The 56761-nt window shown below is 68.2% G+C and carries 52 protein-coding genes and 1 pseudogene (2 of these 53 cut by a window edge); 26 read left to right on the plus strand and 27 right to left on the minus strand.

All coding sequences use genetic code 11. The features are described from left to right. On the plus strand, positions 1–65 hold the 3' portion of the coding sequence (locus AC1DW0_RS14490; protein WP_477946580.1) for an MFS transporter. The gene continues 1300 nt to the left of window position 1, outside the view; 65 of the gene's 1365 nt are visible here — the last part of the coding sequence; the start codon falls outside the window, past its left edge; it ends in the stop codon at positions 63–65. On the opposite strand, the gene pelA is transcribed toward AC1DW0_RS14490, so the two are convergent. Then, positions 49–1347, minus strand: a complete 1299-nt coding sequence (pelA, locus tag AC1DW0_RS14495) for a pectate lyase (protein ID WP_056203940.1) — start codon at positions 1345–1347, stop codon at positions 49–51. The genes AC1DW0_RS14490 and pelA overlap by 17 nt on opposite strands. A gap of 95 nt (positions 1348–1442) precedes the next feature. Here pelA and AC1DW0_RS14500 point away from each other — a divergent pair, with 95 nt between their 5' ends. Further along, positions 1443–2822, plus strand: a complete 1380-nt coding sequence (locus AC1DW0_RS14500; protein ID WP_477946582.1) for a metallophosphoesterase — start codon at positions 1443–1445, stop codon at positions 2820–2822. A gap of 194 nt (positions 2823–3016) precedes the next feature. Beyond that, positions 3017–4453 carry a S41 family peptidase gene (locus tag AC1DW0_RS14505; protein ID WP_056203945.1) on the plus strand — a complete coding sequence of 479 codons (1437 nt, stop codon included), beginning with the start codon at positions 3017–3019 and terminating at the stop codon, positions 4451–4453. An 82-nt stretch (positions 4454–4535) separates the two neighbouring features. On the opposite strand, the gene AC1DW0_RS14510 is transcribed toward AC1DW0_RS14505, so the two are convergent. Further along, on the minus strand, positions 4536–4925 hold the full coding sequence (locus AC1DW0_RS14510) for a nuclear transport factor 2 family protein (RefSeq protein ID WP_457322576.1): 390 nt from the start codon (positions 4923–4925) through the stop codon (positions 4536–4538). After that, the gene (locus AC1DW0_RS14515) at positions 4922–5389 is read right to left on the minus strand and encodes a VOC family protein (RefSeq protein WP_056203956.1); all 468 of its coding nucleotides are present in this window, start codon (positions 5387–5389) and stop codon (positions 4922–4924) included. Before AC1DW0_RS14515 ends, AC1DW0_RS14510 begins: the two co-directional genes overlap by 4 nt. Positions 5390–5434: 45 nt before the next feature. Between AC1DW0_RS14515 and AC1DW0_RS14520 the strand changes: the two genes are divergently transcribed. Next, positions 5435–6052: a TetR/AcrR family transcriptional regulator gene (locus AC1DW0_RS14520; RefSeq protein WP_457445399.1), complete on the plus strand. Its 618-nt coding sequence runs from the start codon at positions 5435–5437 to the stop codon at positions 6050–6052. Positions 6053–6055: 3 nt separating this feature from the next. Here AC1DW0_RS14520 and AC1DW0_RS14525 read toward each other — a convergent pair whose 3' ends face one another. Then, the gene (locus AC1DW0_RS14525; protein ID WP_056203961.1) at positions 6056–7222 is read right to left on the minus strand and encodes an MFS transporter; all 1167 of its coding nucleotides are present in this window, start codon (positions 7220–7222) and stop codon (positions 6056–6058) included. A gap of 56 nt (positions 7223–7278) precedes the next feature. Here AC1DW0_RS14525 and AC1DW0_RS14530 point away from each other — a divergent pair, with 56 nt between their 5' ends. The 6 genes and pseudogenes from AC1DW0_RS14530 to AC1DW0_RS14555 all read left to right on the plus strand — a co-directional run bounded on the left by AC1DW0_RS14530 (position 7279) and on the right by AC1DW0_RS14555 (position 12260). Then, positions 7279–8025 carry a HesA/MoeB/ThiF family protein gene (locus AC1DW0_RS14530; protein WP_457322568.1) on the plus strand — a complete coding sequence of 249 codons (747 nt, stop codon included), beginning with the start codon at positions 7279–7281 and terminating at the stop codon, positions 8023–8025. Then, positions 8013–8045: pseudogene (locus AC1DW0_RS14535) on the plus strand (hypothetical protein). Before AC1DW0_RS14530 ends, AC1DW0_RS14535 begins: the two are co-directional and overlap by 13 nt. A 47-nt stretch (positions 8046–8092) precedes the next feature. Further along, positions 8093–8968 carry an LOG family protein gene (locus AC1DW0_RS14540; protein ID WP_457322566.1) on the plus strand — a complete coding sequence of 292 codons (876 nt, stop codon included), beginning with the start codon at positions 8093–8095 and terminating at the stop codon, positions 8966–8968. Then, positions 8965–9885, plus strand: coding sequence for an arginase (gene rocF / locus AC1DW0_RS14545; RefSeq protein WP_056203972.1), 921 nt, complete (start codon positions 8965–8967; stop codon positions 9883–9885). The genes AC1DW0_RS14540 and rocF overlap by 4 nt, the downstream gene beginning before the upstream one ends. Before the next feature lie 90 nt (positions 9886–9975). Beyond that, entirely contained in the window at positions 9976–10809 is an 834-nt protein-coding gene (locus AC1DW0_RS14550; protein WP_477946585.1) for a phosphodiesterase, read from the plus strand. Between the two features lie 29 nt (positions 10810–10838). Next, entirely contained in the window at positions 10839–12260 is a 1422-nt protein-coding gene (locus AC1DW0_RS14555; RefSeq protein ID WP_477946587.1) for an amidohydrolase family protein, read from the plus strand. Between the two features lie 71 nt (positions 12261–12331). On the opposite strand, the gene AC1DW0_RS14560 is transcribed toward AC1DW0_RS14555, so the two are convergent. The 4 genes from AC1DW0_RS14560 to AC1DW0_RS14575 all read right to left on the minus strand — a co-directional run bounded on the left by AC1DW0_RS14560 (position 12332) and on the right by AC1DW0_RS14575 (position 16828). Beyond that, positions 12332–13627, minus strand: a complete 1296-nt coding sequence (locus tag AC1DW0_RS14560; protein ID WP_235532101.1) for a sensor histidine kinase — start codon at positions 13625–13627, stop codon at positions 12332–12334. Positions 13628–13773: 146 nt separating this feature from the next. Beyond that, positions 13774–15333 (minus strand): methyl-accepting chemotaxis protein, encoded by a 1560-nt coding sequence (locus AC1DW0_RS14565; RefSeq protein WP_056203985.1) that lies wholly within the window; start codon positions 15331–15333, stop codon positions 13774–13776. Positions 15334–15385: 52 nt separating this feature from the next. Further along, entirely contained in the window at positions 15386–15844 is a 459-nt protein-coding gene (locus AC1DW0_RS14570; protein ID WP_457390688.1) for a cache domain-containing protein, read from the minus strand. Positions 15845–16015: 171 nt separating this feature from the next. Continuing rightward, positions 16016–16828: a DUF429 domain-containing protein gene (locus AC1DW0_RS14575; RefSeq protein WP_477946590.1), complete on the minus strand. Its 813-nt coding sequence runs from the start codon at positions 16826–16828 to the stop codon at positions 16016–16018. Positions 16829–16866: 38 nt separating this feature from the next. Here AC1DW0_RS14575 and AC1DW0_RS14580 point away from each other — a divergent pair, with 38 nt between their 5' ends. Together AC1DW0_RS14580 and AC1DW0_RS14585 are read left to right on the plus strand one after the other, a co-directional pair. Beyond that, positions 16867–18573, plus strand: coding sequence for a GGDEF domain-containing protein (locus AC1DW0_RS14580; protein WP_457445406.1), 1707 nt, complete (start codon positions 16867–16869; stop codon positions 18571–18573). 147 nt (positions 18574–18720) lie between these two features. Beyond that, positions 18721–19080, plus strand: a complete 360-nt coding sequence (locus tag AC1DW0_RS14585) for a hypothetical protein (RefSeq protein ID WP_477946592.1) — start codon at positions 18721–18723, stop codon at positions 19078–19080. On the opposite strand, the gene AC1DW0_RS14590 is transcribed toward AC1DW0_RS14585, so the two are convergent. Next, positions 19077–19997, minus strand: a complete 921-nt coding sequence (locus tag AC1DW0_RS14590; protein WP_477946594.1) for a LysR family transcriptional regulator — start codon at positions 19995–19997, stop codon at positions 19077–19079. The genes AC1DW0_RS14585 and AC1DW0_RS14590 overlap by 4 nt on opposite strands. Positions 19998–20099: 102 nt before the next feature. On the opposite strand from AC1DW0_RS14590, the gene AC1DW0_RS14595 reads away from it, so the two are divergent. After that, positions 20100–20759 carry an NAD(P)-dependent oxidoreductase gene (locus AC1DW0_RS14595; protein ID WP_457390680.1) on the plus strand — a complete coding sequence of 220 codons (660 nt, stop codon included), beginning with the start codon at positions 20100–20102 and terminating at the stop codon, positions 20757–20759. Positions 20760–20764: 5 nt separating this feature from the next. Here AC1DW0_RS14595 and AC1DW0_RS14600 read toward each other — a convergent pair whose 3' ends face one another. Continuing rightward, positions 20765–21673: a LysR family transcriptional regulator gene (locus AC1DW0_RS14600; protein ID WP_477946597.1), complete on the minus strand. Its 909-nt coding sequence runs from the start codon at positions 21671–21673 to the stop codon at positions 20765–20767. 119 nt (positions 21674–21792) lie between these two features. On the opposite strand from AC1DW0_RS14600, the gene AC1DW0_RS14605 reads away from it, so the two are divergent. Next, positions 21793–22200, plus strand: coding sequence for a RidA family protein (locus AC1DW0_RS14605; RefSeq protein WP_457445415.1), 408 nt, complete (start codon positions 21793–21795; stop codon positions 22198–22200). A gap of 32 nt (positions 22201–22232) precedes the next feature. Then, positions 22233–23264 carry an asparaginase gene (locus AC1DW0_RS14610; protein WP_477946599.1) on the plus strand — a complete coding sequence of 344 codons (1032 nt, stop codon included), beginning with the start codon at positions 22233–22235 and terminating at the stop codon, positions 23262–23264. A gap of 12 nt (positions 23265–23276) precedes the next feature. Here the strand turns inward: AC1DW0_RS14610 and AC1DW0_RS14615 are convergent, their stop codons facing one another. Continuing rightward, positions 23277–23768 carry a hypothetical protein gene (locus AC1DW0_RS14615; RefSeq protein WP_157282101.1) on the minus strand — a complete coding sequence of 164 codons (492 nt, stop codon included), beginning with the start codon at positions 23766–23768 and terminating at the stop codon, positions 23277–23279. Between the two features lie 228 nt (positions 23769–23996). Here AC1DW0_RS14615 and AC1DW0_RS14620 point away from each other — a divergent pair, with 228 nt between their 5' ends. From AC1DW0_RS14620 to AC1DW0_RS14635, 4 genes are all read left to right on the plus strand, one after another. Beyond that, the gene (locus AC1DW0_RS14620) at positions 23997–24653 is read left to right on the plus strand and encodes a TetR/AcrR family transcriptional regulator (protein WP_477946602.1); all 657 of its coding nucleotides are present in this window, start codon (positions 23997–23999) and stop codon (positions 24651–24653) included. A 155-nt stretch (positions 24654–24808) separates the two neighbouring features. After that, a complete protein-coding gene (locus tag AC1DW0_RS14625; RefSeq protein ID WP_477946604.1) occupies positions 24809–26260 on the plus strand; it encodes an efflux transporter outer membrane subunit in 1452 nt (483 codons plus the stop codon). Positions 26261–26265: 5 nt separating this feature from the next. Continuing rightward, positions 26266–27354, plus strand: a complete 1089-nt coding sequence (locus AC1DW0_RS14630; protein ID WP_477946606.1) for an efflux RND transporter periplasmic adaptor subunit — start codon at positions 26266–26268, stop codon at positions 27352–27354. A 12-nt stretch (positions 27355–27366) separates the two neighbouring features. Further along, a complete protein-coding gene (locus AC1DW0_RS14635; RefSeq protein WP_477946608.1) occupies positions 27367–30465 on the plus strand; it encodes an efflux RND transporter permease subunit in 3099 nt (1032 codons plus the stop codon). Here the strand turns inward: AC1DW0_RS14635 and AC1DW0_RS14640 are convergent. From AC1DW0_RS14640 to hutC, 6 genes are all read right to left on the minus strand, one after another. Beyond that, positions 30452–32005, minus strand: coding sequence for a methyl-accepting chemotaxis protein (locus AC1DW0_RS14640; protein WP_056204025.1), 1554 nt, complete (start codon positions 32003–32005; stop codon positions 30452–30454). The genes AC1DW0_RS14635 and AC1DW0_RS14640 overlap by 14 nt on opposite strands. Positions 32006–32155: 150 nt before the next feature. Continuing rightward, the gene (hutF, locus tag AC1DW0_RS14645; RefSeq protein WP_477946611.1) at positions 32156–33553 is read right to left on the minus strand and encodes a formimidoylglutamate deiminase; all 1398 of its coding nucleotides are present in this window, start codon (positions 33551–33553) and stop codon (positions 32156–32158) included. Further along, entirely contained in the window at positions 33541–34341 is an 801-nt protein-coding gene (hutG, locus tag AC1DW0_RS14650; protein ID WP_056204031.1) for an N-formylglutamate deformylase, read from the minus strand. The genes hutF and hutG overlap by 13 nt, the downstream gene beginning before the upstream one ends. Continuing rightward, complete coding sequence (gene hutI, locus AC1DW0_RS14655) at positions 34338–35525, minus strand: imidazolonepropionase (RefSeq protein ID WP_457353791.1); 1188 nt, start codon at positions 35523–35525, stop codon at positions 34338–34340. The genes hutG and hutI overlap by 4 nt, the downstream gene beginning before the upstream one ends. Continuing rightward, the gene (locus AC1DW0_RS14660; RefSeq protein WP_056204036.1) at positions 35522–36061 is read right to left on the minus strand and encodes a HutD/Ves family protein; all 540 of its coding nucleotides are present in this window, start codon (positions 36059–36061) and stop codon (positions 35522–35524) included. Before AC1DW0_RS14660 ends, hutI begins: the two co-directional genes overlap by 4 nt. Positions 36062–36130: 69 nt before the next feature. Beyond that, positions 36131–36850 carry a histidine utilization repressor gene (gene hutC, locus AC1DW0_RS14665; RefSeq protein WP_056204511.1) on the minus strand — a complete coding sequence of 240 codons (720 nt, stop codon included), beginning with the start codon at positions 36848–36850 and terminating at the stop codon, positions 36131–36133. 67 nt (positions 36851–36917) lie between these two features. Between hutC and hutU the strand changes: the two genes are divergently transcribed. Continuing rightward, positions 36918–38594, plus strand: a complete 1677-nt coding sequence (gene hutU, locus AC1DW0_RS14670) for a urocanate hydratase (RefSeq protein ID WP_477946614.1) — start codon at positions 36918–36920, stop codon at positions 38592–38594. Positions 38595–38602: 8 nt separating this feature from the next. Next, positions 38603–40108 (plus strand): histidine ammonia-lyase, encoded by a 1506-nt coding sequence (hutH, locus tag AC1DW0_RS14675; RefSeq protein ID WP_457353795.1) that lies wholly within the window; start codon positions 38603–38605, stop codon positions 40106–40108. Here hutH and clsB read toward each other — a convergent pair. The 10 genes from clsB to AC1DW0_RS14725 form a co-directional block, all read right to left on the minus strand. Further along, on the minus strand, positions 40102–41364 hold the full coding sequence (gene clsB / locus AC1DW0_RS14680; protein ID WP_056204043.1) for a cardiolipin synthase ClsB: 1263 nt from the start codon (positions 41362–41364) through the stop codon (positions 40102–40104). The genes hutH and clsB overlap by 7 nt on opposite strands. Then, the gene (locus AC1DW0_RS14685; RefSeq protein ID WP_056204046.1) at positions 41361–42152 is read right to left on the minus strand and encodes an endonuclease/exonuclease/phosphatase family protein; all 792 of its coding nucleotides are present in this window, start codon (positions 42150–42152) and stop codon (positions 41361–41363) included. The genes clsB and AC1DW0_RS14685 overlap by 4 nt, the downstream gene beginning before the upstream one ends. 79 nt (positions 42153–42231) lie before the next feature. Further along, positions 42232–42702: a dihydroneopterin triphosphate diphosphatase gene (gene nudB, locus AC1DW0_RS14690; RefSeq protein WP_056204049.1), complete on the minus strand. Its 471-nt coding sequence runs from the start codon at positions 42700–42702 to the stop codon at positions 42232–42234. Positions 42703–42736: 34 nt separating this feature from the next. After that, positions 42737–43528: a CsgG/HfaB family protein gene (locus AC1DW0_RS14695; RefSeq protein ID WP_056204052.1), complete on the minus strand. Its 792-nt coding sequence runs from the start codon at positions 43526–43528 to the stop codon at positions 42737–42739. Positions 43529–44246: 718 nt separating this feature from the next. Next, on the minus strand, positions 44247–46040 hold the full coding sequence (gene aspS / locus AC1DW0_RS14700; protein ID WP_056204055.1) for an aspartate--tRNA ligase: 1794 nt from the start codon (positions 46038–46040) through the stop codon (positions 44247–44249). An 87-nt stretch (positions 46041–46127) separates the two neighbouring features. Further along, positions 46128–46808 (minus strand): DUF502 domain-containing protein, encoded by a 681-nt coding sequence (locus tag AC1DW0_RS14705; protein ID WP_056204058.1) that lies wholly within the window; start codon positions 46806–46808, stop codon positions 46128–46130. A gap of 12 nt (positions 46809–46820) precedes the next feature. Then, a complete protein-coding gene (locus AC1DW0_RS14710) occupies positions 46821–47126 on the minus strand; it encodes an FmdB family zinc ribbon protein (protein WP_056204061.1) in 306 nt (101 codons plus the stop codon). A 46-nt stretch (positions 47127–47172) separates the two neighbouring features. After that, on the minus strand, positions 47173–48636 hold the full coding sequence (locus AC1DW0_RS14715) for a high affinity choline transporter 1 (RefSeq protein ID WP_056204064.1): 1464 nt from the start codon (positions 48634–48636) through the stop codon (positions 47173–47175). Positions 48637–48696: 60 nt separating this feature from the next. Beyond that, complete coding sequence (gene ubiB / locus AC1DW0_RS14720; RefSeq protein ID WP_477946619.1) at positions 48697–50259, minus strand: ubiquinone biosynthesis regulatory protein kinase UbiB; 1563 nt, start codon at positions 50257–50259, stop codon at positions 48697–48699. After that, positions 50256–50810: a hypothetical protein gene (locus AC1DW0_RS14725; protein ID WP_056204072.1), complete on the minus strand. Its 555-nt coding sequence runs from the start codon at positions 50808–50810 to the stop codon at positions 50256–50258. Before AC1DW0_RS14725 ends, ubiB begins: the two co-directional genes overlap by 4 nt. A 133-nt stretch (positions 50811–50943) precedes the next feature. Between AC1DW0_RS14725 and AC1DW0_RS14730 the strand changes: the two genes are divergently transcribed. The 5 genes in view from AC1DW0_RS14730 to rfbB are tightly spaced (each overlapping or abutting the next) and all read left to right on the plus strand, a layout consistent with a single transcriptional unit that may run on beyond the window. Then, entirely contained in the window at positions 50944–52332 is a 1389-nt protein-coding gene (locus tag AC1DW0_RS14730; RefSeq protein ID WP_157282104.1) for an undecaprenyl-phosphate glucose phosphotransferase, read from the plus strand. Next, entirely contained in the window at positions 52313–53572 is a 1260-nt protein-coding gene (locus tag AC1DW0_RS14735; RefSeq protein WP_477946621.1) for a hypothetical protein, read from the plus strand. The genes AC1DW0_RS14730 and AC1DW0_RS14735 overlap by 20 nt, the downstream gene beginning before the upstream one ends. Next, positions 53572–54591: a UDP-glucose 4-epimerase GalE gene (galE, locus tag AC1DW0_RS14740; RefSeq protein WP_477946623.1), complete on the plus strand. Its 1020-nt coding sequence runs from the start codon at positions 53572–53574 to the stop codon at positions 54589–54591. The genes AC1DW0_RS14735 and galE overlap by 1 nt, the downstream gene beginning before the upstream one ends. Beyond that, positions 54588–56021: a mannose-1-phosphate guanylyltransferase/mannose-6-phosphate isomerase gene (locus tag AC1DW0_RS14745; protein ID WP_477946625.1), complete on the plus strand. Its 1434-nt coding sequence runs from the start codon at positions 54588–54590 to the stop codon at positions 56019–56021. The genes galE and AC1DW0_RS14745 overlap by 4 nt, the downstream gene beginning before the upstream one ends. Continuing rightward, positions 56018–56761: the 5' portion of a dTDP-glucose 4,6-dehydratase gene (gene rfbB / locus AC1DW0_RS14750; protein ID WP_457323100.1), read on the plus strand. It continues 312 nt past the right edge of the window; only the first 744 of its 1056 coding nucleotides appear in the window; the start codon lies at positions 56018–56020; its stop codon lies off the right edge, out of view. The genes AC1DW0_RS14745 and rfbB overlap by 4 nt, the downstream gene beginning before the upstream one ends.

Consider the following 56761-nt stretch of genomic DNA (forward strand, 5'->3'; position numbering starts at 1 on the left):
CCGTGTGCTGCTACCTGTTCGTCGTCGGCGACATCAAGCGCTTCGAGCTCAGGAAGGACTCCTGACCCACCTGGCGGCCCAGGCTTCGTAGGCCGCGAGCGTCTTCACCGGCCAGGTCCCCCACCAGGTATAGCCGTTGCGCCGCTCCAGGCTGAGGTCGTTGACGTCGTCGTGCAGGCTCTTGTCGCGGTCGCCGAACACCGGCTTGAGCGTGGCCGGGTCGTAAAAGCGCGACCACAGCGGGCCGGCGCCCGGCTGCACCACCAGCCGGCGCGCGTCGTCCACCTTGACGAAGGCGCGGTCGCGCACGGCCAGGGCACGCAGCATGACGATGCCGCCCTTCACCGCGGCGACGACCGCCGGCGACGGGTCGGGCAGGCTCATCAGATAGCCCAGCGCCCGCGCGCTCTCGCCGCTGCTCAGTGCCGGCGGCTCGTAGTTGCGCGCCGAGGCCGGCGCCAGCGTCAGCGCGTCGTGCTGCTGGGCCCACAGCGTCGGCTTGCCGTCGATGCGGATCTGCGTGGCCAGCAGCAGCTGCACGGCGCGCGCCTGTGCCGCCGCGGCGTCGGCCTTCAACGCGGCTGGCAGGAAACCCAAGTCGAGCTCACCGTGCGCGGCAGCCCCCATCAGCTCGGCCACTTCGACGACGGCGTCGTCATTCAGCGTGATGGCGTCGTGGTAGCCGCCCTGCAGCGGCCACACCTGGGGCCAGCCGCCGTTGGGAAACTGCGCCGCCAGCAGGTAGCGCAGGCCGCGCTCGGCCGCCTGGCGGTAAACGGCACCGGGCGCGCCGGGCTGCTGGGCCGCCACGCGGGCGAGGAAGCGGATCTCGGTGATGGTGGCGTCGTTGTCGATGGTGCCCACATAGCTCCACTGCGCGTCCTGGGCCAGGTCGAAGTCGCCCGGCGTTGCCCGCTTGGAGTTGTTGTCGGCCACAAACGCCTGGCCGGGCAGGCGCGGCGCGCGGTCGCGCGGCTGGTTCTTGCCCCAGCCGCCGGCGGGTGTCTGGAAGCTCAGGACGTTGCGGGCCACGGCCAGGGCCGCGTCGCCGGCATACCAGGCGGCGGGCTTGTCCAGCGGCATGCTGGCCTCGGCATGACCGCCCTCGGGCGGCGCGGGCCAGGCCGTCAGCCCCTTGCGCTCGGCCGCCAGCGCGGCGCGGTCGGCGGCGCGCTGGGCGTCGGAGCGGGCCAGATAGGCCACCCAGGGCCCGCGTTCAGTCGCCGGCAGCGCCGCGACCCGTTCGGCCGTCAATGGCTGGGCCGGCGGGATGACGCCGATCTGCGCTGACCAGGCCGACGAGCAGAGGGCCAAGGCAAGCAGGGTGAAACGGCAGGCAAGGGGCATGACGGGCGCCGAAGTTTGGGGGTGGCCGGCAATCTACCGGCTCGCGCGGGCCGCGAGGGCGCTAATCTCGCGCCGCTCACACAGTTGATCGAGACATGATTCATCGCGCGCGTTTCCCGTGGCTGGCCGCCCTGCTCGTGCTGGCCGGTTGTGCCAGCCCTCCTCCACCGCTGCCCGCTGCGGCGCCGCCGGTCGGCTTGCAGCAGGCCTGGGTGCAGGCCGTCGCCGGGCCAGCCTGGGCGGTACGTGCGCTGACGGGCGAAGCCAGCTGCCCCACGCTTCGGTGGGGCAGCAGCGTCACCGCCATGCAGGAACGCAGCGCCCCCGGCGACGAGCCGCCGCCCGCGGGCAACAAGGAGCCCGAGCGCAAGCCGACACACTTCACGCTGCGTGCCTGCGAGGCGCCCTGGCCCGCCGATGCCGCCAGCGTGCAGGTGGACGACATCGTGCTGCATGCCCCCACTGCCGAAGCCCGCCGCATCGTCGTCATCGGCGACACCGGTTGCCGCCTCAAGGCCTCGGACCGCGACTTCCAGGGCTGCAACGACGCCTCGGACTGGCCCTTCCCACGCGTGCTGGCCCTGGCGCTGAGGCTCAAGCCCGACCTCGTCATCCACGTCGGCGACTACCACTACCGCGAAAGCCCCTGCCCGCCCGGCATGGCCGTCTGCGTCGGCAGCCCCTGGGGCTATGGCGACGACACCTGGCAGGCCGATTTCTTCCAGCCCGCCAAGGCCCTTCTGGCCGCCGCGCCCTGGGTCTTCGTGCGCGGCAACCACGAGGCCTGCGCACGTGCCGGCCAGGGCTGGCTGCGCTATCTGGACGCCGAAACCGGTCCGGCACGTGCCTGCCAGCCCGCCGGCCCAGGCGTCAACGAGGGCGACTTCACCGCGCCCTTCCCCGTGCCGCTGTCGCCGCGCAGCCAGCTCATCGTCTTCGACTCCTCGGAGATCGGCAGCCGCACGCCGCCCCGGGATTCCCCCGCCTGGGCCCGCTGGCGCCAGCAGCTCGACCGCGTCGCAGAGCTGGCCCAGGGCAGCGCCCAGAGCCTCTTTGCCAGCCACCATCCCAGCCTGGCCTTCAGCCCCAGCCCGATCGGCGCGCCCCGCGCCGCCCGATCGGGCCTGACGCCCCTGCTGCAGGACGCGGCACCCGGCCGCCTCTTCCCGCCAGGCGTGCAGGCCACACTTCACGGCCACATCCACATGCACCAGGCCCTGGGCTTCGCGAGCAATCATCCGGTCACCCTCGTCGTCGGCAACGGCGGTTCGGCCGCATCAGGCCACGTCAACGACGCCGCGGCCCTGAAGCACGAACTGCTGCCCGGCGCCCGACTGGAGACGGTACGCATCCACACGGACTTCGGCCTGTCTCTGCTGACGGCCACGCCCGAGGGCTGGCAGCTGCAGGCGCTGGACGCCCTGGGCCAGCCGCTGTCGACCTGCCGCCTGGCCGGCCAGAAGCTGAGTTGCTGATGGGCACGCCTCGTAACGAGTGCCTTTCGTCAGGGCGCACGAGAAGTAACGCCCGCGCATTCCATCACTGCGCACCCGATTTGAAGGGTTTCCAGCAGGTAAATCGATACAGCATCGAAAGCCCCCCCGGCTAAACTGGCCGCACCTGTCAAGCTGTTTTTGGCGGGAACCACGTTGATAGAGGACTCGGCTACATGAGCTCCAGATTGAAAGTCGCCGGTTGGGTTGCCCTCGGTGCCGTCGCAGGTGCACTCACCACCATGCAGCTGCAGGCCAATGCGCGCAGTACCCTGTCCCCTCTGCCGCTGGACGAAATGCAGCAGCTCGCGGCCGTCTTCGGCCTCGTCAAGAGCGACTACGTCGAATCAGTCGACGAAAAGAAGCTGATCAACGACGCCATCGCCGGCATGGTGTCCGGCCTGGACCCCCATTCCCAGTTCTTCGACAAAAAGACCTTCAAGGAATTCCGTGAAGGCACGACCGGCAAGTTCGTCGGCGTCGGCATCGAGATCGGCATGGAAGACGGCCTGGTCAAGATCGTCTCCCCCATCGAAGGCTCGCCCGCCTTCCGCGCCGGCCTCAAGAGCGGCGACCTGATCAGCCGCATCGATGACACCGCCGTGCGCGGCCTCACCATCGACCAGGCCGTCAAGAAGATGCGCGGCGACCCGTCGACCAAGGTCAGCCTCACCATCTACCGCAAGGCCGAGAACCGCACCTTCCCCGTGACCATCGTGCGCGAGGAGATCAAGGTCCAGAGCGTGCGTGCCAAGGTCATCGAGCCGGGCTATGCCTGGATCCGCGTCAGCCAGTTCCAGGATCGCACCGTCGACGACTTCGCCAAGAAGCTCGAAGAGATCTACAAGCAGGAGCCCCATCTCAAGGGCCTGGTGCTTGACCTGCGCAACGACCCGGGCGGTCTGCTGGATGCCTCCATCGCCATCTCGGCGGCGTTCCTGCCCAAGGACGTCGAGGTCGTGTCGACCAACGGCCAGATCGCCGAATCCAAGGCCAGCTACAAGGCCAGCCCCGACGACTACCGCCGCCGCAGCAGCGACGACCCGATCAAGCGCCTGCCCGCCGCGTTGAAGAACGTGCCGCTGGTGGTGCTCGTCAACGAAGGCTCGGCCAGCGCCAGCGAGATCGTCGCCGGCGCCCTGCAGGATCACCACCGCGCCACCGTCATGGGCGCCCAGACCTTCGGCAAGGGCTCGGTGCAGACCGTGCGCCAGCTGGGCCCGGAAACGGCATTGAAGATCACGACGGCGCGCTACTACACGCCGAGCGGCCGCTCCATCCAGGCCAAGGGCATCGTGCCCGACGTGCTGCTGGACGAAACCGCCGAGGGCAATGTCTTCGCCGCGCTGCGCATGCGTGAGGCCGACCTCGAAAAGCATCTGAACAACGGCCCCGAGGACGAAAACGAAGCCCGCCAGAAGGCCCGCGAGGAAGCGCGCCAGAAGCTGGAAGCCGAGTACGCCAAGCGCGCCGAGCCGCCCAAGCCCCTGCCCGAGTTCGGCTCGACGGAAGACTTCCCGCTGATGCAGGCGCTGAACAAGCTCAAGGGTCAACCGGTCATTGCGTCCAAGTCGGCTGTCGAGCGCAAGGCCGAAGCCAAGACGACGGAATAACTACAAAGAGTCCTGACTTCAAAAAGCACAGGGGCCTCTCGCGAGGCCCTCTTTTTTTGCCCAACCGGTGCCACGCCCCTCCTCAGCCGGCAGGGGCGAGATGGGTCAGCACGCAGCGCCACTGTCCCTGCACCTGGCGGTAGACATCGGTGATCCATTCATCGGCGCTGATGGGCTCGCCCCTGAAAGTGCCGGTGTTGCTGCCCCGCCCGGTGACGACCGCCATGTCGCCGTACACGCTGGCCCGCACCACCTGCTTGGTCATCGAATCGTGCGTCAGCATGCCGCTGGCTATGGCATGGAGGATGGCCTCGCGCGAGATCGGCCCCTTCTCCGGCGTCACGAGGGTCCAGTCCTCGGAGATGCATTGGGCGATGCGCTGGACGTCGTTGCTGACCATGGCATCGTTGAAGCGGTCTTCGAGCGCCTGGAATGCCCGCAGCACCTCGCCATCGGCGGGCGCGGTTGTCATGACGGGCTCCCCGCGACCATCGCGTCCCAGCGGCGTTGCATTTCGTCGACGCTGACCTCCTCCGCCTTGCTCGCAACGAACCAGCTGTAGCCGAAGGGATCGGCGATCAGACCGCTGCGGTGGCCATGGAACTCGAGCTTGACGGCACGCAGGACGGTGGCGCCGTGCCGCACGGCGTTCGCAACGAATGAGTCGGCATCGGCCACGTCGAGGTGGAACTTGACCGGGGAGCCGCCGATCGTCTCGGGCCCGACGGCCCCGAAGTCAGGATACTCGTCGGCAATGAAGACCCGTGTGGCGCCGAACAGCAGCTCGGCATGGCCGATGCGTCCATCGGACGGATCGATCAGCTTGAAGTCCAGGCTGGCGCCCAGGGCCTGGACGTAGAAGTCGATGGCGGCCTGAGCACCCCGAACCACAAGGTAGGGCGACAGGTTGTCGGGTGAAGTGCCGACTGCGGGCATGATGAATCTCCGGTGGTGTCGAATTAGATTACGATACGTCACGTAATGAGTCAAGCAACCGATCCGACACCACCGCGCAAGCCCGGCCGCCCGCCCAGCGAGGAGGCGCGCCGCCTCGCGCTGGCGACCGCCTACCGCATCCTGATCGAGGAGGGCCTGGGCCGGCTGACGATCGAGCGCGTGGCGGCCGAATCGGGCGTCAGCAAGCCGACGATCTACAGAACCTGGACCAATGCCCAGGACCTCGCGATGGCCGCCTTCATGGCGCACCCGGCCTCGGATGAACCGGTCTCACGGGCGAACTCCGTGCAGGCCGGCCTGCGGGCGCATCTGCGTGGCGTCATCGCCACCTTCGCCACGCCGCGCGGTCGCCAGATCACGCTGACCATGGCCTCCGCCGACCCCGACAGCGAACTGGCCAAGGCCTTTCGCAACCAGGTGATCCTGAAGAGCCGCGAGGCCGGCCGCCAGCTCATCGAGCGCGGCATGTCGCTGCACGAGATTCAATCCGGCATCGACATCGACGTGGCGCTCGACATGATCTACGGGCCGCTGTTCTTCCGGCTGCTCGTCGGCCACCGGCCGTTGTCGCTGCAACTGGCGGAGCAACTGGTCGAGACGCTCTTCAACGGAGTGGCGTCGGCGCAAGATCCGCTCGGCTGACGCTCATCGCCGCCGGGTCACGGCCAAGGCGCCCAGGGCCGCCACCGCGCCGAGGGCCGGTACTGCCCGCCAGCCCAACGATGCCAGCAGGGCCGAGCCCAACGCCGCGCCGCTGGCCATGCCGACGAACATCGTGCTGACGAGCACGGCATTCAGCCGGCTGCGTGAAGCCGGGTCCAGGCTGTAGACCACGCTCTGGTGCGACACCAGCGCGGCCTGCACGCCCAGGTCAAACACCACGGCCACGCCCACCAGCAGCCACAGCGAGGCCGGTGCCAGCGCCTGCACGGTGAAGGCGATGAACACCAGCAGCGCGCCGACGCGGATGACGGCCTGCGGGCCGCGCTTGTCCGCCACGCCACCGGCCAGCGGTGCTGCCAGCGCGCCCGCTGCACCGGCCAGGCCGAACGCCCCGGCCACCGCGCTGCCCTGGCCGAAATCCGGCCCCGCCAACACCAGGGCCAGCGTCGACCAGAAGGCACTGAAGGCCACGCTCAGCAGGCCCTGGGCCAGCGCAGCCCGGCGCAACGGGGCATGCCGGGCCCACAGTCCCGCCATCGACAGCAGCAGCGAGCCATAGCCCGCCGACGTCGCCGGCACGAAGTGCGGCAGGCCGCGCCACAGCAGCGGGATCAACGCCGCCACGGCCAGCGCCGCCACCGCGTAGACGGCGCGCCAGCCGGCCACCGCCGCCAGCGAGCCGCTGGCCACGCGTGACAGCAGGATGCCCAGCAGCAGGCCCGTCATGACCTGGCCCACGCGCTTGCCGCGCTCGGCCTCGGGCGCCAGCGTGGCCACTGCCGGCACGATGTCCTGGGCCAGCGTTGCCGTCAGGCCGATGGCCACGCTGGCGATGCACAAGGCTGCAAAGCCCGGCGCCAGCGCAGCGCAAGCCAGGGCGGCAACCAGGGCGACGGACTTGACCGCAATGATGCGGCGCCGATCGAAACGATCGCCCAGCGGCGACAGCAGCAGAATGGCCGCCGCATAGCCGAGCTGGGTCAACGTGGGCAGCAGGCCGATGGCCGCGCTGCCGACGCCGAACTGCTCGGACAGCAGGCCCAGCAGCGGCTGCACGTAGTAGAGGGAGGCAACGGCCAGGCCGGTGGCGGTGGCAAGCAGCAGCGTCAGCGCGGGGCTGAGCGGGGCGACATGGGGCGCGGACTTCATCCCGCCAGTGTCGCGAGGGCCGGCAAATCCTGCGCTGCCAGGGCTATCCTGACGCCATGAACGACGACGACCTGTTGCGCTATTCCCGCCATCTGCTGCTCGACGAGATCGGCATCGAGGGCCAGCAGCGCTTGCTTGACGCCAGCGCCCTGGTCATCGGCGCCGGCGGCCTGGGCTCACCGGTGGCCCTCTATCTGGCTTCGGCCGGTGTCGGCCGCATCACGCTGGTCGACCATGACACCGTGTCGTTGACGAATCTGCAGCGCCAGATCGCCCACGACATGAGCAGCCTCGACAAACCCAAGGTCGACTCGGCCGCCGCCCGCATGGCCGCGCTGAACCCTGGCGTGCAGGTGCGCGCCCTCGCGCAGAAGGCCGATGCCGCCCTGCTCGACGAGGAAGTCCCGCGCGTAGACGTCGTCCTCGACTGCACCGACAACTTCGCCACCCGCCACCTCGTCAACGCCGCCTGCGTGCGCCACGGCAAGCCGCTGGTCTCGGGTGCGGCCATCGGTTTCGACGGCCAGATCAGCGTCTATGACAGCCGCTCGCGAGAGCAGCCCTGCTATGCCTGCCTGTTCCCACCCGAATCCGGCTTCGAGGACGTGGCCTGCTCGACCATGGGCGTGTTCGCACCGCTGGTGGGCATCATCGGCGCCATGCAGGCCGCCGAGGCGCTGAAGCTGCTGGCCGGCGTGGGCGAGCCTTTGGCCGGGAGGCTGCTGATGCTGGACGGCCGGCGCATGCAGTGGAGCGAGATCGCCATGCAGCGCGACCCCGAATGCTCCGTCTGCGGCGGATGAAATCCCGCGAACGCCTCTGAATGGGGCGGAAAATTCCGTCCCGACCTGCCCACAATCCTTTTTCCCCATGAAGCCCACCGACGTCCCGACGCGCAACTTCCCGACCGCCAAGGAAGAGTGCCGCGACCTGCCCCCTCACCCCGACTACGACGGCCCGGGCGCCGCCTACAACCTGGCCTTCAAGGACGAGACCTTCCTGCTGCGCCAGGACATGCGCGCCGTGCGCATGCAGCTGGAGCTGATGAAGCCCGAGCTGATGCAAAACGAGCAGGGCGTCAAATCCACCATCGTCATCTTCGGCAGCGCCCGCATCCTGTCGGCAGAGGCCGCCCAGGCCCTGCTGACCGTGGCCGAGGACCGCGGCGACGAAGCCGGCGCGGCACGAGCGCGCCGCCATCTGGCGATGAGCCGCTATTACGAGGAAGCGCGCCGCTTCGCGCAGATCGCCACCGCCGCTTGTACCGAGCGCGGCAATCATGTCGTCGTCGCTACCGGCGGCGGCCCCGGCATCATGGAGGCCGGCAACCGCGGCGCCTACGACGTCGGCGGCAAGAGCGTCGGGCTGAACATCGTGCTGCCGCACGAGCAGTACCCCAACCCCTACATCACGCCGGAGCTGTGCTTTCGCTTCCATTACTTCGGCCTGCGCAAGATGCACTTCCTGATGCGCGCCGTCGCCCTGGTGTGCTTCCCCGGGGGCTTCGGTACGCTGGATGAACTGTTCGAGACGCTGACGCTGATCCAGACCAAGAAGAGCCGGCCGCGTCCCATCCTGCTGGTCGGCCGCGAGTTCTGGACCAAGCTGATCAACATCGAGCTGCTGATCGAGACCGGCATGATCAATCCCGTCGACGCACAGCTCTTTCACTACGTCGAGACGGCCGAGGAAGCCTGGGCCATCCTCGAATCCGCTCCTGAACTCGCCAGCCCCTCAACGCCATGACCAAACTCAGAAACGTCTCCCTCATCGGTGTGCCGACCGACATCGGCGCCGGCGCCCGCGGCGCGAGCATGGGCCCCGAGGCCATGCGCGTGGCGGGCCTGGCCGAGGCGCTGCGCGCCCGCGGCGTGGACGTCATCGACCGCGGCAACCTGGCCGGCCCGTCCAACCCCTGGCTGCCGCCAACCAACGGCTACCGCCATCTGCAGGAAGTCGTCGCCTGGAACCAGGCCACCCACGACGCCATCTACGCCGAACTCAAGACCGGCCGCCTGCCCATCATGCTGGGCGGTGACCACTGCCTGGGCCTGGGTTCCATCAGCGCCGTGGCCCGCCACTGCCGCGACACCGGCAAGAAGCTGCGCGTGCTCTGGCTGGACGCGCACGCCGACTTCAACACCAGCGAGCTCACGCCCAGCGGCAACATCCACGGCATGCCCGTGGCTTGCCTGTGCGGCTTCGGCCCCAAGGAACTGGTCGAGATCGGTGGCCATGTGCCGGCCATCTCACCGAAATGGATCCGCCAGATCGGCATCCGCAGCGTCGACGAGGGCGAGCGCGCCTTCGTGCACGAACACGACCTGGAAGTGTTTGACATGCGCTTCATTGACGAGATGGGCATGCGCCACACCATGGAGCTGGCGCTGGCCACGCTGGACGACAACACCCATCTGCACGTCAGCTTCGACGTCGACTTCCTCGACCCCGTCATGGCGCCCGGCGTCGGCACGACGGTCGGCGGTGGCCCGACCTACCGCGAGGCGCATCTGTGCATGGAGATGATCGCCGACACCGGCCGCATGGCTTCGCTGGACCTCGTCGAGCTCAATCCGGCGCTGGACGAGAAGAACAAGACGGCGCTGGTGGCGGTGGACCTGATCGAAAGCCTGTTCGGCAAGTCGACGCTGATGCGCAAGTAGGCGCGAGATGAAGCCCCCACGCTCGCTTCGCTCTCTGCCCCCCGAGGGGGTGTGTCAACGCCTTCGGACGGCCGGGCGGCGCTGACAAGTATGGACGCCACGCCCTATCTGCTGGTCCAGCTCAGCGACCCGCACATCACTCATCCGGGCCGGCTGATCTCCGGCCGCGTCGACACCGCCGCGGCGCTGCGCCACGCGGTTGAACGTGTGCTGCAGATCCGCCCACGCCCGGTGGCCGTGCTGGTCAGTGGCGACCTTGTCGATGCCGGTCACCCGGCCGAGTACGCGCAGCTGCGCGAGCTGCTGATGCCGCTGGTCGATGCGGGCCTGCCGCTCGCGCTGCTGCCCGGCAACCACGATGCACGCGGCCCGCTGCAGGAGGCTTTCGCGGGCCTGGCCCGCGTGCACCGCGGCAAACCCGGCGCGACGGCCATCCAGTACGCGCTAGACCTGCCCGGCCCGCTGCGACTCGTCGTGCTCGACAGCCTGATGCCCGGTCGGCCCGAAGGCGGTTTCGACGATGCGCGCCTGGCGCAGGCCCAGGCCCTGCTGGCCGAGCGGCCCGACATGCCCACGCTGGTCGCCCTGCACCACCCGCCGCACGCCACCGGCCTCGCGGCCATGGACGCGATGTCGCTGCAAGCGGGCCTGGCCAGCTTCGAGGCACTGGTCGCTGCCCACCCGCAGGTGCAGCGCGTCGTCTGCGGCCATCTGCACCGCATGACCTTGGGCCGCATCGCCCATGCCGCGGTCATCAGCGCGCCTTCCACCGCCCACCAGGTCGCACTGGACCTCGCGCCCGACGCACCGCTGGCCCTGGCGCTGGAGCCCGTCGGCTGGCTCATCCACGCCTGGGGGCCGGGCCTGCCTCTGGTCAGCCATCTTGCGCTGGCAGGGGACCACGAGCGCATCGCCGACCTGTGAGGCCGCCCGCGCATGCGAGGATGCGGCGCATGAAAAGGCCACTCGCGCTGCTCGCGCTTTCACTCGCCCTGCAGGCCCTCGCGCAAGCGCCGCCAGTGCCGGGCGACACCGAGCGCTACACCCTCTTCAACGCGCCCGTCACCCTGCTGCGAAATGCCCAGCTGTTCGACGGCACGGGCGGGGCACCGCGCGAGCACATGAGCGTGCTCATTCGCGACGGCCGCATCGCCGACGTGAGGCCCGATGCTGAGCTCAAGACCCCGGCCGGCGCGCTGGTGAAGGACCTGGCCGGCGGCGCGCTGATGCCCGGCTTCGTGCTGCTGCACGAACACCTCTTCTACCCGACCGAGCGCGGCAGCTACGGCGCCTTCTTCCAGAGCTTCCCGCTGTTGTATCTCGCCGGCGGCGTAACGACGATGCGTACGGCCGGCAGCATGAGCCCCTATGCCGACCTCAACACCTGGAAGGACATCAAGGCCGGCACCGCGCCGGGCCCCGACCTCGACGTGACGGCGCCCTTCCTGAATGGCATCCAGGCCTTCGTCGCGCAGGTGCCGCGGCTCGCATCGGCCGATGACGCCGTGCGCCAGGTGGGCTACTGGGCCGATGTCGGCGCGACCTCGTACAAGGGCTATATGCACCTGACGCGCGAGCAGCTCGACGCGATCGTCAAGGCCGCGCATGAACGCAAGGCCAAGGTCACGGCCCACCTGTGTGCGGTGACCTACGCTGAAGCCACGGCCATGGGCATCGACAACCTGGAGCATGGCTTCTTCGCGGCCAGCGATTTCGTCGAAGGCAAGCAGGCCGACGCCTGCCCGAGCGGTGACGCAGTGCCGAAGTCCCTCGACGCGCTGGCCGTCGACGACCCGCGCATGGCCGCCCTGCAGCACCAGATGATCGAACGCAAGGTGGCCCTCACCTCGACGCTGACCATCTTCGAGACCTTCTCGTATGGCCGCCCGATGGCCCCGGCCGCGGCGCTGGACCTGCTGATGCCGCAGCTGCGCGAGCAGTACGTGGGCCGCTACACGGCCATCCAGCGCGGTGGCCCCAACCCGCATGGGCGCATCCTTGCGAAGAACATGATTTGGGAGAAGCGCTTCCACGACGCTGGCGGCCTGCTCGTCGCCGGCACCGATCCGACGGGCTATGGCGGCGTCATTCCCGGCTGGTCGTCATTGCGGCAGTTCGAGCTGCTGCGCGAAGCCGGCTTCGACGCCGCGACGGCGGTCAAGGTCATGACGGCCAATGGCGCGACCTATCTGGGCCGCACGGCCGATGTCGGCCGCGTGGCCCCTGGCCTGCGCGCCGACCTCATTGCCTTCGTCGCGCCGCTGGATGCGGCCAAGCCAGCTTTGCCTGAAGTGGCGTGGACGATGAAGGCCGGGCGGGCGTGGGACCGGGCCAAGATCCTGAATGCATGGAAGGGGCAGGTCGGCTTGCGATGAGGCCTTTCGCGCTCGCACCGGCGCTGGGACTCTGCACTCGCGACCGGCACGCCGATGCCGGTGCGGGCGGGCTACTTTGCCGAGCCTTCGTCGTACCGCCTGGGCAGCAGGATGCGGAAGGTCGTGCCGACACCGCCCTGGGATTGCAGCTCGGTGGTCGCATCCAGAAGATCGCAAAGGCGCTTGACGATCGACAGCCCGATGCCTTCGCCCGGTTGCTGCTGGACCGGCCGCGCGTCTTCCGGCGAGGGATGCACGTCAGCCAGGTCCACGCTGACATGCGTGATCGCGCCCGTGGCGTGGTCGGCCACGACCTGCTTGGCCTGGTCGGTCGCTTCCTCCAGCGCGCCCGCCAACTGCGAGCCGGGCCCGGCGTGAAAGCCCGGCCCGGTATCGCTGACCTCGAGAAACCAGCGTTCCATGTCGCCAGACGCACAGTCTCCGCAACTGACCGTGACGCCGCCACTGCGTGTGTACTTGATCGCGTTGATCACGAGGTTCTGGGCGATGCGCCGGGTCTTGACCGCGTCGCCCTCCACGGGCAAGGCGGCGACCCCGTTGAACTTCAGGTAGAGCCCGCGCTCCTGTGCATGCGGCTGCAGGTCTTCGCACAGCGCGCCGAGCACCGCGGCGGCATCGACGAGTTCCAGGTTGCGGTGTTCGAGGCCGCCCTGCAAGCGGGCGAGGCTGGTCACGTCGTTCAGCAGATGGCTGAGCGAGCCGACATTGCGGTCAAGCAGGCGCAAAAAGCCGCCGCGCATCGGCTCGGACGCCTTTGGCGACGCGAGGCCCGCGGTGACGGTGGCCACGACGCCGAGGCTGCCGCGCAGGTCATGCGCCGCCTGCTGCCACAGGCTGGCGCGCTCCTGCTCCAGCTCGCGCAAGGACTGCAGGGCCTGTTCGAGATCGCGGATATGGCTGCTCGCCTCGATCTGCTGCAGCTGGAAATATTGCGACACGCTGGCGCTGATGGCGTCACCGCATTGCTGCGCCCAGATCCTGCGCGCCTCGGCCATCACCGCGAGGTGGAGCCCGGAGTTGGCGGCCGCGTAGTCCTCCAGCTCCACCACGACACACTCGTTCAAGCGCCCGAGTTCGCGTGTCACCTCGCCAAGGTCGAAGCCTTGCTGCCAACGGTGCAAGCCGTGGGCTGCGGCGTCGCCCTGATGGCGCTCGTCATCGTCCACGTCCGCCGCCATCTCGCCGCCGGCCAGCTTGCGCTCAAAGTTGACCAACAGCGCTGGAATGTGGTCGTGGAGCTGGGCCCGAGGCAGCGCGGCCCCACTGGTCAGCGCCGGGTCAGACGTCACCGCCATCCGCCATGCCTGCAGAATAGCGCCGCGCCGACGCTTCAGGTGGGTGCCCAATGCTGCATGTTCCAAGGATTGCATCGAGGCGTCCTCTGTTTGCCCGACGGGGCAAGTCGCATTCTGAGTGACGAACCCGGTTCGCGTCGCGGCAGGCCCGAGTAACAGGTCAGGCGCCGCAGGCCAAGTCGTGACCTCCCGTCACCTCACGTGATCGTGAAAACCTGGATGGTCCGCATCAGTTCCCTGGATTGCTGCTTCAACGACTCCGCAGCCGCCGCAGCCTGCTCCACGAGCGCGGCGTTCTGTTGTGTCGCCTGGTCCATGCGGCCGACCGCCACGTTCACCTGCTCAAAGCCGGAAGCCTGCTCGGCGTTGGCGGAAGACATCTCGGTCACCATGGTGGACACCTGCTCGATCGAGGCGACGATCTTTTGCATGGTCTGGCCGGCATGCTGCACCTTGTGCGAGCCATCGCTGATCCGGTTCACCGAGTCGCCGATGAGGGTGCGGATCTCCTTGGCGGCCACGCCGCTGCGCCCGGCCAGCGCACGCACCTCCTGAGCCACCACCGCGAAGCCGCGGCCCTGCTCGCCGGCGCGCGCGGCTTCCACCGCTGCATTGAGCGCCAGGATGTTCGTCTGGAACGCGATGCCATCGATGACGCCGATGATTTCGCTGATCCGCTTGGCCTGGTCGTTGATACCCTGCATCGTCTGGACCACGGCGTCCACGGCCGTGCCTCCTTCGCGCGCGAAGGCCCAGGCATCGGATGCAATGCGCGTGGCCTCTTGCGCCGTCGCAGCATTCGTGCGGATGGCCTCGGCCAGCTGCGCCATGGTGGCTGCCGTCTGCTGCAAGGCCGCGGCGGTCTGCTCGGTGCGCATGGACAGGTCCTGGTTGCCCTGCGCGATCTCGCCAGACGCCGTATCAATCTGGTCGGCCGCTTCACGGATGTTGTTGATGGTCTGGCTCAACTGCAGCGACACCTGATCGAGTGCACGGAGAACCTGCCCCGTCTCATCGCGCCCGGCCTGGATCTCATGCCGCCGCAGGTTGCCGCCCGCCACGTCCCGCGCGATATCCAATGCCCGGCGCAATGGGCCGGTGATGACGTTGACGCACACCCAGATCACGACGGCCGACAGCAGCAATGCGGCCGCGGCCAGCCCGATGGTCAGGCGGTTGCCGAAGGCGACGGCATCCGTCGCCGCCGCCGCCTGCGCCCGGCCGGAAGTCAGCTGCTCTTCCGTCAATACGGCGGCCTGCTTCTTCAGTTCTGCGAAGGCCCCTTCTGCACCCGTCATGAACATCGCCGAAGCCGCCAGGCCGCCACTCTTCATGTCCAGCGCGCCGGCGGTGGCCTTCTCCAGCTTCGCGAGGGCAGCCTCGATGGCATCGAAGCGCTCCGCCAGCTGCGGCCGCTGCGCGGCTGCAGCCCTCATGCGCGCGATGTCAGCGTGCATGCCTCGGAAGACCTCAGGGATCTGCGCATCAAGGCGCGAGATGACCTCTGCCTTCATGCCCGCCCCCTCATAGGCCAGGCTTTGCATGATCAGCCCGTAAGCCAGCATCGCCCGCTCGCTGAAGGCACTGGTCTCCGCGACGCTTGGCAGGCCCTGGCTGGCGATCAACTCGACTGCATGGGCCGTTCGCACGTTGGTCAGGTAAGCCGAACCCGAGGAAACGAGCAGGCACACCACCACAAGCACTGGTGCCAATGCGACCTTCGCGGCCACGGGCAAATCATTCAGGTTCTTGAACACGATGGCTCCCGGTAAGACCCACGATCCGGCCGATCCATGCCGCTATCGCTTCTCAGCGATAGATGCCGACGCCGACGAAGCCCTCCGGCTTGTTGATGCGAACGACGTAGCTGGTCTTGTCCTCGATCTTCTTCGTGGCCGGGTGCACCCATTGGTAGTCGACCCAACCGGCGCCCTTCTTGGCGGCGGCGATCATTTCCTTGTTGAACTCCTTGCCGGTGGAGTCCTTCACGTCGTTGAAGTTCTTGCCGACGAGCTTCTCGTTGGCGCCGTGATAGATCATCACGCCGTCCATGCTCTGCGCGAACACGTACATGTCCTTCGGATGCCATTTGGCATCGGCGAAGTCCTTGAACGCCTGCTCGCTACCCACCTTGTTCACATGCGCGGCGGCCGCCTCGGCCAAGGCCTTGGCTTCGTCCTTCGTCCCGCGCGCGGGGTCGGCGGCCGACGCGGCACCCATGGCGGCGCTGCAAGCGCCGATCAAGATCAAGCGACGTAAGAGGTTCATTGGATGGTCCTTCCAAAAACATCAAGAGGTTCGACTCGCGAGCTTGCAGATCGGCAGGCTCGATTCGATCTTAAGCACCATCAAGCCGGTGCGATAGCCGAAAAGTCGAACAACCGTCGAGTCGTCCAGTTATCTTCTGCACAACGGCCGGCGGCGCGGCGGCAAGCGATTTCACGCGCTGACGATCCACCCCTCGATCGGGTCCGCGCCCTGCGGCCAGCCATGGTCCGGCTGCTCGGCCGCCCAGGCCGCCTGCAGCATCGCCAGCACCGCGTCCAGGCTGTCGCCGCTCGCATCGGCAACCAGGTCGTCGCGCTGTGCATGGCTCAGCTTCAAGCGCAGGCCCAGCCGCGTGCGGCCCTGTTCCAGGCCCTCGACGATCTCCTTGCGCGCGATCAGCCGTTCCGGCGTCTGCGCGGCCTTGGTGTCGCTCTTGTAGGAGCGCCGGCCGATCAGCTCGCGCGCCAGCAGCCCCGGGTAGGCTTCCAGCGCCACGCGGGTCGGGTCGCCCGCCAGATGACCCGGCAGATGCACGCCCGCCGCAATCAGCCGCGGCACGCCGGCATGCAGCATCCAGGCCACCGGCGGGTTGACCCATTTCATGCTGGGGCTGGCGCCGGCCGGGCCGTCGCAGGCGCGGTGGGCGAACTTGGCGCCGGCCGGGCGCGCGTCGCAGAAGGCGGCAAAGCTGTCGCGGATGTCAGCCCGCGCGAGGCCCGCGTAATGGGCCATCAGCGCGGCATAGTCGGTCGGCCAGCCGAGGTGCTCGACGAGTTCACGCGGCAGACCGAAAGGCAGGTCGAAACCGGCCACCCAGGGCCCCGGCCGGACCAGCCAGCTGGAAAACTCGTCCAGGCTGTGTAGCGCTACCAGGCCAGCAAGGCGGACGACGGCGCCATGCCGCTGGCCGCCGGCGACCCGGATTGGCTTGGCTGCCCGAGGCGCACTCGTGAAGTCAACCCCGAAAACAGCGATGTCCGTCATGCCCGGCATTCTGGGCCTAGGCAGAATCGGCTGGTTCCATGTCAGCCCTCCTCGACCTCCCCGCCCTGCCTGCCGAAGACCGCGGTTTTGACGCCGCCGCATTCGACGAGGCCTTTGCCGCCGCACGCCTGCGCGCCGCAGCCGGGGCTTATGAAACGTCCAGCGAGGCGCTGGAGCAATTGCTGCTGACCTGCCCGCCGGCCCAACAGCGCCGGCGCGCCGAAACCCTGGCCCTGCTGGCGCACCAATATCCGCGCCTGGGCAAGCTGACGGCGAGCGCGCGCTGCTCGACGGAGGCGCTGGCCCTGGCCGAACGCCTGGACGACGACGGCTTGCTGGCCGACGCACTGACCAGCCAGTGCTATGTCTACGGCCAACTGCTGATGGGCCGCGAGGCGCTGGAGTCGGGCATGAAGGCGCTGGCCGCCGCACGCCGCGCCGCCGACCCGGTGCGCGAAGCCTGGGCGCTGAACCGCGTCGGCGTCGCCTATTCCAGCCTGGACAACCCCGTCCAGGCCTGTGCATCGGCCGGGCAGGCCCTGGAGATCGCCGCCCGCACCGACTGTGCCGAGGTGCTGTTCTCCTGCCACAACAACCTGGCGTATTTCTGGCTGCGCCGCGTCGAGGAGGCCCGGACCCTGGGCGACGCCACAGCCCTGGCCGACGCCGTAGCCAGTGCCCGCCGCACCGCGGACCAAGCCACCGTGCTGGCCCGCCAGTCCGGCAGCCCCTTCCAGGTGGCGGTGGCCGTGTCCAACCTGGTCAACGCGCTGCTCGCGGGCGGCCTGTTGAACGACGCCCTGCCGCTGCTCAACGAATTCGGCCATCTCGCCCACGACCACGGCTACCGCACGCTGGCCGTCGAAGCCGACGCGCAGCGCGCCGTCTTCCTGCGCCTGAAGGGCGAGCCCCTGCAGGCCGCGCGCATCCTGGAGGCGCTGCTGCAGGCCGCCGCGGAGCCGCCGCCCAAGTTGCGCCGCCTGCTGATCCGATCGCTGTACGAGACCTACAAGGCCTGCGGCCAATACCGCGAGGCCCTGGTCTGGCTGGAGGAACTCGTCGGCCTGGACCGCCAGATCTCGCGCGACAACCTCGTGCTGCAGACCGAGGTCATCCTGATCCGCGACCAGGTCGAGCAGGCCCAGGCCCGCGCCGACAGCGCCACCGCCGACGCCCGCCGCGAACGCGCCCGCGCCGTGCATCTCGAGACCGAGCAGGCGCGCCTGCGCGAGCACGCCATGGCCCTGGACCGCGCCGCCCACGAGGACGTGCTGACCGGCCTGCACAACCGCCGCCACGCCGAGTTCGCCCTGCCTCTGCTGGTGGAGGGTGCGCGCATGGCCAACCAGGTCATCAGCGTCGCTGCGCTGGACGTCGACCATTTCAAGCGCATCAACGACACCCATGGCCACGCCGTCGGCGACGCCGTATTGCAGCAGCTCGCCCAGTTGCTGCGCCATCGCCTGCGCAGCGCCGACCTGCTGGCCCGCATCGGTGGCGAGGAGTTTTTGGCCGTGCTGGTGGGCATCGCCCCCCAACAGGCCGCCGAGATCTGCGAGCGACTGCGCCTGGCCGTCGTCGAACACGACTGGGCCGCCGTCACGCCGGGCCTGCTGGTGCGCATCAGCGTCGGCATCTCGGGCGGCGCGCCGCAGCAGCATCAGGGCGACAGCCTGCTCCTGCGGGCGGACCAGGCGCTGTATGCGGCCAAGCGGGGTGGGCGGAATCGGGTGCACGTGGATTGAGGATCTGGCGGCACTAGATTCCGGCAGAGCCGCCATGCTCATCACGCAATTTCGGGTTGCGCGCAAGCATCTCCATTCGTCCGCGTCTCCCCATCTCAATCAGCCCTCTACAGCGCGAGATATTCAGTGAAGATAGGCTCTACGAACTTGACCCTGGCTGGATTCGCTACTTTTTTTCTATTGGCATTTGCGTTCTATGCGGCCGTTCAAACTCCTTTAGCGGCCTTCGCCAAACATTGGTTCATCTGCGGGGCGATCGTTCAATATCTATGCAGCTTGCCAATGGAGAAAAATGCCAAGGCACTGCATGACCACATGAGTGCGATTGGTAAGCCGCTTCCAAAGAGTCGTGACGCCATTTCGGCCGCCGCCAAAGAGAGCCCTCATCTGATTCCAGGATTTCTGCTTGAGAAATACAACCTCTGGCAATCGGTATCCATCTTTCTTGGTGGCGCCTTGCTTTGTTCCATCATCTTGATGGCAATTTCATTCTTGAAATTCATTTAGGGACAGGTAAGCAGCGTCGCGAAATACCGCTTCAACGCCTCGATCGCCACCCTCACCTTGGCCGGCTCGCCCTCGCGCTTAGGCGTGACGGCCACCACCGGCATCGGCATGAAGCGCCATTGCGGCAGCAGGCGCACCAAGGTGCCGCGGGATAGCTGGGCCAGCACGTCCGCATAGCCAAGGCGGGCGATCCCCAGACCCTGCTCGCACATCTGCTGCAGGGCCACGTGGTTGTTGCTGGCGATGCGCACGGGCACCTGCAGACGCTGGCTTTCGCCACTGGCGCCGTGCAGCAGCAGGGCAATGGCCGGCGCGGCGTCGCCGGCGTCCTGCGTCTCGGCGGCCCAGGCCAGCCAGTCTAAACCGGGCAGATCGGCGGGCGTCGCAGGTTGTCCATGGCGCTCGACATAGGCGGGCGCGGCGCACAGCACCATCTCGACCTCGCACAGTGGCCGCGCCAGCCAGTTGGAATCGGCGAGCTGGCCGACGCGCACCGCGATGTCGATGCGGGCGTCGATGAGGTCGATCATGGCGTCGTCCACCAGCAGGCGCAGCCGCAGCTGCGGCGACTGGGCCAGCACCGGCGCCAGGGCCTGGGCGATATGGGCCGCAAAGCCCACCGGTGCGGCGACGCGCAACTCACCGCTGGGCGCATCGCGCGCCTGGGCCAGCGATTCGGCCGCCGCGCGAGCCGCCTCGACGAGGCGCAGGCAATGCGGGTAGCAGCGCTCGCCGGCCTCGGTCAGCGCGAGCTTGCGTGTCGAGCGGTGCAGCAACGTGACGCCCATCTGGCGCTCCAGCGTGCGCAGCGTCTGGCTGACAGCCGAAGCGCTCATGCCCAGACGCCGCCCGGCCGCGCTCATGGAGCCGGCGGCGACCGTTTCGGCAAATACGGCAAAGGGCTTGAGCTCGTCCATCCTTAAGCACCACTTCAAGGTCTTGGCGATTTTTACCGTCTTATCGCCGGATCGTGAAGCCCATATCGTTCATCCATCGCTTTCAATCCTTTGGAGAACCTCATGAACATCGCTCTCATCGGCGCCACCGGATTCGTTGGCACTGCCGTCCTCGCCGAGCTGCTGCAACGCGGCCACCAGGTCACCGCCCTCGTGCGCGACCCCGCCAAGCTGGAAGCGCGCCCGGGGCTGACCGCCGTCGTTGGCGACGCTTACGACGCCAAGGCCGTGGCGGCCACCGTGCGCGACCATGACGCCGTCGTGTCGGCCTTCAACCCGGGCTGGAACGAGGCCGAGCTCTACGACAAGTTCCTGCGCGGCGCGACCGCCATCACGCAGGGCGTGGAAGCCAGCGGCGTCAAGCGCCTGCTCGTCGTCGGTGGCGCGGGCAGCCTGTTCGTCGCACCCGGCGTGCAACTGGTCGACACGCCGGACTTCGCCAGCCATGTGCCGGCCAACATCGTCCCCGGCGCCCGTGCGGCGCGCGACCACCTGACCGCCCTGCGCGGCAACACCCAGCTGGACTGGACCTTGCTGAGCCCGCCGGCCCTGCTGGCCCCGGGCGAGCGCAGCGGCAACTACCGCGTCGGCGGCGAGCAGTTGCTGATGGCGGGTGACGCCCCCGCCGGCATCACGGTGGCCGACCTGGCCGTGGCCATCGCCGACGAGATCGAGCAGCCGCGCCATCTGCGCGCGCGCTTCACCGTCGCCGCGCCGCTCTGAGGCCGTCAGCGTGGCAGTTGCCGCGCCAGCAGCGCGACGACCCAATCGATGAAGACCCGCAGCCGCGCGCTGACATGGGGGTTGGGCCGGTAGGCCAGGTACAGCGGCATTGGCGCGAGGCGCCAGTCCTCGAAGACGGGCCGCAGCTCACCGGCGGCGGCGTGCGCATCGGCCATGTAGCGCGGCAACCAGAGCAGGCCGATGCCGGCCAGCCCGGCGGCGAGGTAGGCATTGCCGTCGTCCACCGTCAGCGTGGCTCGGCCGGCGACTTCCACGATCTCGTCGCCGTGCGTCATCGCGTACATCAGCGGGCGGCCGGCGCGGGCGCCGCGATAGCCCACGACGCGGTGGTGCGTGCCCTCCAGCTCGCTCGGGTGGGACGGCACGCCGGCACGCGCCAGGTACGCCGGTGCCGCAAACACGCCGAGCTGCAGCTCGCCGACCCGGCGAGCCACGAGCGAGGGGTCGGCCAGCTCGCCGCCACGCACGACGCAGTCCACGTTGTCGCCGATCAGGTCCACGAAGCGGTCGCTGACGCCCAGCTCCAATTCCAGCTCCGGATAGCGCGCGTGAAAGCCCGGCAGTGCCGGCACCAGCACCAGCCGCGCCAGCGGGCTGGGCACGTCGACACGCAGGCGCCCGCGCGGCACGCCCGACGCGCCGGCGAGGCTGCTCTCCACCTCGTCCAGCTCGGCCAACAGGCGCACGGCCTGCGCGTAGTAGGCGGCACCGTCGGCGGTGGCCTGCACGCGCCGGGTGCTGCGGTTGAGCAGGCGCACGCGCAGCCGCGCCTCCAGCTCCTGCACCAGCTGGGTCACCCGCGTGCGGCTGAGCTGCAGCGCCTCGGCCGCCTTGGTGAAGCTGCCGGCCTCCACCACTCGCACAAACGCCTGCATGGCATCAAAGCGGTCCATCGCGCGCTCCTTGGGTTGCGATTGTCCAGTGCGGCAAAACAGTGGTGTCCGCCGCAGCGTCTAGCTCGAAAGAGAGCCGTTGCCTAGAGTGGAGCCATCGTTTTTTTCTGGAGATTGCCATGACCCGACGCGACGTCGTCTTCCCCGCCGGCCGCCAGGCCCTGTACGAGCACAACCGCTATTCACCGGCGGTGCGCGCCAACGGCCTGCTGTTCGTGTCGGGCCAGGTGGGCAGCCGGCCAGATGGTTCACCCGAACCCGACCTCGAGACTCAGGTGCGGCTGGCTTTTGACAACCTCAACGCCGTGCTCGCCGCCGCCGGCTGCAGCTTCGACGACGTGCAAGACGTGACCGTCTACATCGTCGACCCCGAGGCCAACTTCGAGAAGATCTGGGCCATCGTGCCCGAGTATTGGGGTGAGGCGCCCTACCCCACGCTGACTGGCATCGGCGTGACCTGGCTGTACGGCTTCAAGTTCGAGATCAAGGTGGTGGCCAAGCTGCCGGAGGCTGCGCAGGCGGTTTAGGCTTGCGCCTTTGCCTACCGTCCGAGCGGCCCATGAACCCCGTCCTCATCGAAGTCCTGCGCGGCAGCACCGTCGAGTCCCGCCATGCCGGCGCCCTGGCCATCGTCGACGCCTCGGGCGCCGTGCACACGGCCCTGGGCGATATCGACCGGCCCATCTTCCCGCGCTCGGCGGTCAAGCTGCTGCAGGCCCTGCCGCTGGTGGCCAGCGGCGCGGCCGAGACCTTCGGCCTGACAAATGAAGAATTGGCCCTGGCCTGCGCTTCGCACAGCGGCGAGCCCGAGCATGTGGCGACGGCCGCCGGCGTGCTGGCCAAGTTGGGGCTGACGGCCGACGCGCTGGAATGCGGCACGCAATGGCCCAGCCGCGAGCCGGTGCTGCGCGGCATGGCGGCGCGCGGCGAGATCGCGACGCCGCTGCACAACAACTGCTCGGGCAAGCACAGCGGCTTTGTCTGCGTGGCCTGCCTGATGGCGCGCAATGCTGGCGCCGAGCCGGCTGAATTCGCGCGCGGCTATGTCGCGGCCGAACATCCCGTGATGCGCGAGGTGTCTTCCGCCTTGTCAGCCGCAACGGGCGTGGACGTCGAGCAGGCCCCGCGTGGCATCGACGGCTGCTCCATCCCGACCTTTGCCTTGCCGCTGCGTTCACTGGCACTGGCATTTGCGCGCTGCGGCACCGGCCAGGGGTTGTCCGACGAGAACGCCCGCGCCGCGCGCAGGCTGCGCCAGGCCGCTGCGATAGCGCCCTTCATGGTGGGCGGCACGGACCGCTTCGACACCCGCGTCATGCAGGCCTTCGGCGAGCGCGTCTTCTGCAAGATCGGCGCCGAGGGCGTCTACTGCGCGGCGCTGCCGGAACTGGGCCTGGGCATCGCGCTGAAGATCGACGACGGGGCCGCCCGCGCGGCCGAAGCGGCTTTTGCCGCGGTCGCCCAAGGCCTGCTGAAGATCGAAGACGAGCTGTTACGCAGCTACAGCCACTTGCAATTGCGCAACTGGCGCGGCATCGATGTCGGCTCGCTGAGGCCGGCGCAAGCGCTCACCCAAGCGCTCGCACCCTAAGCACGTTCCGCCTCAGTGGCGGTCGCGGCGCGGTGCCAGCGCCTGATCGGCGTTGCTGCTGGTCGATGTGTCGGTCGTGGTCGTCGTGGTCGTGCTCGACGTCGTCGTGTCGGTGCTGCTCGGGTAGGCAGGCGTGCTCGGCTGGGTCTGAGCCGGCATGGGCGGTGCGGCGCTGACATCCGTCGCCGGCGAGATCGGTGGCGAGGCCTCGCTGGTCGTTGTCGTGGCAGGCTGCGGCTCGATGCTGGCCACAGGCGCCGCAGGAGCCGGGGTCTCGGCGGGCATCGCTACCGTCGTTGTCGTGTCCACCGGATTGGGCTGGCTCGTCGTGTCCAGCGGATTGGTGGGCGTGGCCTCGGCCAGGGTCGGGGCCGTATCGGCGTCGCGCGACAGGCCGGCGGTTTCATCGCTGGAGCGCGTGGACGCGCAGCCGGCGACACCAATCACCAGGGCGGCCGTCGCCAGCGCAACAGTCGTCGACAAGGGGTTGAATTTCCTGCTCATGATGAACTCTCCAAGGTTGATGAAGCGGTTCACGCTGCCATCACCTGGCAGCGCGGCGCGGCCGACGCCGCCTGTGCAGGCCGGCAAAGACCGTTCCCGTGCCGGAAGCACCCCCTGCCGGCGGAGCCCATCTGATGCCTTGCTTGGCGCGCCGTCAGTCGCCAGTCGATAAGAAACGATACAAAACGCGACCAAGCAAGCGCTTGGTTGGCCTTACAGTCCAGCCCCATGCGTGCTGTGAATCCCTCCTCGTCCGCACCCTTGCCGCCGCGCGAGCGCCTGCTGCGGGAGGCCATGCGCCTGTTCGGCGAACGCGGCTTCGACGCCGTGCCGACGCGGGAGATCTGCGCCGCCGCGGGCGTCAACCCGGGTGCCATCCACTATCACTTCGTTGACAAGGACGGTCTCTACCGCGAGGTGCTGCGCCTGCCGGTGCAAGAGTTGCAGCAACAGCTCACCGGTTTCGATGACCCGGGGCTGGACCTGCACGAGGCCATCCGCCGCTTCCTGCAGCCCTTCCTGTTCGACGATGGCGCCTGCAGCGCCCAGATGTTCTTCCGCGAGATGCAGGCGCCCAGCCCCATCTTCATGCAGACGGTGGCGCAGGAAGTCGGGCCCATCTTCGACCGCTTCGCGCGCCTGCTGGCGCGCCACGCCGGCCTGGTCGAGCCGACGGCCGCCATCCACCAGCTCGCCATGGGCCTGCAGGCCATGGCTCACGACTACTCCATGACCCGACCCATGCTGGACGCCTTCCACCCCGAACTGCTGGCCGACGACCCCCTGCTCGAGCACACCTGCGCCCGCCTCGCCGACTGGGGCTGCGCCCTGGTCGCCTACGAACGCGCCAAACATGAAGCCCCTCGTCCAGCCGCGCACCGCTGAACGCGGTGCGTCTGACCGGTCCCCCGTGGGGACGGCGATGCCCGCGGCGTTGAGCCGCGAGCACATCGCCAGCGCGGGCCGGCTCGGGAGCGGCCCAGCGCTCGGCCCGGAATACCCCTTTTTCAGGTACCGCGAACACGCAATGGACAACTGAAATGATCCCCCCAAGAAAAATCCTCGCCGCCCCTCTGCTGGCCCTGCTGAGCGCCTGCATGACGGCGCCCACCGCGACGCCGCCGGTCGCCACGGCCATCCCCGCCGCCTGGCGCTCGCCGCTGCCCCACGGCGGCAGTACGGCGGCACTGACCCAATGGTGGGCAGCCTTCGAGGACCCGCAGCTGGCCCGCCTCATCGAGCGCGCCGAGAGCGGCAGCCCGACGCTGGCCCAGGCCGCCGCCCGCCGCCGCCAGGCCGAKGCCAGCGCCACCCAGGCCCGTGCCGCCCTGCTGCCCCAGCTGACGGCCAATGCCCAGGTCCAGCGCGGTCGCAACCTCAACGCCGTCCCCGGCATCAGCAGCCAGGGCAGCGCCCAGTTCAACGCGAGCTGGGAGATCGACCTCTTCGGCGGCCAGCGCGCCGCCGCCGCGGCCGAGAACCTGCAGGCCCAGGCCGCGGCGTCGGACTGGCATGCCGCACGCGTCAGCCTGGCCGCGGACGTGGCCCAGGCCTATGTGCAACTGCGCCTGGCCCAGGGCCACGAGGAATCCACGGCGCTGGACACCCGGTTTGCCGAACAGATTGCCGGCTGGGCGCGCGAGCAGCAGAAGGCCGGCCTGATGAGCGCCAGCGACGCGGCCATCCTGAACACCGAACGCGCCGCGGCCTCCGCCGCTCGCAGCCAGTGGCGGGCCGAGGCCCAGATCGCGCTGCAGAGCCTGGCCCTGCTGTGCGGCGAGCAGGCCCAGGCCCTGGCCAAGGAGCTGGCACCGCCGGCCATCGCCGACGAAAAGTTCGAGCTGCGCCGCAGCCAGCCCAAGGCGCCGGGCTTCGACGTCAGCGCTCTGCCCGCCCAGTTGCTGGCCCAGCGCCCCGACGTCGCCGCCGCCCACCAGCGCTGGCTGGCCGCCACCCAGCAGCAGCGCAGCGTCGAGGCCCAGCGCTGGCCGCAGCTCAGCCTCGGCGCCCTGGCTGGCGAGTCGCGGCTGCGCGTCGGCGGTGCCAGCAGCAGCGCTTCGATGTGGGCCGTCGGCCCGTCCCTGAGCCTGCCGCTGTTTGACGGCGGCCAGCGCAAGGCCCGTGCCGAAGGCGCCCAGGCCGCCGCCGACGAAGCCGCCGCGGCCCTGCAAGCCCGTTGGCAGACGGCCGTCGCCGAGGTGGAGGAGGCCCTGCAACGCGTGGCCGCCGGCGCCGAGCGCGAGCGCGAGGTGGACGCCGTCAAGCGCGAATGGGAGGGCATCGCCCGCCGCTCCTTCTCGCAGGCCCAGGCTGGCCTGCAGAGCGGCGTGCAGCGCAACACCACCTTCCGCAACGCGCTGGCCGCCTACGACGCCGTGCTCAGCGTGCGCGCCGAGCACGCGCTGGCCTGGATCCGCCTCTATCGCAGCCTGGGTGGCGGCTGGACAGCCGACGCCCCCACGACGAACACGAACACCGCCTCCGCGCGCTGAACGCCATGAAGATCCGCATTCCTTTCCTGACCACCGCACTCACCGTCGCCCTTGCGGCGGCCTTTGTCGCCGCCCTGTCCAGCCCCGCCTTCGCCGCCGACGCCGCCAGCGCGGCGCCCAAGGCGGCGCTGACCGTCAAGCGCGTCGTCGCCCAGGCCGGCACCTGGCCTCAGACCCTCGCCGGCACCGGCTCCATCGCCGCCTGGCAGGAGGTCGTCATCGGCGCCGAGATCGGCGGCCAGCGCCTGGCTGCGCTGCTGGTCGACGTGGGCGACCGCGTCAAGAAGGGCCAGTTGCTCGCCCGCTTGAGCCCCGGCACGCTGGAGACGGATCTCGCCGCCAGCAAGGCCGCGCTGCTGGAGGCCGAGGCCTCGGCCCGTGAGGCGCGTCAGACCGCCGAGCGCGTGAAGACGCTGCAGGGCAGCGAGGCGCTGTCGCCCCAGGCCATCGACCAGGCCCTCGCAGCCGACGCGGCCGCGCAGGCCCGCGTGGCTGCGGCCAGGGCGCGCGTGCAGGCCGACCAGCTGCGCCTGTCGTACACGCAGATCACGGCGCCCGACGACGGCGTCATCAACGCCCGCATCGCCACGCCCGGCGCCCTGGTGCAGCCGGGCCAGGAACTGTTCCGCCTGCAACGCCAGGGCCGCCTGGAATGGCGCGCCGAGGTGCCCGGCGCCGAGCTGGCCCAGCTCAAGGTCGGCCAGACGGTGCGTGTGCAGCCCAGCGGCGCTCAGGCCGTGGAAGGCCGCGTCCGCCGCGTCGCGCCGCAGATCGACCCGCAGACGCGCAACGGCCTGGTCTATGTGGACCTGAAGGCCGGCGAGGCTTTGCGTGCCGGCCTGTTCGCCCGCGGCGACTTCGTGCTCGGCGAGAGCCAGGGACTGACGCTGCCGCAGACGGCGGTGCTGCTGCGCGACGGCTTCAGCTATGTCTTCCGCCTCGACGGCAGCAAGGTGCGCGAGCAGAAGGTGCAGCTCGGCCGCCGCGAAGGCAACCGCGTCGAGGTCAAGTCAGGTCTCGCCGCAGGAGCTGCCGTCGTCGAGTCGGGCGTGGGCTTCCTCGCAGACGGTGACACGGTTCGCGTGGCGCAGTAAGGAGACGCCACCATGTTCAACGTCTCCCGCTGGTCCATCGCCAACCCGGTGCCGGCCATCATGTTCTTCATCATGCTGACGGCGGCCGGGCTCTACGGCTTCAAGCAGATGAAGATCCAGCAGTTCCCCGACATCGAACTGCCCACCATCGTCGTCAGCGCCTCGCTGCCAGGCGCAGCACCCGCGCAGATGGAAACCGAGGTTGCCCGCAAGATCGAGAACTCGGTCGCCACGGCCCAGGGCGTCAAGCACATCTACACCAAGGTGCAGGACGGCATCGCCACCGTCACCGTCGAGTACCGCCTCGAGAAGCCGCTGCAGGAAGCCCTGGACGACACCCGCGACGCCGTCGCCAAGGTGCGCGCCGACCTGCCGGCCGATTTGCGCGACCCGGTCATCACCAAGATGAATCTGTCGGGCATGCCCATCCTGACCTACACGGTCTCAAGCAACCGCATGGACGACGAGGCCCTGTCCTGGTTCGTCGACAACCAGGTGACCAAGCGCATGCTGTCGGTGCGCGGCGTGGGCTCGGTGGCCCGCGTTGGTGGCGTCAGCCGCGAGCTGCGCGTGGAGATCGACCCCAGCCGCCTGCTGGCCCTGCGCGTCAGCGCCGCCGATGTGTCGCGCCAGTTGAAGCAGGTGCAGCAGGAGGCTCCCGGCGGCCGTGCGACGCTGGGCGGCTCCGAGCAGTCGCTGCGCACCATCGCGACCGTGCAGACGGCCGCCGAGCTGGCCGCGCTGAGCATCCCGCTGCCGGACGGCCGCCACGTGCGGCTGGACCAGGTCGCTGCCGTGACCGACACCCTGGGCGAGAAACGCGCCGGCGCCTTCCTGAACGGCAAGTCCGTCGTCGGCTTCGAGATCGTGCGCGCCAAGGGGGCCGGTGAGGTCGACGTGGCCGAGCGCATCCGCGCCGCGCTGGAAGAACTCAAGGCCGCCCACCCCGACATCACCGTCACCGAGGCCTTCAACTTCGTCGACCCCGTCATCGAGAACTACGACGGCAGCATGAAGCTGCTGCTGGAAGGCGCAGCGCTAGCCGTGCTGGTGGTCTTCCTGTTCCTGCGCGACTGGCGTGCCACCTTCGTCAGCGCCGTGGCCCTGCCGCTGTCGGCGATTCCGGCCTTCCTCATCATGTACTGGATGGGCTTCACGCTGAACGTCGTGACGCTGCTGTCGCTATCCCTCGTCATCGGCGTGCTGGTGGACGACGCCATCGTCGAGATCGAGAACATCATGCGCCACCTGACCATGGGCAAGACGCCGCTGGAAGCCGCCCGCGAGGCGGCTGACGAGATCGGCCTGGCCGTCATCGCGACCACCTTCACGCTGATCGCCGTCTTCCTGCCCACCGCCTTCATGAGCGGCGTGGTCGGCAAGTTCTTCGTGCAGTTCGGCTGGACGGCCTCCATCGCCGTGTTCTTCTCGCTGGTCGTCGCCCGCATGCTGACGCCGATGATGGCCGCCTACATCCTGAAGGCACCCAAGAAGCAGCACAAGGAACCGTTCTGGATGGCGACCTATCTGGGCTGGGCACGCTGGGCCTTCACGCACAAGGGCAAGACCCTGGCCATCGCCGCGGTCTTCGGCGTGGCCGCCTGCACGCCGCTGTTCATGGGCGCCATCCCCGGCGCCTTCATCCCGCCGGACGACCTCAGCCAGACGCAGATCAGCATCGAGCTGCCGCCCGGCAGCACCTATGAGCAGACGGCGGCAATCGCCGAACAGGCGCGCGCTGCCGCCGCTGCGCACAAGCAGGTCAAGCTGGTCTACACGGCCGTCGGCGGCGGCAGCGCCGGCGGCGACCCGTTCGCCATGAGCGGTGCGGCCGAGGTCCGCAAGGCGACCCTCACGCTGAATCTGACGCCACGCCACGAGCGCCGCGGCATCAGCAAGCAACAAATCGAGCGCGAACTGCGCGAGAAGCTGGAGAACATCGCCGGCGCCCGCATCAAGGTGACCTTCGGCGGCTCCAACGACAAATACCAGCTCGTGCTGGCCGGCGAGGACGGCGAAGCGCTGGCGGCCCATGCGGCCAAGGTCGAGAAGGAGCTGCGCGCCCTGCCCGGCATCGGCCAGGTGACGAGCAGCTCCAGCCTGCAGCGCCCCGAGCTCATCGTGCGCCCCGACGCGGCGCGCGCGGCCGACCTGGGCGTGTCCACCGCGGCGATTGCCGACACGCTGCGCATCGCCACGGCCGGCGACTACGACCAGTTCCTGCCCAAGCTCAACCTCAGCCAGCGCCAGGTGCCCATCGTCGTGCGCCTGCCCGACGCGGCGCGCGCCGACCTGGCCCTGCTCGGCCAGCTGACGGTGCCCGGCACACACGGCCCGGTGCCGCTGCAGCAGGTGGCCGAGCTGACGCTGACCAGCGGCCCGGCCCAGATCGACCGCTTCGACCGTCTCCGCAACGTCAACTTCGAGATCGAGCTCAACGGCATGCCGCTCAGCGAAGTTCAGGCGGCCGCCGCGGCCCTGCCCAGCATCACCAACCTGCCACCAGGCGTGAGCAAGGCCGAGATCGGTGACGCCGAGGCCTTTGCCGAACTGGGCCAGGGCTTTGCGCTGGCGATGGGCACGGGCGTGGCCTGCATCTACATCGTGCTGGTGCTGCTCTTCCATGCCTGGGTGCAGCCGGTGACCATCCTGGGTGCGCTGGTGCTGTCCATCCCGGGCGCCATCCTGGCGCTGTTCGTGACCGGCACCGACCTGTCGATGCCGGCCATGATCGGCATGATCATGCTGATGGGCATCGCGACCAAGAACTCCATCCTGCTGGTGGAATACGCCATCGTCGCCCAGCGCGAGCAGGGGCTGACGCGCCTGGAGGCGCTGCTGGATGCCTGCCACAAGCGCGCCCGGCCCATCGTCATGACGACGCTGGCCATGGGCGCAGGCATGATGCCCATCGCGCTGGGCTTCGGCACCGACCCGAGCTTTCGCGCGCCGATGGCCATCGTCGTCATCGGCGGACTGATCACCAGCACCTTCCTGAGCCTGCTGGTGATTCCGGTGCTCTACGAGGTGGTGGACGACTTCATTCAGCGCGTCAGCCGAAAGAAAAAGGCGCAGCCGGAAGGAAAAGAAGGCGCCGTCAGCTCAGCTTGAACACGGCCACTGATTGAGATAAGTCGTCGGCCTGCTGCTGCAGGCTGGCGGCCGCCGCGGCGGATTCTTCGACAAGCGCGGCGTTTTGCTGCGTCATCTGGTCGAGGCTGGCGATGGCCTGGCCGATCTGGCCGATGCCGGTGCTCTGTTCGCCGGTGGCGAGGCTGATCTCTGACACGATGGAGCTGACCCGCGCGATGGCGTCAATGATCTCGTGCATGGTCTGGCCCGCGCGGGCCACCAGCGCGGTGCCGCTGTCCACGCTCTCGCCGCTGCTGAGGATCAAGCCCTTGATCTCCTTGGCGGCCTCGGCCGAGCGCTGGGCCAGCGTGCGCACCTCGCCAGCAACAACGGCAAAGCCACGGCCCTGCTCGCCCGCCCGCGCGGCTTCCACGGCCGCGTTCAGCGCCAGGATATTGGTCTGGAAGGCGATGCCATCAATGACGGAAATGATGTCGCCGATCTTGGTTGACGACGCACTGATGCGGCCCATGGTCTGCACGACCTCGTCCACCACCGCGCCGCCGCGGCGCGCCACCTCGGCGGCGTCCGTGGCCAGCTTGTTGGCCTGGCGCGCGGATTCGGCGTTGTGCGTGACGCTGGCCGTCAACTCCTCCATTGCCGATGCCGTCTCCTGCAGGTTGGACGCGGCCTGCTCCGTGCGGTTGCTGAGATCCTGGCTGCCGATGGCCACCTCGCGTGAGGCGGTGGCGATGCTGTCGGTGCTGCTGCGCACGCCGGTGACAACCTCGGCCAGCGAGTCCTGCATGCCTTGCACGCCGCGCATCAGCGCGGCGGTCTCATCGCGGCCCTCGGCCCGCACGGGCTGGCTCAGGTCACGACCGGCAATGCGCTGGGCGCTGAGGATGGCGCGGGCCAGGGGCTCCAGGATGGAGCGGATGTTGAAGAAGGTGTAGGTGCCGATGACCAGCACACCGCCAATGATGACCAGCGTCAGGTCCATGCGGATGGCCTTCTCCTGCTGGTCGAGCACCGCAACCTCCTCGGCCGAATGCTTGTCGACCTTCTCGGTCATCTCGGCGAGCGACTTGTCCATCGACCGCACCGTGCCCTTGATCGGCTCCATCGCCTGATTGGCCGCCGCGGTGTCGCTGAATTCGCCCTTGGCCACGCGCTCGGCAATGCCGTTGAAGCCGCTGCGGTAGTCCTGCAACAGCTTGATGAGCTCGGCCGGCATCTGCTTGACGTCGGGCGCGATGTCCAGCTTGGCGACCTTGTTCAGACTGGTAGAAACCTTCTCATAGGTTTCGCCCCATTCCTTGCGGTAGCGCTCGACGGCCTTGGCGTCCGCAAGGTTGATGAGCAAGTCCTTCTCGTAGCGCCGCAGGTTGCCGACGCCGGCGCGTATGTGGGCCAGTTGAGTCAGAGACTCGACGTCGTTGTCGAGGTAGTGAACGAACTTCGCCTTGGCCAGCGACAGGCTCCACAGCCCGTGCAGGCCGATCACCAGCATCGCCGCGATGGCGAGGCCCGCCAGTGCATAGAGCCGCGCCTTGATCGTGAAATTGCTGAGCTTCATCGCCACTCCTCACCACGAACGCAAGCCGCAACGGGCGGCACCGTCGTCCCTCGCAGCCGCAGCCTGTCGACCCAGGAATGATCACAGCGGCGTGATTTATTAGAGGTCGTGGCGCGAGCCTAGTCCTTTGTCAGGCGGCCGCCAAGGGGCTCAAGCCCCCGGGGTGGCGTCAGGCGACCACAGCTCACGCATGGCTGCCTCGAAGGCATCCCCCACCCGGGTGGGGGCCCGCCACGGCCGGGCCCGGCCGGCCACCCAGACCGACTGCCAGGGCGAGCCGTTGCTGCCAAAGACGACAGCATCCAGCAAGGCTTCGTCGGGCAGGCCACGCAGCGCATCGGCGTCGCGATTCAGCACCAGGGCGTCGGCGCGGGCGCCGGGCGTCAGGCCCCAGGCCGCGAAACCGGCAGCGCGGGCGCCACCTTGGACGGCAGCATCGAAGAGCCTGGCCGCGCTGGACGGCTGGCTGTCCGGCGCCGACGCGACATTGCGCTGGCGCAAGGTCAGGCGCTGGCCGTACTCCAGCCAGCGCAGCTCCTCCACCCAGCCGCGCGTGACCTGGCTGTCCGAGCCCACCGTCAGCGGCACCCCACCCGCCAGCCAGCGCGGCAGGTCGGCCAGGCCGTCACCCAGGTTGGCTTCGGTGCCGGGGCAGATGACGATGCCGGCGCCGCTGCGGGCGACGGACTCGATCTCGGCCGGTTCAGCATGGGTGGCATGGACCAGCTGCCAGCGCGGATCCAGATGACCCTCGTCCGCCAACCACTGGATGGGGCGGCGGCCGGTCGCAGCGAGGCAGTCGGCCACCTCGGCCGTCTGCTCGGCCACGTGGATGTGGATGGGCAGGTCGGCCGCGCCGGCCAGATCCCGCAGGCGGGCGATGTCGCGCGGCGAGGCGCCGCGCAGCGAATGCAAGGCCACGCCGGCATTCACGCGCGGCAGGCCGGCGGCCAAGACGCGCTGGCTGGCGCGCCAGACCCAGTCGGCATCGGCGGCAAAGCGGTGCTGGTCGGGTCTCAGGTCCGTGTTCGACGCATTCACACCGAAACCGCTGCGCGTGTAGACGACCGGCAGCAGCGTCAGGCCGATGCCGACGTCCTCGGCCGCCTCGGCCAAGGCCCAGGCCATCGCCAATTCGTCTTCGAAGTGCTGGCCTTGCGCGGGGTGGTGCAGGTAATGGAACTCGCAGACCTGGGTGTAGCCACCGCGAAGCATTTCGGCATAGAGCTGGCTGGCGACCGCGCGCAGCTGCTCGGGCGAGATGCGCAGGGCCAGGGCATACATGCGGTCGCGCCAACTCCAGAAGTCGTCCTGCCCGGCGTCGCGGCGCTCGGCCAGCCCGACGAAAGCACGCTGGAAGGCGTGGCTGTGGGCATTGACGAGGCTGGGAATGACCGGGCCGCCGAGCTTCTCCGCGTCTGGCGGTGCCGACAGGTTGACCGTAATCTCCGACCAATGGCCGTTCGCATCGACGCTGAGCAGCACGTCGCGCTGCCAACGGCCATCCACCCAGGCCAGGCTGGCGTGCAGTCGCTTCAAGGCTGCCATGCGAGCATCTCTTTCAACATCTTTTCGATCAACGGCGCCACGTCAGTCGCCAGGGCGTTGTCGTAGGCACCCGAGGGCTGCGCTGCCTCGTTCATGTAGCAACGCTGGCACATCTCCAGCTGAACCGCGTGCACCCCGTCGCCCGGGCGGCCATAGTGGCGAGTGATGTAGCCGCCCTTGAAGCGGCCGTTGACGACCTGGCTGAATTGCCGCTGGCTGGCCAGCAGCGCGGCCAGGCGGTCGGTGATGGCCGGCGCGCAGGAAGCGCCATCGGCCGTACCGAGGTTGAGGGCCGGCAACCGGCCCTCGAACAGCCAGGGCAGCTCGGAGCGGATGCTGTGGCCGTCAAAGAGCAATGCATGGCCGTGTTCGGCGCGCAGGCGTGTCAGCTCCGCCGCCAGCGCCTCGTGATACGGCTGCCAATAAGCCTCGCGGCGCGCGGCGATCTCGATGGCGTCCGGCTCGGTGCCGTCGACGTAAAGAGGGTCGTCGGTGAAGAAACGGGTCGGCACCAGGCCGGTGCCTCCCGAAGCGCCGGGATAGAGAGGCTGATCGTCCGGCGGCCGGTTCAGGTCGATGACGTAGCGGCTGTAGCGCGGCACGATGAGGCTGGCGCCCAGCGCTGATGCCAGCGGGCCGTAAAGGCGCTCCAGGTGCCAGTCGCTGTCCTCACTGGCCAGGGCGCGCGTTACCAGGCGCTTGGCCACCTCGGGCGGAATCTCCGTGCCGACATGCGGCAGGCTGATCAACAGCGGCGCGCGGCCCTGCTGCAGGCGATAGACGCTCATGACCCCCCCTGATTTCCTTGGAAGACCCGTTCTTTCAGCGGGTTATGCCCAAAGCATGCTGCCAGCTCGCGGGGGTGCGCGCTATCCCAGACACAGAAGTCGGCGCGCTGGCCAGCCACGAGCTGACCACGGTCGGTCAGGCCCAAGGCACGGGCGCCGTTGACGGTCAGGCCGCGCAGCGCCTCCTCGGGTGTCAGGCGGAACAGCACGCAGGCCATGTTCAACATCAGCAGCGGCGACAGCGTCGGCGAGCTGCCGGGGTTGTGGTCGGTGGCGATGGCAATGGGCACGCCGGCCTCGCGCAGCGCGGCAATCGGCGGCAACTGGGTTTCGCGCAACGCATAGAAGGCGCCGGGCAGCAGCACCGCGACGGTGCCCGCCTCGGCCATGGCCCGAACACCGGCCGGGCTGAGGAACTCAAGGTGGTCGCAGCTCAGCGCTCGGTAACGGGCCGCGAGCTGGGTGCCGCCCTGGTCACTGAGCTGCTCGGCGTGCAGCTTGACCGGCAGGTTCAGCCGCTGCGCTGCGTCGAACACGCGCGCGACCTGGGCCGGGTTGAAGGCAATGTGCTCGCAGAAGGCGTCGACCGCATCGACGAGGCCGGCCTCATACAGGTCGGGCAGCCACAGGCAGGCAGCGGCGATGTAGTCGTCGGCATCGGCGAACTCGGGCGGCAGGGCATGGGCGGCGAGATAGGTCGTGCGCACGTCGATGCCCAGGCCTTGGAGCTGGCGCGCGACGCGCAGCATGCGCGCCTCGGTGGCGGCGTCCAGTCCGTAGCCGGACTTGACCTCCAACGTCGTGACGCCCTCGCGGATGAGGGCCTGGGCGCGCTTGCGGGCGGCGGCCAACAGCTCGGCCTCGCTCGCCGCACGTGTCGCCGCGACCGTGGAGCGGATGCCGCCACCAGCCTTGGCGATGTCGGCATAGCTCGCGCCATGCAGCCGCTGCTCGAACTCGTTGGCGCGGCTGCCGCCGTAGACGAGATGGGTGTGGCAGTCCACCAGCCCCGGCGTGACAAGGGCACCATGCAGTTCGATGGTCTGCTCGGCCGCAGGAGCCTCGGCGCTCGGGCCGACCCAGCGCAGCAGGCCGTCCTCGACCAACAGAGCGCCGTCGTCGATCAGGCCCCAGCCATGCTCGCCGGCCAGCGTCGCAAGAACCCCGCCGCGCCATAGCTTCATGTATCGGGGCCCCAGGTCAACCACCAGGCATTGCCCTCGCCCGTGAAAACGCAGCTCTGCGCCACCGGGTCCTCACACCAGGCCAGCGTCAACGGCGCCATCGGCATCGCGCGGTGGCCATGCTCGAGCAGGCCGCCGTTGACGGTGAACAGGCCCACCCAAGGCGTCTTGGGCAACAGCACATGGTGGGCCGACTCGACCTCCAGGTTGCCGCGCCTCTCCATCACGTTGAAGACGTCGGTCTCACCCTTGATGAGCTCGGCCTCGGGGGCGAGGCCACCGTCGAAACGCAGCGGCTCGTCGCCGATGCTCTGCGGCCAGTCGAACAGGCGCAGGCCCGCGCCGCCGATGACGGCCAGCCAGCGGTGCACGCCGGGGAAGGCCGAGAACGGCCCGTCACGCTCGACACGCGCGACGCTGACGCGGACTGCCCAGTCATGGGCGTGCGGCCAGGCGAGCAGCTCGCGCGTGGTGCCGCCCGTGTTTTTCCAGGCCTGCGGCTGCACGTCGGCCGCGCTGACCCTGCTCCAACTCATGTTCTTTTCCTTGCGCTCAAGCCCGCTTCACGGGAGTGGAGCATTTTCCGCAGCTCTGTGCGGCGCAGCTCATGCCGCGAAGCTCCCTTGCAATTGGTAACGTGCTCCGGGGTGGGTCAGTTTCACGCTGGTTACGGCAACACCGCGGCTGTAAGTGATGCGTTTGACGACCAGGCAGGGGGCGCGGCGGTTGATGCCGAGCAGCTTGGCTTCAACCTCGCCGGGCAGGGCCGCCTCGATCATGTAGCGCGCTTCGGACAGCGGCGCCACCTCCAGCAGGTAATGCGTCGGCGTGATGCGCGTGAAATCCTGTGAAAGATAGTCGGGCGCACTGGCCGGGTTGACGGCACGCTCCTCGCACTGGATGGCCACGCCGTTCTCCAGGTGCACGATGAGGCTGAGGAAGACGGGCGCACCACGCTTGAGGCCGAGCTCGGCCGCCTGCTGCGGCGTCGCCTTGCCCTTCAACAGCGCATGCACGCGCGCCTCGTGCATGCCGCCGCGCTCGAGGATCTCCTCATGCACGTCACGCACATTCAGCGTCGACGAGATGCGATGCAGCTGGGCGACGAAGCTGCCCACGCCCTGGACGCGCTCGATCAGCCCTTCCTGCACCAGCTCGCGCAACGCCCGGTTCACCGTCATGCGGCTGACTTCGAACTGGGCGACAAGAGCGCCTTCGCTGGGCAGCAGATCGCCGGCCACCCAGTGGCTGCTGGCGATGCCTTCGCGCAGATGGTTCTTGACCTTGAGGTACTGGGGTTCGGGGCTGGCCGGGCTTCTGGGCATGGGCGCCATCCTAGTTGACTTGACTTGTATAGACAACTAGAGTTCGCGGCACTTTCAGGAGTACCCGATGTCAGCCCTGCCCCGCCCTGTCAAAGCGCCCACCGGCACCCAGCTCAGCTGCAAGAGCTGGCTGACCGAGGCTGCCTACCGCATGCTGCAAAACAACCTCGACCCCGCCGTGGCCGAGAACCCGGACGCGCTGGTGGTCTACGGCGGCATCGGCAAGGCGGCGCGCAACTGGGAGGCGTTCGACGCGATCTGCAAGTCGCTGCGCGAACTCAACGACGACGAGACACTGCTGATCCAGTCCGGCAAGCCGGTGGGCGTGTTCCGCACCCACCCGGACGCGCCGCGGGTGCTGCTGGCCAACTCCAACCTCGTACCGGCCTGGGCCACGTGGGAGCACTTCCACGAGCTGGATCGCAAGGGCCTGATGATGTACGGCCAGATGACGGCTGGCAGCTGGATCTACATCGGCAGCCAGGGCATCGTGCAGGGCACCTATGAGACTTTTGCCGAAGCCGCACGCCAGCATTACGGCGGCGTGGCCAAGGGCCGCTGGGTGCTGACCGCGGGCCTGGGCGGCATGGGCGGCGCCCAGCCGCTGGCAGCCACCTTCGCGGGCTTCTGCTCGCTGAACATCGAATGCCAGCAGTCGCGCATCGACTTCCGCCTGAAGACCCGTTATGTCGACGAGCAGGCGTTTGATCTGGACGACGCGCTGGACCGCATCGCCAAGTACACGGCCTCCGGCGAGGCCAAGTCCATCGCGCTGCTGGGCAACGCGGCGCGGCTGATCCCGCAGCTTGCCGAGCGCTGCAAGCAGGGCACGGCCATCAGGCCCGATCTGGTCACCGACCAGACCTCGGCGCACGACCTCATCCACGGCTATCTGCCGGCCGGCTGGAGCGTCGAGCAGTGGAAGGCCGCCGCAGCCGATCCGGCACAGCACGCCGAACTGAAGACCGCTGCCGCCAAGAGCTGCGCCGACCATGTGAAGGGCATGCTGGCCTTCCAGCAACTGGGCATCCCGACGGTGGACTACGGCAACAACATCCGCCAGGTCGCGCTGGACCAGGGCGTGGCCAACGCCTTCGACTTCCCCGGCTTCGTGCCCGCCTATGTGCGCCCGCTGTTCTGCGAGGGCAAAGGCCCGTTCCGCTGGGTGGCGCTGTCGGGCGACCCCGAGGACATTCGCAAGACCGACGCCAAGCTGAAGGAGTTGTTTCCCCAGCATGAAGCCCTGCACCGCTGGCTGGACATGGCCGCCGAGCGCATCGCCTTCCAGGGTCTGCCCGCGCGCATCTGCTGGTTGGGGCTGGGCGAGCGCCACCTCGCGGGCCTGGCCTTCAACGAGATGGTCAAGAGCGGCGAGCTGAAGGCGCCCATCGTCATCGGCCGCGACCACCTGGACAGCGGCTCCGTCGCCAGCCCCAACCGCGAGACCGAAGGCATGAAGGACGGCTCGGACGCCGTATCCGACTGGCCGTTGCTGAACGCACTGCTGAACACGGCTGGCGGCGCCACCTGGGTGTCGCTGCACCACGGCGGCGGCGTGGGCATGGGCTACTCGCAGCATTCCGGCGTCGTCATCGTCTGCGATGGCACCGACGCGGCCGCGAAGCGCATTTCGCGCGTGCTGTGGAACGACCCGGCCACCGGCGTCATGCGCCACGCCGACGCGGGCTACGACACCGCCGTCGACTGCGCGAAGAAGAACGAACTGAACCTGCCTTCCCTGTGAAGTCTTCTATGAAACTCATCCCCGGACAACTGACGCTCGATCAACTCGCCGACATCGCCGCCGGCCGCGCTGCGCTGCAGCTCGACGACTGGCGTGCCGTCGACAAGAGCGCCGCCCTGGTCGCTGCCGCCGCCGCGGGCGATGCGCCCGTCTATGGCGTCAACACAGGATTCGGCAAGCTGGCGAGCACGCGCATTGCCAAGGACCAGCTCGCGGCACTGCAGCTCAACCTGATCCGCAGCCACGCGGTGGGCGTCGGCGCGCCGATGTCGCCCGAGGTCGTACGCCTGATGCTGGCGACCAAGGCTGGCAGCCTGGCGCGGGGCTTCTCGGGCGTGCGCCGCGAGGTCGTGCAAGCCCTGCTGGATGCGCTCAGCGCCGGCTTCGTCCCCTATGTGCCCTGCCAGGGATCGGTGGGCGCCAGTGGAGACCTGGCGCCACTGGCTCACCTCACACTCGCGCTGATGGGAGAAGGCGAGGCGCTGGTGGCCGGCAAACGCATTCCGGCGCGCGACGAACTGGCCCGCCTGGAGCTGCGACCACTGACGTTGGCCGCCAAGGAGGGCCTGGCCCTCATCAACGGCACGCAGGCCAGCACGGCCCTGGCCCTGCACGCGCTGCTGCGCTTCGAGGGCCTGTTCGCCACGGCCCTGGCCAGCGGCGCGATGACGCTGGATGCAGCCCGCGGCAGTGACGGCCCCTTCGACGCCCGCATCCACGAGGTGCGCGGCCAACCGGGCCAGATCGAGGTGGCCGGCGTCTACCGCGAGCTGCTCGCCGGCAGCGCCATCCGCCAGTCGCACCGCGAGGGCGACGAGCGCGTGCAGGACCCGTACTGCCTGCGCTGCCAGCCTCAGGTCATGGGTGCCTGCCTGGACCAGGCCCGCCACACCGCCGGCGTGCTGGTGCGCGAGGCCAATGCCGTCACCGACAACCCGCTGGTGTTCGACGACGTGATGATCTCGGGCGGCAACTTCCACGCCGAGCCGGTGGCCTTTGCGGCCGACAACCTCGCCCTGGCGATTGCCGAAGTGGGCGCGATTGCCGAGCGCCGCATCGCCATGCTGATCGACCCGGCCATCTCGCGCCTGCCGCCCTTCCTGACGGCCGACGCCGGCCTGCACAGCGGCTTCATGATCGCCCACGTGACGGCCGCGGCCCTGGCCAGCGAGAACAAGAGCCTGGCCCACCCGGCCAGCGTGGACAGCCTGCCGACCAGCGCCAACCAGGAGGATCACGTGTCGATGGCCACCTTTGCCGCGCGCCGCCTGCACGCCATGATCGACAACACGGCCCACATCGTTGCCATTGAGCTGCTGGCGGCGGCCCAGGGCATCGACTTCCTGCGTCCGCTGCAGAGTTCGGCGCCGGTGGAGGCCCTGCACACGCGGCTGCGCGCCGACTGCGCCAGCAGCCCGGCCGATCACTACCTTGCGCCGGACATCGAGCGCGCGGCCGCATTGGTGCAGGCCGGAGCGCTCAAGGCCGAGCACGCGCCGGGTTTCGCTCAGTAGCGCCCCGCCGCGCCTGCGACGCGCAAGAACACGTAGGCAAACCACACGACGACGGCCTTGTGCAGCAAGGCGCGCAGGCCGGTACCGGCACGCTCGCCGACGCGCTGCGAGACCGCGATGGCGGCCTCGATCTCGCTGGCGAGTTGAACCGCGAAGCCGGCGTCCTGCACGACGACGTTGGCCTCCAGGTTGACCAGCAGTGACAGCGGGTCGATGTTGGAGCTGCCGACCGTGGCCCACTGGCCGTCGACGACGGCGACCTTGGCATGCAGGAAGGCTGGCGTGTACTCGTAGATCTCGACGCCATGGCCGAGCAGGTCCGCATACAGCGCTTCGGCAGCCCAGCCCGCGATCCGGTAATCCAGCTTGCCTTGCAGGAGCAGGCGCACGCACACGCCGCGGTCGGCGGCGCGGCGCAGGGCATGGCGAATGCGTTGACCGGGATAGAAATAAGGGCAGACCACGTCGACGCTCTCGCGGGCGTCGGTGATGGCATCGGCATAGGCATGCTCGATGGTGCGGCGCCGCCGCAGGTTGTCGCGCAGCACGAAGGCGGCGCGGACCGGTTGCAGATGCGACACCGGCTCGCCCAGCCGCTGCGGCCCGCGCCAGAGCTGAGTCACCCAGAGGCCGAAACGGCGCCGCAACGGCACGTAGTCGATAAGCGCATCGTCGAACTCCCGGCCCAGCCAGGCGCGTGACCAGATCGAACGCACGCTCTGCGCGACCAGGTCAACGAGGCCGCCACTCACCTGCACGGCGAAGTCCAGCCGCGGCAGCTCGGTGACGCCATGGTGCATGTCCAGGCGATCATCGATGACGTTGATGCCGCCGACGAAGGCCTGCTCGCCATCGACAACGCAAAGCTTCTGGTGCAGGCGGCGCAACTGGCCCGGCTGGAACCAGCGCCACCAGCGATCCATGGGCCGGAACACCGCCAGGGCCACGCCGCTGCCGGCAAAGCGCTCGCGCAGCGTCCTGATGCTGGCGTTGCTGCCGAAGCCATCGACGACGAGGCGCACGCGCACGCCACGCTGATCCGCCGCAATCAAGGCATCGGCCAGGGCCAGCGAGGTGGCGTCGTGATGAAAGATATAGGTCGCCAGCCAGACCTCGCGGCTCGCGCCGTGGATGGCTGCATGCATGCGCGGGAAAAGCTGCTCGCCGCCGCGCAGCAGTTCGACCTCATTGCCGCCAACGAAGCCGGGGTCGGCGGCCTGGTGGCGTCGGCGCCGCCTAGACCCCAGGCGCCTCATTCGAGGGCCAGCTCCACAATCAGCGGCAGGTGGTCTGACATGCGCGACCAGCTCGGGCCGCGCGGCACCTGAACGCCGGTGCAGCGCAGGCCACGCATGTAGACGCGGTCCAGCGCGAACACGGGCAGGCGCGATGGAAAGGTGGGGGCCCGAGTCCGCCCGTGCGGCGCCGTCGCGCGACGCAGGCCGTGGGCACGCATGGGCGTGTCCAAACGCTCACCCCAGTCGTTGTAGTCGCCGGCAACAAGGAACGGCGCGCCCTCGGGTACGTTGTCGCGCACAAAGCTGGCGAGGCGGTCGACCTGGCGCATGCGGCTGGAATGAATCAACCCGAAATGCGCGACGACGACGTGCACGACCGTGCCATGCCAGTGCACCGGCACATGCAGCAGGCCGCGTTGCTCCAGGGAGTGGTCCGACACGTCGTGGTGGCCGATGTCGCCCATGGGCCAGCGCGACAGCAGCGCGTTGCCATGCTCGCCGAACTTGGTCGTCGCGTTGGTGCGGTAGGCCACCTCATAGCCCTCGGGCGCAAGGAACTCGGCCTGGCCCTTCTCGGGCCAACCGAACCAGGTGCGGTCGAAGTAAGCGGCTTCGCGGTGATGGAAGAGACGCACCTCCTGCAGGCAGACGAGGTCGGCGTCCATGGCCTCCACACCCATCTGCAGGTTGTGGATCTCCAGGCGTTTGGCCGGCCCGAGGCCGCGCACGCCCTTGTGGATGTTGTAGGTGGCCACGCGCAGCACTTCGCCGGGCGGGTGAGGGGTGGGGCGGGCGACGGATCTCATGGCATCTCAGCGGCGTGCGGCCGCCCGAAGCCGCTGAGCGCCCCCTCGGGGGGCAGCGAACGGAGTGAGCGTGGGGGCTTCATAAGATTGCGGCGCTGAAGCGGGGCAGCTGCAGCACCGCTTCGGCGTTTGACGGTGAGAAGCAGCGGTCGGCAGCCTCATGCCAGGGCAGCCAGAGCCACGATAGATGCTCGCGCGGAGCCAGTACCGGCGTCAACGCCTCAGGCAGTTGTAGGCCGAAGACGTGTTCGGTATTGCGCGTGACGCCCGGGGCGTAGCGATGGCGCCAGTGAGGGTAAATCTCGTAAACATTGGCGAGATGCCAGTCGCGCAGCTCACCGCCCAATGCGGCGATGTCGAAGCCCGTTTCCTCCAGCACCTCTCGGCGTGCGGTCTCCGCGAGCGCCTCGTCGGGAGTGTCCTTGGAGCCCGTGACGCTCTGCCAGTAGCCGGGATGGTCAGCGCGCTCGATGAGCAGGACCTGCAGGTCCGGCGTGTGGATGACGACGAGGACGGACTCGGGGATCTTGAAGGGCTTGGCCGGGGGCATGCGGCCAGCATAGCGCCGGCCAGGCCATGAAGAATCAGGTCTTCTTGCGCCGCGCCACCTCGGGCGGCAGCTCCTTGGCCTGCAGCTCGCGCACCTGGGCGACGAGCTGGTTGTGGGCGTCCAGGAAGGCCGCAGCGATGACCTTGCCTTCGTTGGAATTGCTCCAGCCCGCGCCGGCCGCGCCACCGAGCTTGCCCAGCACGGCGCCGCCGACGCCCAGGTCGGCCACCTCGACCGAACCGGTGGACGCAGCGACCTGCTCGGTCGTCTCGTTATCGGTCAGCAGCAGGGCTGCCTGGGCCTGCTTGAGCTTGACCTGCTCGGCCGCGCCGACGAGTTTGTTCAGATAGGGAATGGCCTGCAGGATGCCGCCGATCTGGCGGCCCGCGTCCTGCTCGCTGAAGGTGAGGCTGGGTGTCAGGCTGTACTGGGCCTCATAGCCCTTGCCCTTGCTCACCGTGTTGCCCTGCTGGCGCAGGATGCCGGCTTCCTTGAGTTCCTGCTCGCGCACGGTCGCCTTGAGGCCGGCGGCGCGGTCGACAACCCGGAAGCAGCCGCTCTGCTGGGCCAGCAGGCGAACCAGGGGCACGGGACTGGACGGCAGCTGGTAGCTGCTGGAGTAGGCATAGCCGTTGGGGTTCTCGACCAGGGCCAGCGTCGCCACCGGTGCATCGCACTTGACCAGCTCGCGGCTGGCCTTGTGCGCACCGGCCGGCCCGGCCGAGCCGCTGATGACGGAGCCGCCATCGCCCAGCGTGGTGGACGATTTGCCGCAGCCGGCGAGAAGAGCGACAACGCCGGCGGCGAGGAGGGGGCGGACATTCATGCGGGACACCTGGAAGGACGAACGCGGGAGTCTGCACTGGGTGTGAGGTGGGGCTTGAGCTTTGAAGTGGGGACAGGGGTGGGGTGTTTTTTCGGTTGTCCTTTTGACTCGCTGCATTGCCGGGAGTCCGTCCCGGCGGCCGGGTAACTTTCTTCTGCGGGGCGCCAGAAGAAAGTCACCAAAGAAGAGGCGCTGAACCGCACACCATCGCGACGCCGCGAGGAGCGGCGCGCGAAAACTTCCTCTGGGACCACAGGACGAAGCGACCCGCTGCGCTCTCGCTGCTGTCTCTGTCACCAGCACCATCCATCGCACCGCCTGGCCGCTTAACGCGCGGCTGCACGCCGAGCTCACCAGAAAACCAAAGGCAGCGTCGCTCGGGCGACGCGGTATTCCCTGGTGAGTTCGGCGTGCAGCCGACGTTAAGCGGCGTGAAGGGGCGATGGATGGCCCTCTTCACAGGGACAGCGGCGAGAGCGCAGCGGATCGCGTCTGGGCGTAACGCATCTGTCGCTTTGAACCCTGCCCTCGGCACTTGGTGCTCGTGTGCGGTTCAGCGCCTCTCTTTTGGTGACTTCTTCTCTGGCGCGACAGAGAAAAGTTACCCGCCCGCCGGGGCGGATTCCCGGCGCGATGTATACGAGCGATCAGGACAGTCGCATAGCCAACCCACAAACAAAAACGGGGCCCGCAGGCCCCGTTCATTCGCTTGCTCAGCTTACTGCGCCGCAGCCGCCGAATTGCGCAGGCGGATGTGCAGCTCGCGCAGCTGCTTTTCGTCCACCAGCGACGGCGCGCCGGTCAGCAGGCACTGGGCGCGCTGGGTCTTGGGGAAGGCGATGACGTCGCGGATGGACTCGGCCTTGGTCATCATCGTGACGATGCGGTCCAGGCCGAAAGCCAGGCCGCCGTGCGGGGGCGCACCGTACTGCAGCGCGTCCAGCAGGAAACCGAACTTGATGCGCTGGTCTTCCGCGCTGATGTTGAGCGCCTCGAAGACCTTGGCCTGCACCTCGGCACGGTGGATACGCACCGAGCCGCCGCCCAGCTCCCAGCCGTTGAGCACCATGTCGTAGGCCTTGGCGATGCACTTGCCCGGGTCCGACGTCATCAGGTCCTCGTGGCCGTCCTTGGGTGCCGTGAACGGGTGGTGAACGGCCGCCCAGCGGTTGTTCTCCTCATCGTGCTCGAACATCGGGAAGTCGACGACCCACAGCGGCGCCCAGACGTCGTTGAACAGGCCATTGGCCTTGCCGAACTCGCTGTGGCCGACCTTCAGGCGCAGCGCGCCGATGGCGTCGTTGACGACCTTGGCCTTGTCCGCACCGAAGAACAGCAGGTCGCCGTCCTGGGCGCCGGTGCGCTTCAGGATCTCGGCGACGGCTTCGTCGTGCAGGTTCTTGACGATGGGCGACTGCAGGCCTTCGCGGCCCTTGGCCACTTCGTTGACCTTGACCCAGGCCAGGCCCTTGGCGCCGTAGATCTTGACGAACTCGGTGTAGGCGTCGATCTCGCCGCGGCTCATGGACGCGCCCTTGGGCACGCGCAGCGCGACGACGCGGCCGCCCGGCGTGGTGGCCGGGCCGCTGAACACCTTGAAGTCCACCGTCGTCATGGCGTCGGTCAGCTCGGTGAACTCGAGCTTGACGCGCAGGTCGGGCTTGTCGGAGCCGAAGCGGTGCATGGCTTCCGCGTACTTCATGACCGGGTAGTCACCCAGCTCGACGTTGAGGTTCTTGCGGAAGACGTGGCGGATCATGCCCTCGAACATCGAGCGGATCTCTTCCTCGGTCAGGAAGGAGGTCTCGATATCGATCTGCGTGAACTCGGGCTGGCGGTCGGCGCGCAGGTCCTCGTCACGGAAGCACTTGGTGATCTGGTAGTAGCGGTCGAACCCCGACACCATCAGCAGCTGCTTGAACAGCTGCGGCGACTGCGGCAGCGCGAAGAAGTGGCCGTCATGCACGCGGCTGGGCACGAGGTAATCGCGCGCACCTTCCGGGGTGCTCTTGGTCAGCATCGGCGTCTCGATGTCGACGAAGCCGTGCTCGTCCAGGAACTTGCGGACTTCCATCGCGACGCGGTAGCGCAGCATCAGGTTGTTCTGCATGTAGGGGCGGCGCAGGTCCAGCACGCGGTGCGTGAGGCGGGTCGTCTCGCTGAGGTTGTCCTCGTCGATCTGGAAGGGGATGGGCACCGACGGGTTCAGCACCTCGATCTCGTGGCAGAGCACTTCGATCTTGCCGCTGACGAGGTTGGCGTTCTCGGTGCCGGCCGGGCGGGCGCGCACCTTGCCGACGATCTTGAGGCAGAACTCGCTGCGGACGTCCTCGGCAATCTTGAAGCTGTCGGCGCGGTCGGGGTCGCAGACGATCTGGACCAGGCCTTCACGGTCGCGCAGGTCGATGAAGATGACGCCGCCATGGTCACGGCGGCGATGGGCCCAGCCCATCAGGGTCACGGTCTGGTCGAGCAGCTTTTCGCTGACTTGGCCGGCATAGCAGGTACGCATGGGATTTCTCCGAATTCTTTTCAGGGGGTGTTCTTGGGGCGCTGGCGAGCTCGCTCGGCTCTCAGGATTGAACGCCTGCCGGGGCGTTCAACCCGGCTGGTTTCGCGCCGCCTCGTCGGCGATGGCGCCGAGGTCCACGGGATGGGGCAGCGGCGCCACGGTGCCCATGGAGATGATGTATTTCAGCGCCTCGTCCACCGTCATGTGCAGGGGCTTCACGTCCGACCTGGGCACGATGAGGAAGAAGCCCGAGGTCGGGTTGGGCGTGGTTGGCACGTAGATGCTGACGTGCTCGTCCTCCAGATGGCAGGCCACCTCGCCGCTGGGCGTGCCGGTCACGAAGGCGATGGTCCAGCTACCGGCACGCGGGTACTGCACGAGGACGGCTTCGCGAAAGGCGTTGCCGCTGCTGGAGAACAGCGTGTCCGACACCTGCTTGACCGAGCTGTAGATGCTCTTGACGATGGGGATGTGGGACATCAGCCGGTCCCATTGCGTCAGCAGCCATTGGCCGAAGATGTTGGCAACGAGGACGCCGGTGGCCAACAGGCCACCGACCAGGATCACCAGCCCCAGGCCGGGCACATGGCGCAGCTCCAGGATGGCCTCGCGCAGCGAGGCCGGCATGATCAGGGCCAGCGCGGCCAGCATGGACCCGAAGACGCCGTTGACGACGTCCAGAACCTGGGCCAGCACCCAGATGGTGATGGCCAGCGGCAGCCAGACCAGCAGGCCGGCAACGAGGTATTTGCGTAAGGAAGCGCCCACGAAGCTTTTCGGTCAGTGGCAGGCGCAGGAGCCGCCGCAGGAGGTGGAGGAAGACGGCGATGCGGATGCTTCAGCCTTGGCGGCTTCGGGCTTGGCAGCATCGCTGGCGGCCGGGGCCGCGGGGGCGGCGGTCGAGCCACCCTTGAAGTCGGTTGCATACCAACCCGAGCCCTTCAGCTGGAAACCAGCTGCGGTGACCTGCTTGGAAAAGCTCTGCGCCGCGCAGGCGGGGCAGGTGGTCAGCGGCGCGTCGGACAGCTTTTGCAGCACATCCTTGGCGTGGCCACAGGCGCTGCAGCGATAGGCGTAGATTGGCATGGTCGGGCTCGAAGAGACGCAAAGCCCGACATTTTAAGGGACACGCTCAGGGATGAGGCTGGAGATGGTGGCTGACGTGCTCGCGACGGTCGGTCAGCACCTGGGGCATCAGCGAGCCGACCACCATGCCCGCCAGCGCCGCCAGCAGGCCGGCCAGTTGCCCCGGGAAGAGCTCGCCCCAGGTCGTCACCTGCGGGAAAAAGGCCACCCAGACGGCGATGCCGGCAAAGATCGAGAACACGGCGCCCTGGGTGGTCGAGCGGCTCCAGTACAGACCAAAGACCAGCGGCACGAAGGCGGCGACCAGGGTGACCTGGTAGGCGGCGCTGACGAGGTCGTAGATGGACGTGCCCTGCAGCGCGATGGCGTAGGCCAGCACGGCGAAGGCGAAGATGACGAGCGTGACGCGCATCGCCACGAGAGACTGCTTGTCGCTCATGCCGGGGCGGATCTGCTTCAGGATGTTCTCGACAAAGCTGGTCGTCGGCGCCAGCAGCGTGGCTGACGAGGTGCTCTTGATGGCCGACAACAGCGCACCGAAGAACAGGATCTGCATGAACAGCGGCATGTGGCCCATGACGAAGCTGGGCAGCACGCGCTGGTAGTCGTTCTGGGCCAGCTCCAGCGCCTTGTCGCCCATGACGGCCACGGCGGCCAGCACGATGAACATGGGCACGAAGGCAAAGGCGATGTAGCTGAAGCCGCCGATCATGGCGCCGCGCTGTGCCGTCTTGGCGTCCTTGGCGGACATGACGCGCTGGAACACGTCCTGCTGCGGGATGGAGCCCAGCATCATGGTCAGGCCCGAGCCGAGGAACATGGCCATCTCGGTGAAGGTCGGGTTGGGCAGGAAGCGGCCCAGGTCGCGGCTCTTGGCCAGGGCCAGCACCTTGTCTGCGCCGCCGGCCAGGTCCGAGGCAAACACCGCGATGACACTCAGGCCAATGACCAGCACGATCATCTGGATGAAGTCCGTCCAGGCCACGGCCAGGAAGCCGCCGATGACGACGTAGACCAGCACCGCCAGCAGGCCGACGACCATGCCGGTCTGCGGGCTCATGGCGCCGTCGGTCAGGATGTTGAACACCAGCCCCAGGGCCGTGACCTGGGCCGCCACCCAGCCGAGGTAGCTGAGGATGATGGCCAGCGAGCAGAACACCTCGACGCCCTTGCCGAAGCGCTGGCGGTAGAAGTCGCCGATGGTCAGCAGGTTCATCCGGTACAGCCGCGCGGCGAAGAAGGCGCCCACCAGCACCAGGCAGAAACCGGCACCGAACGGGTCTTCGACGACGGCGCCCAGGCCGCCCTGCACGAACTTGGCCGGCAGGCCCATGACGGTTTCGGCACCGAACCAGGTTGCGAAGGTGGTCGTGACGACCATGATCAGCGGCAGGCTGCGCCCGGCGACGGCGAAGTCGCTGGTGTTCTTGATCCGGGTGCCGGCCCAGACACCGATGCCCAGCGTGCCGAGCAGATAGAGCACGACGAAAACGATGAGCGTGGTGTTCATGAGCGCAATAAGGGCCGAAAAATTTGGCGCGGATTATGAGGGCGCGGCTGGCGAGCCTTGCTAGGGGCTGATGTCCAGAAAGCGCACGGTCAGCCAAGCCACGGCGACGCCGATGGCAAAGCCCGCGGCGCCCCAGAGCAAACCGGAAAGCAGCCGGTTGGTGCGCCGCAGCTCGCGCACGAGAGCGCGGGTCTCGGCGTCGTCGGCACGCCGGGCCTGGCTCTTGAGGGCGTCGTGCAGCAGGCGCGGCAGCTCGGGGATGAGCTGTGCGAAGCGCGGCGCCTCCTTCATCAACTGCTTGTTGAACGCCGGCCAGCCGACCTGCTCGTTCATCCAGCGCTCCAGGAAGGGCTTGGCCGTGGCCCAGAGGTCGAGTTCGGGATCGAGCTGGCGGCCCAGGCCCTCAACGTTCAACAGCGTCTTCTGCAGCAACACCAGCTGGGGCTGGATCTCGACGTTGAAGCGGCGCGAGGTCTGGAACAGCCGCATCAGCACCTGGCCCAACGAAATGTCCTTCAGCGGCCGGTCGAAATGAGGCTCGCAAACCGCCCGGACCGCGCTTTCGAGCGCATCGACGCGGGTCTCGGGCGGCACCCAACCCGAGGCGATGTGCAGCTCGGCCACGCGCTTGTAGTCGCGCTGGAAGAAGGCGATGAAGTTCTGGGCGAGGTAGTCCTTGTCCACCTCGGTCAACGTGCCCATGATGCCGAAGTCCAGCGCGACGTAGCGGCCGAAGGTCTCGGGCGCCAGGCTCACCTGGATGTTGCCCGGGTGCATGTCGGCGTGAAAGAAGCCGTCGCGGAACACCTGGGTGAAGAAGATGGTCACGCCGTCGCGGGCCAGCTTGGGGATGTCGATGCCGGCCGCCTCCAGCGCCGGGCGGTGCGAGATCGGCACGCCCTTCATGCGCTCCATGACGATGACCTCGGAGCTGCACAGGTCCCAGTGCATCTCGGGCACCATGATCAGATCCAGCTCGGCCATGTTGCGGCGCAGCTGGGCGGCATTGGCGGCCTCGCGCACCAAGTCCAGCTCGTCGTGCAGATAAGTGTCGAACTCAGCAACCACCTCGCGCGGTTTCAGGCGCCGGCCATCGGCGGAGAAGCGCTCGATCCAGACGGCCAGCTGGCGCATCAGCGACAGGTCGTCGTCGATGATGTCCAGCATGCCGGGGCGCAGCACCTTGACGGCGACCTCGCGGCCGTCCTTCAGCGTCGCGAAATGCACTTGGGCGATGCTGGCGCTGGCCACTGGCTCGGCGTCGAAGGTGGCGAACAGTTCCTCCAGCGGCCGGCCGAAGGCGCGCTCGACGATTTCACGCGACAGCGCCGCCGGGAAGGGCGGCACGCGGTCCTGCAGCTTGGCCAGCTCCAGCGCGACATCGAGCGGCAGCAGGTCGCGCCGCGTCGACAGCACCTGGCCGAACTTGACGAAGATGGGGCCGAGGTGCTCCAGCGCCAGCCGCAGGCGCACGCCGCGCGGCTGCTGCCAGCGCCGGCCCAGCCGGGTCAGGCGACGCAGCAGCCTGAAGCGCTTGCGACGCAGGCCAGACAAGGCCAGATCATCGAGACCGAAGCGCCAGACCGTCCACAGAATGACCAGCAGCCGCGAGACAAACCTCATGCGCCGCTACCGGACGTCGTCGTCGCAAAACGCGCGGCCATGCCCGACAACGTGCGCCGCAAGGTGCGGCCGAACTGGGCGAGCTGGCGGGCGGGCAGCGGCCCGACGATGCCGGCCAGATCGTCCTCGATGTCCCAGCGCAGGTTGTCCATCAACCAGTGCATCTCGCCAGCGAAAGCGGCATCGCCCTGCACGCTGACGGTGGGCGCCTCTCCCGTGAATGCACCCAGAGCCAGCTTGGCGGGGTTGGATGCATCGATCTCGATGCGCAGGCCGCCGGCGCCTGCCGGGGCGGCGTCCAGGCGTTCAAAAAGACCCGCTGGTGTGACACCGAGTATCAAATCAGGCGCCGCCGGCAGCAGGCTAGGCCAGCCTGCCAGGTGGACGACGAGCCCACGCCCAGCCAGCGGCCGCAGGCGTTGCGCCGCGATGGGCTCCCGCGACACGACATGGTTGATCAGCAAAACAAGGCGATCCTGCAGGGCCGGCATCAGCAAGGGCGTGATGGACGGCAGCGGAGGCAGGGGCGGCAGGGGCCAGGAAGCAGACATATACAAGATTGTAGGCAGCGGACCATGAACAGGGGACGCCGACGGTTCGGCCGTCAAATTTGTTGGTAGAGAATCCCTGATCCTTTTTCAGCCTCGGGTACACCCTGACCCGAGGACTACCAAACCCACCAAGATGTTTGAGGACCGCAGCTACAAGAGGACGTTCTACAGCGCACCGCAGTCGGTCGAATCCCTGATCGCCGCTTTCCTGGAGCCCGGCATCATCGTTCTGACCTTTCTTGTCGTGAACGGTCACTTCGACGAGCCGGTGCTGCGCCCCACCCTGACGCTGTGCCTGCTCGTCTTCGCCCTCACCTTCCCGGGTCGCAACCGCTTCAGCGACCACCCGGCCAGCGCCCTTGTGGACGTGCTGTCCTCCTGGCTGGTGCTGCTGGGCATCCTGCTGCTGTGCGGCTACGCCACCAACAGCCTGCACTATTTCGAGGACGAGGTGCTGCTGTGGTGGGCCGTCATCACACCTGCCGTCCAGATCGCCGCCATCGAGACGGGCCGGCGCATCCAGCAATGGCGGGCACGCGACCCAGGCGCGCGCCGTACGGCGGTCGTCGTCGGCGCGGGCGTGCTGGGCCACAAGGTGGCGCGAGCGCTGCGCGACTCTCAGGGCGTCGTCTGCCTGGGCTATTTCGACGACCGTGCGCCTGAGCGCCTGCACCCGGAAGCCGGCGCCTCCATCCTGGGCACCCTGCCCCAGCTCAGCGAGTTCGTGCGCGACAAGGGCGTGCGCGAGGTCTACATCACCCTGCCCCTGGGGTCGCAGCCTCGCATCGTCGAGTTGCTGGAACAGGTGCAGGGCACGACGGCCTCGCTGTTCTTCGTGCCCGACGTGTTCGGCATCAGCATCATCCAGGGCCGCCTGCAGGACATCTCGGGCGTGCCGGTGGTCGGCATCTGCGAGACGCCCTTCACCGGCACCAACCAGCTGATCAAGCGCGTCAGCGACGTCGTGCTGGCCACATTGATCCTGATCCTCATCTCGCCCATCCTGCTTGCCCTGGCCATTGGCGTGAAGCTCAGCTCACCAGGCCCTGTCATCTTCAGGCAGAAGCGCAACGGCCTGGATGGCGAGGAGATCATCGTCTACAAGTTCCGCTCCATGCGGACACAGGACAATGGTCCCGTGGTCAAACAGGCCACCAAGGGCGACGCGCGCATCACGCCCTTCGGCGCCTTCATCCGCCGCACCTCGCTGGACGAACTGCCTCAATTCATCAATGTGCTGCAGGGTCGCATGAGCATCGTCGGGCCGCGCCCGCACGCCGTGGCCCACAACGAGGAATACCGCAAGATCATCAAGGCCTACATGGTGCGCCACAAGGTCAAGCCGGGCATCACCGGCTGGGCCCAGGTGAATGGCTTGCGTGGCGAGACCGACACCATCGACAAGATGGTGGCACGCGTCGAATACGATTTGGAATACCTGCGCAACTGGTCACTGGCCCTGGATCTGCAGATCATCTTGCGGACCGTGAGGTTGGTGGTGTTTGATCGCCATGCCTATTAAGCCTGCTCGCCATTGCCACCGTTGGACCCGGCTTGCGCTGCTGATCGCCGCGCTTTCAGCGGTCCAGTCCACGCACGCTCAGACCGATGACACGACGCCCTTTTATGTCGGTGCGTCGTTAGGTGTTGCTCATGTCTCCAATGTGTACCGACAGTCAAGCGCCGCCAACGATGACACAGTGACCAGCGCCGGGGTTCTGGGCGGCATCGACACGAAGCTCGGTCGTCAGCATCTGACGGTGGACGGCTCGCTGCAGAGCAACCGCTATTCAACGATTAGCGAGCTCAACAATCGCTCCTACACCTTGCGCAGTGCGCTCAATTGGCAGACGGTGGGTAATCTGTCGGGAGTGCTGAGCGCCAAATCGGACCGATCCCTCGCTGACTTCAACATCGGTAGCGGCGTCGATCCCATCCTCAAGAAGAACATCGAACGCGAGGACGAATACCAGGCCTTGGTCCGCCTTGGCGTACTGACGCGGTATACGCTGGAAAGTAGTTGGACGCACCGCCGCCGGGACTTCAGCGCCTCGGAGTACGACCGTTTCGACTTCGAGCAGAACACGGGCTCCCTCGGCATCTATGCCACGCCCGGCGGCAATGTCAGGCTGGGCCTGGTGGGGCGACGCACCAAGGGCAAAAACCCGCACTATCCCATTGGCCTTGCCGTTGACCCGCAGACGGCGCAGGTTGTCGTGGTCTCGGTACCTAATGACTACACCCGGGACGACTTCGACTTCACCACCAAGTGGAGCACCGGCGGCCGCAGCACGCTAAACACGCGCATCAGCCGCAGCAAGTCAAAAAACAGCCTCGATGACCGGTTACGCGATTTCAGCGGCACCACCGGTGCCATCGGTTGGAACTGGCAGCCCACAGCCAAGTTGCAATTGAACCTGCAATATGCGCGGGACACCGGGCAGGAAAGTGTCGTCCAGACGGCTGACCTGAACCGGGTCTACACCACCTATCAGCTGGGCGGCACCTACGCCGTGACAGGCAAGGTCAGTCTCAGCGCCAAGGCGAGCCGGAACCGCGCCACACGCACCAGCACGGCAGGTGCCGCCGTTGCCGATGCGCTGGACGACTTCAAGACGTACAACCTGAGCATGCGCTGGGCGTTCACACGCGGCCTCAGCCTGGGCTGCCAGTACGACCGTGCCAGCCGCAACAGCAGCATTGCCCAATACGTGTACACCGCCAGCAGCTACGGCTGCACGGGTCAAGCCATCTTCTTCTGATGACCACCATCCTGCTCACGGGTGCGACAGGCTACATCGCGTCGCACACTTGGCTGGCTCTCCAGCAGGCGGGCTATCGCGTCGTCGGCGTGGACAACTTTTCCAACAGCTCGCCCGTCGTGCTGGAAAGGCTGGCGGAACTGGCCAGCACCCCCATCGAGTTCGAACGTGCCGACGTCTGCGACGCCGCGGCAATGGACGAAGTCTTCGGCAGCTACAAGCCGGCCGCCGTCGTGCATTTCGCTGCCTACAAGGCAGTTGGCGAATCCGTCACCCAGCCGCTGGCCTATTACCGCAACAACCTGGGCGGCCTCGTCAACACCTGCGAGGCCATGAAGCGCCACGGTTGCACGCGCATGGTGTTCAGTTCCAGCGCCACCGTCTACGGCGCTCCGGACAAACTGCCCCTGCGCGAGGACGCACCGACCTCGTCGACCAACCCCTACGGCGCGACCAAGCTGATGGGCGAGCAGATCCTGCACGACCTCGGCATCGCCGATCCAGCCTGGCAGACCGCCTGCCTGCGCTACTTCAACCCAGTCGGCGCCCACGAGAGCGGCCGCATCGGTGAAGACCCGCGCGGCACGCCCAACAACCTGATGCCCTATGTCGCCCAGGTGGCGGTGGGCCGGCGCACCAAGCTGGCCGTCTTCGGCAATGACTACGCGACGCCCGACGGCACTGGCGTGCGCGACTACATCCATGTCAGCGACCTGGCCGAAGGGCACGTCGCTGCACTGCGCTGGCTGCTGGCCAATACCGGCTCGTTGACCGTCAATCTCGGCACCGGCCAGGGCTACAGCGTGCTCGACCTGGTGCGCGCCTACGAAGCCGCCAGCGGCCGCAGCGTGCCCTACGAAATCGTCCCGCGCCGCCCTGGCGACATCGCAGCCTGCTGGGCCGACCCGGCCCTGGCGCGCGAGTTGCTTGGCTGGGAGGCCAAGCTCGATCTCGCCCGCATGTGCCAAGACAGTTGGCGCTGGCAACGACTCAACCCTCACGGTTTCAATCCCGCATGACCCACGTTCAACCCGTCATCATGGCCGGCGGCTCCGGCACCCGGCTCTGGCCTCTGTCGCGCAGCGGCTACCCCAAGCAATTCCTCGTGCTGTCCGGCAACGAGAGCCTGTTCCAGCTCGCCGCGCGCCGCCTGGCCGCGCTGGCCTCGCCCGAGTTCGAGCTCGCCGGTCCCTGCATCGTCGGCAATGAGGAGCACCGCTTCCTCGTACTGGATCAATTGCGCGAGACCCGGCAGGAGCCCAGCAGCGTGCTGCTGGAACCGCTGGGCCGCAACACTGCCCCGGCGTTGACGCTGGCCGCACTGGCCGCACTCGAGGGCGGCAAGGACCCCGTCCTCGTCGTCACGCCGGCCGACCAGACCGTTACCAACCCGGCAGCCTTCACCGCGGCATTGCAGGACGCGGTCCGCATCGCGGCCGAAGGTGCCATCGCCATCCTGGGCATCACGCCAGACCGGCCCGAAACAGGCTACGGCTATATCCGCACCTCGGGCGACGCCGCGGGCCTGGTGGTCGCACAGTTCGTCGAGAAGCCCAACCTGGAGACCGCCCAGCGCTATCTGGCCGAAGGCGACTACTACTGGAACAGCGGCATGTTCGTGCTGCGTGCCAGCGTCTGGATGAAGGCGCTGGAACGATTCCGCCCCGACATCGCCGCTGCCACGCGCGCTGCCTGGGATGCGCGCAAGACCGACGCCAAGTTTGTGCGCCCCGGCAAGGCCGAGTTTGCCGCCGTGCCCAGCGAATCGGTCGACTACGCCGTCATGGAGCGCTGCCCCGGAACGGACATCCCCTTGCGCATGGTCGCGCTGGATGCCGGCTGGAACGACCTCGGCGCCTGGGAAGCGGTCTGGCAAGTTTCCGAGAAGGATGCCGACGGCAACGCCTTCGTCGGTGACGCCTTGTTCGCCGACAGCAAGAACACCTTGGTGCACGCCACCAGCCGCTTGGTCGGCGTCGTCGGCCTGACGGACATCATCGTCGTCGAGACGGCCGATGCCGTGCTGGTCAGCGACCGGTCGCGCAGCCAGGAGGTCAAGCAGATCGTCAACCGCCTCGGGGCCGAGCAACGCGGCGAGCATGCCCTGCACCGCAAGGTGCACCGCCCCTGGGGCTGGTATGACAGCATCGACTCGGGCGAGCGTTTCCAAGTCAAGCGCATCATGGTCAAGCCGGGTGCCTCCCTGAGCCTGCAGATGCACCACCATCGCGCGGAGCACTGGATCGTCGTGAGCGGCACGGCCGAGATCGTCAACGGCGACAAGACCATCCTGCTGACCGAGAACCAGTCCACCTACATCCCGCTGGGTCAGACGCATCGCCTGGCCAACCCGGGCAAGGTGCCGCTGGAGATCATCGAAGTGCAGTCAGGCTCCTATCTCGGCGAGGACGACATCGTCCGCTTCGAAGACACCTACGGCAGAACATGACCATCCTCGTCACCGGCGGCGCCGGCTTCATCGGCAGCAACTTCGTGCTGGACTGGCTGCGTGAGAGCGACGAGCCCGTCGTCAATCTCGATGCGTTGACCTACGCTGGCAACCTCGAGAACCTGGCCTCGCTGGACGGTGACGCGCGTCACGTCTTCGTCAAGGGCGACATCTGCGACCGCGGCCTGATCGACAGCTTGCTGGCCAAGCACCGCCCCCGCGCCATCGTCCACTTCGCGGCTGAGAGCCATGTAGACCGCTCCATCCACGGCCCCGGCGCATTCATGAAGACGAATGTCGAGGGCACGTTCACGCTGCTGGAAGCGGCACGCACTTATTGGGGCGGCCTTGAAGGCGAAGCCAAACAAGGCTTTCGCTTCCACCACGTGTCGACCGACGAAGTCTATGGCTCGCTGAAAGCCTCGGATCCGCCCTTCGCCGAAACCAACGCCTACGAGCCCAACAGCCCGTATTCGGCCAGCAAGGCGGCCAGCGACCACCTCGTGCGCGCCTGGCACCACACCTATGGCCTGCCGGTCGTCACCACCAACTGCTCGAACAACTATGGGCCCTATCACTTCCCGGAGAAGCTGATTCCGCTGCTGATCGTCAATGCGCTGGCAGGCAAACCCCTGCCCGTCTATGGCGACGGCCAACAGATCCGCGACTGGCTTTACGTCACCGATCACTGCAGCGGCATCCGTGCCGTGCTGGCCGGCGGCAAGCTGGGTGAGACCTAC

The sequence above is a fragment of the Roseateles sp. P4_D2 genome, from assembly GCF_056401875.1.

Coding starts and splice junctions, on each gene's coding strand:
- pelA (WP_056203940.1), bottom strand. CDS start 1,347: ATGCCCCTTGCCTGCCGTTTCACCCTGCTTGCCTTGGCCCTCTGCTCG.
- AC1DW0_RS14500 (WP_477946582.1), top strand. CDS start 1,443: ATGATTCATCGCGCGCGTTTCCCGTGGCTGGCCGCCCTGCTCGTGCTG.
- AC1DW0_RS14505 (WP_056203945.1), top strand. CDS start 3,017: ATGAGCTCCAGATTGAAAGTCGCCGGTTGGGTTGCCCTCGGTGCCGTC.
- AC1DW0_RS14510 (WP_457322576.1), bottom strand. CDS start 4,925: ATGACAACCGCGCCCGCCGATGGCGAGGTGCTGCGGGCATTCCAGGCG.
- AC1DW0_RS14515 (WP_056203956.1), bottom strand. CDS start 5,389: ATGCCCGCAGTCGGCACTTCACCCGACAACCTGTCGCCCTACCTTGTG.
- AC1DW0_RS14520 (WP_457445399.1), top strand. CDS start 5,435: ATGAGTCAAGCAACCGATCCGACACCACCGCGCAAGCCCGGCCGCCCG.
- AC1DW0_RS14525 (WP_056203961.1), bottom strand. CDS start 7,222: ATGAAGTCCGCGCCCCATGTCGCCCCGCTCAGCCCCGCGCTGACGCTG.
- AC1DW0_RS14530 (WP_457322568.1), top strand. CDS start 7,279: ATGAACGACGACGACCTGTTGCGCTATTCCCGCCATCTGCTGCTCGAC.
- AC1DW0_RS14540 (WP_457322566.1), top strand. CDS start 8,093: ATGAAGCCCACCGACGTCCCGACGCGCAACTTCCCGACCGCCAAGGAA.
- rocF (WP_056203972.1), top strand. CDS start 8,965: ATGACCAAACTCAGAAACGTCTCCCTCATCGGTGTGCCGACCGACATC.
- AC1DW0_RS14550 (WP_477946585.1), top strand. CDS start 9,976: ATGGACGCCACGCCCTATCTGCTGGTCCAGCTCAGCGACCCGCACATC.
- AC1DW0_RS14555 (WP_477946587.1), top strand. CDS start 10,839: ATGAAAAGGCCACTCGCGCTGCTCGCGCTTTCACTCGCCCTGCAGGCC.
- AC1DW0_RS14570 (WP_457390688.1), bottom strand. CDS start 15,844: ATGAACCTCTTACGTCGCTTGATCTTGATCGGCGCTTGCAGCGCCGCC.
- AC1DW0_RS14575 (WP_477946590.1), bottom strand. CDS start 16,828: ATGACGGACATCGCTGTTTTCGGGGTTGACTTCACGAGTGCGCCTCGG.
- AC1DW0_RS14580 (WP_457445406.1), top strand. CDS start 16,867: ATGTCAGCCCTCCTCGACCTCCCCGCCCTGCCTGCCGAAGACCGCGGT.
- AC1DW0_RS14590 (WP_477946594.1), bottom strand. CDS start 19,997: ATGGACGAGCTCAAGCCCTTTGCCGTATTTGCCGAAACGGTCGCCGCC.
- AC1DW0_RS14595 (WP_457390680.1), top strand. CDS start 20,100: ATGAACATCGCTCTCATCGGCGCCACCGGATTCGTTGGCACTGCCGTC.
- AC1DW0_RS14600 (WP_477946597.1), bottom strand. CDS start 21,673: ATGGACCGCTTTGATGCCATGCAGGCGTTTGTGCGAGTGGTGGAGGCC.
- AC1DW0_RS14605 (WP_457445415.1), top strand. CDS start 21,793: ATGACCCGACGCGACGTCGTCTTCCCCGCCGGCCGCCAGGCCCTGTAC.
- AC1DW0_RS14610 (WP_477946599.1), top strand. CDS start 22,233: ATGAACCCCGTCCTCATCGAAGTCCTGCGCGGCAGCACCGTCGAGTCC.
- AC1DW0_RS14615 (WP_157282101.1), bottom strand. CDS start 23,768: ATGAGCAGGAAATTCAACCCCTTGTCGACGACTGTTGCGCTGGCGACG.
- AC1DW0_RS14620 (WP_477946602.1), top strand. CDS start 23,997: ATGCGTGCTGTGAATCCCTCCTCGTCCGCACCCTTGCCGCCGCGCGAG.
- AC1DW0_RS14630 (WP_477946606.1), top strand. CDS start 26,266: ATGAAGATCCGCATTCCTTTCCTGACCACCGCACTCACCGTCGCCCTT.
- AC1DW0_RS14635 (WP_477946608.1), top strand. CDS start 27,367: ATGTTCAACGTCTCCCGCTGGTCCATCGCCAACCCGGTGCCGGCCATC.
- AC1DW0_RS14640 (WP_056204025.1), bottom strand. CDS start 32,005: ATGAAGCTCAGCAATTTCACGATCAAGGCGCGGCTCTATGCACTGGCG.
- hutF (WP_477946611.1), bottom strand. CDS start 33,553: ATGGCAGCCTTGAAGCGACTGCACGCCAGCCTGGCCTGGGTGGATGGC.
- hutG (WP_056204031.1), bottom strand. CDS start 34,341: ATGAGCGTCTATCGCCTGCAGCAGGGCCGCGCGCCGCTGTTGATCAGC.
- hutI (WP_457353791.1), bottom strand. CDS start 35,525: ATGAAGCTATGGCGCGGCGGGGTTCTTGCGACGCTGGCCGGCGAGCAT.
- AC1DW0_RS14660 (WP_056204036.1), bottom strand. CDS start 36,061: ATGAGTTGGAGCAGGGTCAGCGCGGCCGACGTGCAGCCGCAGGCCTGG.
- hutC (WP_056204511.1), bottom strand. CDS start 36,850: ATGCCCAGAAGCCCGGCCAGCCCCGAACCCCAGTACCTCAAGGTCAAG.
- hutU (WP_477946614.1), top strand. CDS start 36,918: ATGTCAGCCCTGCCCCGCCCTGTCAAAGCGCCCACCGGCACCCAGCTC.
- hutH (WP_457353795.1), top strand. CDS start 38,603: ATGAAACTCATCCCCGGACAACTGACGCTCGATCAACTCGCCGACATC.
- clsB (WP_056204043.1), bottom strand. CDS start 41,364: ATGAGGCGCCTGGGGTCTAGGCGGCGCCGACGCCACCAGGCCGCCGAC.
- AC1DW0_RS14685 (WP_056204046.1), bottom strand. CDS start 42,152: ATGAGATCCGTCGCCCGCCCCACCCCTCACCCGCCCGGCGAAGTGCTG.
- nudB (WP_056204049.1), bottom strand. CDS start 42,702: ATGCCCCCGGCCAAGCCCTTCAAGATCCCCGAGTCCGTCCTCGTCGTC.
- AC1DW0_RS14695 (WP_056204052.1), bottom strand. CDS start 43,528: ATGAATGTCCGCCCCCTCCTCGCCGCCGGCGTTGTCGCTCTTCTCGCC.
- aspS (WP_056204055.1), bottom strand. CDS start 46,040: ATGCGTACCTGCTATGCCGGCCAAGTCAGCGAAAAGCTGCTCGACCAG.
- AC1DW0_RS14710 (WP_056204061.1), bottom strand. CDS start 47,126: ATGCCAATCTACGCCTATCGCTGCAGCGCCTGTGGCCACGCCAAGGAT.
- AC1DW0_RS14715 (WP_056204064.1), bottom strand. CDS start 48,636: ATGAACACCACGCTCATCGTTTTCGTCGTGCTCTATCTGCTCGGCACG.
- ubiB (WP_477946619.1), bottom strand. CDS start 50,259: ATGAGGTTTGTCTCGCGGCTGCTGGTCATTCTGTGGACGGTCTGGCGC.
- AC1DW0_RS14725 (WP_056204072.1), bottom strand. CDS start 50,810: ATGTCTGCTTCCTGGCCCCTGCCGCCCCTGCCTCCGCTGCCGTCCATC.
- AC1DW0_RS14730 (WP_157282104.1), top strand. CDS start 50,944: ATGTTTGAGGACCGCAGCTACAAGAGGACGTTCTACAGCGCACCGCAG.
- galE (WP_477946623.1), top strand. CDS start 53,572: ATGACCACCATCCTGCTCACGGGTGCGACAGGCTACATCGCGTCGCAC.
- AC1DW0_RS14745 (WP_477946625.1), top strand. CDS start 54,588: ATGACCCACGTTCAACCCGTCATCATGGCCGGCGGCTCCGGCACCCGG.